The 51,928-nt window shown below is 51.9% G+C and carries 53 protein-coding genes (1 of these 53 only partly in view); 15 read left to right on the plus strand and 38 right to left on the minus strand.

Going from position 1 to position 51,928, the window contains the following annotated elements; translation table 11 throughout:
* Both IPG22_05150 and IPG22_05155 read right to left on the minus strand, forming a co-directional pair.
* Nucleotides 1-279, minus strand: the beginning of a protein-coding gene (locus IPG22_05150) for a hypothetical protein (protein MBK6587688.1). The gene continues 3,705 nt to the left of window position 1, outside the view; 279 of the gene's 3,984 nt are visible here — the first part of the coding sequence; the start codon lies at nt 277-279; the stop codon falls past the left edge of the window.
* Nucleotides 280-299: 20 nt separating this feature from the next.
* Nucleotides 300-2,357: a carboxypeptidase regulatory-like domain-containing protein gene (locus IPG22_05155; GenBank protein ID MBK6587689.1), complete on the minus strand. Its 2,058-nt coding sequence runs from the start codon at nt 2,355-2,357 to the stop codon at nt 300-302.
* Between the two features lie 197 nt (nt 2,358-2,554).
* Between IPG22_05155 and IPG22_05160 the strand changes: the two genes are divergently transcribed.
* The 10 genes from IPG22_05160 to IPG22_05205 all read left to right on the plus strand — a co-directional run bounded on the left by IPG22_05160 (nt 2,555) and on the right by IPG22_05205 (nt 14,599).
* On the plus strand, nt 2,555-4,213 hold the full coding sequence (locus tag IPG22_05160; protein ID MBK6587690.1) for a heme-binding protein: 1,659 nt from the start codon (nt 2,555-2,557) through the stop codon (nt 4,211-4,213).
* Between the two features lie 4 nt (nt 4,214-4,217).
* On the plus strand, nt 4,218-4,997 hold the full coding sequence (locus IPG22_05165) for a hypothetical protein (GenBank protein MBK6587691.1): 780 nt from the start codon (nt 4,218-4,220) through the stop codon (nt 4,995-4,997).
* A 359-nt stretch (nt 4,998-5,356) separates the two neighbouring features.
* On the plus strand, nt 5,357-6,004 hold the full coding sequence (locus IPG22_05170) for a cytochrome c3 family protein (GenBank protein ID MBK6587692.1): 648 nt from the start codon (nt 5,357-5,359) through the stop codon (nt 6,002-6,004).
* An 11-nt stretch (nt 6,005-6,015) separates the two neighbouring features.
* Nucleotides 6,016-6,912, plus strand: a complete 897-nt coding sequence (locus tag IPG22_05175) for a hypothetical protein (protein ID MBK6587693.1) — start codon at nt 6,016-6,018, stop codon at nt 6,910-6,912.
* 92 nt (nt 6,913-7,004) lie between these two features.
* A complete protein-coding gene (locus IPG22_05180) occupies nt 7,005-7,646 on the plus strand; it encodes a cytochrome c3 family protein (protein ID MBK6587694.1) in 642 nt (213 codons plus the stop codon).
* A 4-nt stretch (nt 7,647-7,650) separates the two neighbouring features.
* On the plus strand, nt 7,651-8,055 hold the full coding sequence (locus IPG22_05185; GenBank protein ID MBK6587695.1) for a hypothetical protein: 405 nt from the start codon (nt 7,651-7,653) through the stop codon (nt 8,053-8,055).
* Between the two features lie 32 nt (nt 8,056-8,087).
* The gene (locus IPG22_05190; GenBank protein ID MBK6587696.1) at nt 8,088-10,562 is read left to right on the plus strand and encodes a cyclic nucleotide-binding domain-containing protein; all 2,475 of its coding nucleotides are present in this window, start codon (nt 8,088-8,090) and stop codon (nt 10,560-10,562) included.
* 7 nt (nt 10,563-10,569) lie between these two features.
* Nucleotides 10,570-11,997, plus strand: a complete 1,428-nt coding sequence (locus IPG22_05195; GenBank protein ID MBK6587697.1) for an FHA domain-containing protein — start codon at nt 10,570-10,572, stop codon at nt 11,995-11,997.
* Nucleotides 11,994-13,889: an NAD(P)-binding domain-containing protein gene (locus IPG22_05200; GenBank protein MBK6587698.1), complete on the plus strand. Its 1,896-nt coding sequence runs from the start codon at nt 11,994-11,996 to the stop codon at nt 13,887-13,889. Before IPG22_05195 ends, IPG22_05200 begins: the two co-directional genes overlap by 4 nt.
* Nucleotides 13,890-13,891: 2 nt before the next feature.
* Nucleotides 13,892-14,599, plus strand: a complete 708-nt coding sequence (locus IPG22_05205) for a tetratricopeptide repeat protein (GenBank protein ID MBK6587699.1) — start codon at nt 13,892-13,894, stop codon at nt 14,597-14,599.
* A 5-nt stretch (nt 14,600-14,604) separates the two neighbouring features.
* Here the strand turns inward: IPG22_05205 and IPG22_05210 are convergent, their stop codons facing one another.
* Nucleotides 14,605-15,918, minus strand: a complete 1,314-nt coding sequence (locus IPG22_05210) for a cellulase family glycosylhydrolase (GenBank protein ID MBK6587700.1) — start codon at nt 15,916-15,918, stop codon at nt 14,605-14,607.
* A 150-nt stretch (nt 15,919-16,068) separates the two neighbouring features.
* Between IPG22_05210 and IPG22_05215 the strand changes: the two genes are divergently transcribed.
* Both IPG22_05215 and IPG22_05220 read left to right on the plus strand, forming a co-directional pair.
* Complete coding sequence (locus IPG22_05215; protein MBK6587701.1) at nt 16,069-17,274, plus strand: HDOD domain-containing protein; 1,206 nt, start codon at nt 16,069-16,071, stop codon at nt 17,272-17,274.
* Between the two features lie 6 nt (nt 17,275-17,280).
* Entirely contained in the window at nt 17,281-18,456 is a 1,176-nt protein-coding gene (locus tag IPG22_05220; GenBank protein MBK6587702.1) for a response regulator, read from the plus strand.
* Here the strand turns inward: IPG22_05220 and IPG22_05225 are convergent.
* The 22 genes from IPG22_05225 to flgB form a co-directional block, all read right to left on the minus strand.
* Entirely contained in the window at nt 18,437-19,993 is a 1,557-nt protein-coding gene (locus IPG22_05225; protein ID MBK6587703.1) for a response regulator, read from the minus strand. The genes IPG22_05220 and IPG22_05225 overlap by 20 nt on opposite strands.
* A gap of 41 nt (nt 19,994-20,034) precedes the next feature.
* On the minus strand, nt 20,035-21,081 hold the full coding sequence (flhB, locus tag IPG22_05230) for a flagellar biosynthesis protein FlhB (protein MBK6587704.1): 1,047 nt from the start codon (nt 21,079-21,081) through the stop codon (nt 20,035-20,037).
* 7 nt (nt 21,082-21,088) lie between these two features.
* Nucleotides 21,089-21,865: a flagellar biosynthetic protein FliR gene (gene fliR / locus IPG22_05235; protein ID MBK6587705.1), complete on the minus strand. Its 777-nt coding sequence runs from the start codon at nt 21,863-21,865 to the stop codon at nt 21,089-21,091.
* A gap of 7 nt (nt 21,866-21,872) precedes the next feature.
* Nucleotides 21,873-22,142 (minus strand): flagellar biosynthetic protein FliQ, encoded by a 270-nt coding sequence (locus IPG22_05240; GenBank protein MBK6587706.1) that lies wholly within the window; start codon nt 22,140-22,142, stop codon nt 21,873-21,875.
* A 2-nt stretch (nt 22,143-22,144) separates the two neighbouring features.
* Entirely contained in the window at nt 22,145-22,906 is a 762-nt protein-coding gene (fliP, locus tag IPG22_05245; GenBank protein MBK6587707.1) for a flagellar type III secretion system pore protein FliP, read from the minus strand.
* The gene (locus tag IPG22_05250) at nt 22,903-23,481 is read right to left on the minus strand and encodes a flagellar biosynthetic protein FliO (protein ID MBK6587708.1); all 579 of its coding nucleotides are present in this window, start codon (nt 23,479-23,481) and stop codon (nt 22,903-22,905) included. Before IPG22_05250 ends, fliP begins: the two co-directional genes overlap by 4 nt.
* Nucleotides 23,481-23,747 carry a FliM/FliN family flagellar motor switch protein gene (locus IPG22_05255; GenBank protein MBK6587709.1) on the minus strand — a complete coding sequence of 89 codons (267 nt, stop codon included), beginning with the start codon at nt 23,745-23,747 and terminating at the stop codon, nt 23,481-23,483. Before IPG22_05255 ends, IPG22_05250 begins: the two co-directional genes overlap by 1 nt.
* Before the next feature lie 7 nt (nt 23,748-23,754).
* A complete protein-coding gene (locus IPG22_05260) occupies nt 23,755-24,360 on the minus strand; it encodes a flagellar basal body-associated FliL family protein (protein ID MBK6587710.1) in 606 nt (201 codons plus the stop codon).
* Between the two features lie 216 nt (nt 24,361-24,576).
* On the minus strand, nt 24,577-25,497 hold the full coding sequence (locus IPG22_05265; GenBank protein ID MBK6587711.1) for a carbonic anhydrase: 921 nt from the start codon (nt 25,495-25,497) through the stop codon (nt 24,577-24,579).
* A gap of 53 nt (nt 25,498-25,550) precedes the next feature.
* Nucleotides 25,551-26,492: an OmpA family protein gene (locus tag IPG22_05270; GenBank protein ID MBK6587712.1), complete on the minus strand. Its 942-nt coding sequence runs from the start codon at nt 26,490-26,492 to the stop codon at nt 25,551-25,553.
* A gap of 12 nt (nt 26,493-26,504) precedes the next feature.
* Nucleotides 26,505-27,365 carry a flagellar motor stator protein MotA gene (gene motA / locus IPG22_05275; GenBank protein ID MBK6587713.1) on the minus strand — a complete coding sequence of 287 codons (861 nt, stop codon included), beginning with the start codon at nt 27,363-27,365 and terminating at the stop codon, nt 26,505-26,507.
* Nucleotides 27,366-27,536: 171 nt separating this feature from the next.
* On the minus strand, nt 27,537-28,805 hold the full coding sequence (locus tag IPG22_05280; protein MBK6587714.1) for a flagellar hook protein FlgE: 1,269 nt from the start codon (nt 28,803-28,805) through the stop codon (nt 27,537-27,539).
* 43 nt (nt 28,806-28,848) lie between these two features.
* The gene (locus IPG22_05285) at nt 28,849-29,112 is read right to left on the minus strand and encodes a hypothetical protein (GenBank protein MBK6587715.1); all 264 of its coding nucleotides are present in this window, start codon (nt 29,110-29,112) and stop codon (nt 28,849-28,851) included.
* Nucleotides 29,113-29,130: 18 nt separating this feature from the next.
* Nucleotides 29,131-30,624 (minus strand): flagellar hook-length control protein FliK, encoded by a 1,494-nt coding sequence (locus IPG22_05290; GenBank protein ID MBK6587716.1) that lies wholly within the window; start codon nt 30,622-30,624, stop codon nt 29,131-29,133.
* Entirely contained in the window at nt 30,621-31,082 is a 462-nt protein-coding gene (gene fliJ / locus IPG22_05295) for a flagellar export protein FliJ (GenBank protein MBK6587717.1), read from the minus strand. Before fliJ ends, IPG22_05290 begins: the two co-directional genes overlap by 4 nt.
* Nucleotides 31,079-32,383, minus strand: coding sequence for a FliI/YscN family ATPase (locus IPG22_05300; protein MBK6587718.1), 1,305 nt, complete (start codon nt 32,381-32,383; stop codon nt 31,079-31,081). Before IPG22_05300 ends, fliJ begins: the two co-directional genes overlap by 4 nt.
* 3 nt (nt 32,384-32,386) lie before the next feature.
* Nucleotides 32,387-33,124 carry a hypothetical protein gene (locus IPG22_05305; GenBank protein ID MBK6587719.1) on the minus strand — a complete coding sequence of 246 codons (738 nt, stop codon included), beginning with the start codon at nt 33,122-33,124 and terminating at the stop codon, nt 32,387-32,389.
* Nucleotides 33,114-34,142, minus strand: a complete 1,029-nt coding sequence (gene fliG / locus IPG22_05310; protein ID MBK6587720.1) for a flagellar motor switch protein FliG — start codon at nt 34,140-34,142, stop codon at nt 33,114-33,116. The genes IPG22_05305 and fliG overlap by 11 nt, the downstream gene beginning before the upstream one ends.
* A gap of 78 nt (nt 34,143-34,220) precedes the next feature.
* Nucleotides 34,221-35,909: a flagellar M-ring protein FliF gene (fliF, locus tag IPG22_05315; protein MBK6587721.1), complete on the minus strand. Its 1,689-nt coding sequence runs from the start codon at nt 35,907-35,909 to the stop codon at nt 34,221-34,223.
* A 17-nt stretch (nt 35,910-35,926) separates the two neighbouring features.
* Nucleotides 35,927-36,223, minus strand: a complete 297-nt coding sequence (gene fliE / locus IPG22_05320; protein ID MBK6587722.1) for a flagellar hook-basal body complex protein FliE — start codon at nt 36,221-36,223, stop codon at nt 35,927-35,929.
* Between the two features lie 6 nt (nt 36,224-36,229).
* Nucleotides 36,230-36,685, minus strand: a complete 456-nt coding sequence (gene flgC, locus IPG22_05325) for a flagellar basal body rod protein FlgC (GenBank protein MBK6587723.1) — start codon at nt 36,683-36,685, stop codon at nt 36,230-36,232.
* Between the two features lie 2 nt (nt 36,686-36,687).
* On the minus strand, nt 36,688-37,074 hold the full coding sequence (gene flgB / locus IPG22_05330; GenBank protein ID MBK6587724.1) for a flagellar basal body rod protein FlgB: 387 nt from the start codon (nt 37,072-37,074) through the stop codon (nt 36,688-36,690).
* 216 nt (nt 37,075-37,290) lie between these two features.
* On the opposite strand from flgB, the gene IPG22_05335 reads away from it, so the two are divergent.
* The 3 genes from IPG22_05335 (at nt 37,291) to IPG22_05345 (ending at nt 40,984) form a co-directional block, all read left to right on the plus strand.
* Nucleotides 37,291-38,697, plus strand: a complete 1,407-nt coding sequence (locus tag IPG22_05335; GenBank protein MBK6587725.1) for a sigma-54-dependent Fis family transcriptional regulator — start codon at nt 37,291-37,293, stop codon at nt 38,695-38,697.
* A 642-nt stretch (nt 38,698-39,339) separates the two neighbouring features.
* Nucleotides 39,340-39,837 (plus strand): hypothetical protein, encoded by a 498-nt coding sequence (locus IPG22_05340; GenBank protein ID MBK6587726.1) that lies wholly within the window; start codon nt 39,340-39,342, stop codon nt 39,835-39,837.
* 79 nt (nt 39,838-39,916) lie between these two features.
* Nucleotides 39,917-40,984 (plus strand): hypothetical protein, encoded by a 1,068-nt coding sequence (locus IPG22_05345; protein ID MBK6587727.1) that lies wholly within the window; start codon nt 39,917-39,919, stop codon nt 40,982-40,984.
* A 988-nt stretch (nt 40,985-41,972) separates the two neighbouring features.
* Here the strand turns inward: IPG22_05345 and IPG22_05350 are convergent.
* The 13 genes from IPG22_05350 to flgM all read right to left on the minus strand — a co-directional run.
* Nucleotides 41,973-42,416 carry a hypothetical protein gene (locus IPG22_05350; GenBank protein ID MBK6587728.1) on the minus strand — a complete coding sequence of 148 codons (444 nt, stop codon included), beginning with the start codon at nt 42,414-42,416 and terminating at the stop codon, nt 41,973-41,975.
* Nucleotides 42,417-42,575: 159 nt separating this feature from the next.
* Entirely contained in the window at nt 42,576-43,007 is a 432-nt protein-coding gene (fliS, locus tag IPG22_05355; GenBank protein ID MBK6587729.1) for a flagellar export chaperone FliS, read from the minus strand.
* Between the two features lie 70 nt (nt 43,008-43,077).
* Entirely contained in the window at nt 43,078-44,478 is a 1,401-nt protein-coding gene (fliD, locus tag IPG22_05360) for a flagellar filament capping protein FliD (GenBank protein ID MBK6587730.1), read from the minus strand.
* 36 nt (nt 44,479-44,514) lie between these two features.
* Complete coding sequence (locus tag IPG22_05365) at nt 44,515-44,853, minus strand: flagellar protein FlaG (protein MBK6587731.1); 339 nt, start codon at nt 44,851-44,853, stop codon at nt 44,515-44,517.
* Nucleotides 44,854-44,990: 137 nt separating this feature from the next.
* The gene (locus IPG22_05370; protein ID MBK6587732.1) at nt 44,991-46,529 is read right to left on the minus strand and encodes a hypothetical protein; all 1,539 of its coding nucleotides are present in this window, start codon (nt 46,527-46,529) and stop codon (nt 44,991-44,993) included.
* 176 nt (nt 46,530-46,705) lie between these two features.
* On the minus strand, nt 46,706-47,359 hold the full coding sequence (locus IPG22_05375) for an OmpA family protein (protein ID MBK6587733.1): 654 nt from the start codon (nt 47,357-47,359) through the stop codon (nt 46,706-46,708).
* Nucleotides 47,356-48,108, minus strand: coding sequence for a MotA/TolQ/ExbB proton channel family protein (locus IPG22_05380; GenBank protein MBK6587734.1), 753 nt, complete (start codon nt 48,106-48,108; stop codon nt 47,356-47,358). Before IPG22_05380 ends, IPG22_05375 begins: the two co-directional genes overlap by 4 nt.
* Entirely contained in the window at nt 48,095-48,355 is a 261-nt protein-coding gene (gene csrA, locus IPG22_05385) for a carbon storage regulator CsrA (GenBank protein MBK6587735.1), read from the minus strand. Before csrA ends, IPG22_05380 begins: the two co-directional genes overlap by 14 nt.
* Before the next feature lie 6 nt (nt 48,356-48,361).
* Nucleotides 48,362-48,766: a flagellar assembly protein FliW gene (gene fliW, locus IPG22_05390; protein MBK6587736.1), complete on the minus strand. Its 405-nt coding sequence runs from the start codon at nt 48,764-48,766 to the stop codon at nt 48,362-48,364.
* 32 nt (nt 48,767-48,798) lie between these two features.
* Nucleotides 48,799-49,704 (minus strand): flagellar hook-associated protein FlgL, encoded by a 906-nt coding sequence (gene flgL / locus IPG22_05395; GenBank protein ID MBK6587737.1) that lies wholly within the window; start codon nt 49,702-49,704, stop codon nt 48,799-48,801.
* A 19-nt stretch (nt 49,705-49,723) separates the two neighbouring features.
* Nucleotides 49,724-51,106, minus strand: coding sequence for a flagellar hook-associated protein FlgK (gene flgK / locus IPG22_05400; protein ID MBK6587738.1), 1,383 nt, complete (start codon nt 51,104-51,106; stop codon nt 49,724-49,726).
* A complete protein-coding gene (locus tag IPG22_05405; GenBank protein ID MBK6587739.1) occupies nt 51,103-51,555 on the minus strand; it encodes a hypothetical protein in 453 nt (150 codons plus the stop codon). The genes flgK and IPG22_05405 overlap by 4 nt, the downstream gene beginning before the upstream one ends.
* Nucleotides 51,556-51,630: 75 nt before the next feature.
* The coding region (gene flgM, locus IPG22_05410; protein MBK6587740.1) for a flagellar biosynthesis anti-sigma factor FlgM at nt 51,631-51,928 on the minus strand (298 nt) is incomplete at its 5' end.

The following is a 51,928-nucleotide window of genomic DNA, read 5'->3' on the forward strand; positions in this document are numbered from 1 at the left end:
GTCAAAAACGTCGCCGGTCGCATTGTAGCGGTGCATCGGCTCGATATTGTTATGGCATTTAATGCAGCCTTCTAGTTTAGGTACGGCTTCAACCGCAGGCGCAGCCGTTGCGGCAGGTACTGGGGCTGGAGAAGCTGCGTTAGCGGGCGGTTTCTCCTGCGCACTAACTTTTAGTTCTGCAAGCGAATTGACTTTCCAACCGGCTGCGATAAGTAGGCACGCGAATGCAAACAAAACGATCAACTTGATTCGTACAACCCTGTCGGATTTTGCTCTCATGTCGAAAAATGCCTCTCGCTCTAGAAGATCAGTTTCATCTGACTAAACAGTGAATATTGGGGTTTTGACGGATTAACTACATCGCCCGTGCAAAAATTCGGTATCGGGCAATTTCGCGCCCGATCGGTGTAAACATCCCTGAAGCCCTTTCCGGCAAAGAAAATGCTTCCGCCGAAAGTAAAGGTAAGATTGTTTATTAAAAAAGGACGATAAACTGCTCCGAGGCTCAGGTCGTAGCCGATCTCATGCCTCACATTCGGCTGAAACAAAACGTATTCGAGCGGTTCAGTCCTGTGGAAACGCAAGTAGTTCGCGTTAAAGATCGCCTTGAACGTTTGCGTCAATTCAGCATCGACACCGGCGTTGTAAATGAATATACCAGGATTAACAAAATTCGCCTGGCCCTCGGTCTTGCTTGATCTGAGCGTCGGCAATAGACTATTGCCCTGCACCAAACCGACCTCCGTCGACACCAGCCTTATTCCCTGGCGATTCCAGTATGAAAACTGTCCGCCAACGAAATTGGGATCGTCCAAAATTGCATCAAATCCGGTTGCCTTGTTATCCGTTGGGTTGCTGTCACCGGACGAGAAAAAAGCAGAGGCGCGAAATCGCAGCCAGTTCTTATCGATCGAAGCCTCGACCGCCGCCATATGGGCCCTAATGTCGGTTTTCTTACCCGCGATTGGATTATGGCTGTCTTTTCCAAAGGCGAAGTAGTAAGAGTTGGTCAGATTTAACACGCCGATATGGCCATCACCATTAAATCCGATGTATCCAGCCTGCACGTTATGCTGTCTCGCATCACCAACAAGAGCGGGCCTAACGAGAAAACCATTCGTGTCGTAATGAATGTCACCGCGGTCGTCGTTGTAAGCCCCGACCGCCTGAATGGTATAGCCCTTCGTCAGAAAATCCTGACGGAAAATGTTGGCTATATAAACATTCTGTTTGCGAAACTCAAAAGCGTTGAGACCGCTGTTCGTGTCCTTTTCAAGCTGGTGGAACCACGCGAGATTGAATTGGGTCTTGTTATTTGAAAAGCCGCCGAAGACCCTGGCTCCCAAGTTATTGTCGGAATAAAGAAATCCTCGGAAATCTGCGTTAAACGACTGTATTCCAACGCGGGCTGAGACAGCGTCAAAGTTATCGTTAGTATCGAACAGTTTGACCTCGCCGAAGGCCTCTTCGAGAGAAACATGATAATCAGTTCTGGTCGTCCCTCGCCTCACGTCGACGTTTACAATGCCGTTCTCTCTGGCGTTCAGATAATTAGGGATGCTGATCGTCGGCGAGATCTTGAATGCCCACGTACGTGGCCTGAATACTGTCTGTCCTTTGAAAAACTCAAACGATACCTGAAGCGTCTCGCTAAAAGAAAAGCTCTCGGGTCGGCCAAAAAAATTGTTACTGTCGGGATTGGCCGAACTTACATTATTCCCCGACGGCGTCCGGCGGAGCTCAACTCCGGTCGTGCTGGCACCGGACAAGATCATAAAATAATCGTTGCCGATGATGGGGCGATCACCTTTTAATATGTTCTGATCGTAGGGGTTGTACCAGCGTCCGCGTTTGAATGGAATATCGCGGCCGCGAGCTCCTTTGTCCCCATAGCGGTCGTACTCGGGAAATCCGATACGCCAGCGATCACGCACCTCACGCCGGTCTGGAACCGCATTCTTATCGGCTACCGGCGGGCCCTCGGCAGGAACCTCTTTGGATGGATCAGCAACCGTGAAGTCGATCTTTCGCTCGCCACCATCGACGATCACATTCTCAAGCGTGGGGCATTTTTTCTTCGACTCATCGCAGATGATATTTGAGAATGTCCCGTATTCAGGTGCTTTTCCTCGATCGAAGCGTGCCTCGAACGGAGCGGCGACCGTAATACGATAGGCACCTGATCGAACCTTTATGGAGTAGCTTCCGTCTGGTTTAGTTCTTGTTGAAGAGTTGTCAGTGTTTGTTTGATTGGTAGCTACGACCAAGACGCCTGCTGCGGGCTTGCCGTCCACAAAGGCAACTTTTCCCGTGATCCTACCGCTTGACGACTGGGCATTACTCGTATCAGCCGCCACCAAGATTAGCAACGAAGCCGCAATCAATAGAGCAAGTTTGAAACAACTCGACACCATATAGACTGACCCTTATACGACTGAAATAGAAAATGCTGTCAGTGCTTGTAACATAAATCTGCCCCAATAACAATATTTTTCCGGATTATTTCGGAAAAAACTTGACTATCACGGCGGTTTGTATAATATTCGTACGCATCATGAAAACAACCTCCACGCTCAAAAGGATCAAGTTCTTTGCGGGAATCATGATCAGCCTGTTCCTTGTTGCTTCAGTCCATTCGCAGAGCCTTACCGTTTCAGACGTTCAGACGATCATTGCTCAGGCCGTTTCAAAAGCCGTGGTGATGAACCAAAAGGTAACCGTTTCGGTCACTGATAAAGAAGGAAATCTGCTCGGCACGTTTGCGATGACGGGCACGGCTGCTAACACACTCATCAGGAGCGTTGGCCGAGCAGGCCAGGGACTCGAAAATGTGTCGATACCTTCATCCGCCGCGTCGCATTCTAAGGCAGGTACTGCAGGTATATTTTCTACCGGAGGCAACGCCTTTACGACTCGGACCGCCAGTTTTATCATTCAGGAACATTTCCCGTCTCTTATCGATAATCGACCTGGCGGACCACTTTACGGAGTCCAATTTTCTACGCTGCCGTGTTCGGATATAGCAATTGCGGCTCTTCCAGTTGGTTTGTCCGGCGATCCCGGTGGAATTCCGCTGTATAAAAATGGCGTTGCGGTCGGCGGAGTCGGAGTTGAGGGGGATGGATTGTATACCGTCGATCGCAACCCGGCGGACAATGACCAGTCCTATGAAGAAACGATTGCGGTTTACGCAACGAAAGGCTTCGAATCCCCTGAGCCTATTCGTGCTGATAACATACTGGTTGAGGGCATACGGTTTCCATTCGCGAACGTTTCGAATCCTGATAATGTTAATTTGATCTCGTTTGCCTTGTTGCCGGGACTTGTAACTGCCGCAGTGAGAGCCGCTCCGCCTTCAGATTTGGTTCCTGGAGTCCTGAACGGGGTTAATGGACAGTATAGTTCAAGATTCCCAACTATAGCAGGCTCTGCCTTAACAGTTGCAGAGGTTCAGCAGATTTTGGGGAATGCGGCGGCTACGGCTAGTCGAACGCGTGCGGGGATAAGACAACCTATCGGAAGCGTTGCCAGGGTAACAATGTCAGTTGTCGATACGGATGGTAAGGTCTTGGGGATTTTCCAGCAGAAAGATGCTCCTGTTTTCGGACTGGATGTTGCGGTGCAAAAGGCTCGTACCGCCAACTTCTTTGCACGCTCCGACGCCGGCACAAAATTAACCGCGGCCGGATTCGGTTCGTTTGTCACACGTGCGGCAGCAGATGGCATCAGCCTAAACGGGTCGATCGCATTCAGCGACCGTGCCGTTGGGTTCCTTCATAGGCCATTGTTTCCAGATGGGATAAACAGCACGCAAGCGGGGCCGTTCAGCTCCTTGCTCGCCGATTGGAGTCCTTTCAATGTTGGATTGCAATCCGAGATCATAAAAGCGTTTTTCACTTCGCCTCCAGCCATGTGTCGGGGAGTCGAATTCAAGAAAAAGGAATTCCTGATGGCACCATGCCCTTGTACATCCATTAATGAGGTCCGAAACGGGATCCAGATCTTTGCGGGCGGTATACCGATCTATCGTGGATCGACCCTTGTGGGTGCGATCGGCGTCAGCGGCGATGGCATTGACCAGGACGACCTTATCGCGGCCGGCGGTGCAAATACCTTTGCCCCTCCTGAAACAATCCGGTCAGACAGAACCTTCGTTCGCGGCGTACGCCTCCCGTTTCTGAAGTTCCCGGCCCGACCTTTCCTCGATCAGTAATAACATGTCTCTTCTGCGACTGATAGCGGTTCTCGTTCTACTCATACCGTCTGGAACGGTCGCAGTAGCGGCGCAGTCGGCCGGCTCGCTAGAAGTGTCCGGGAGAGTAAAGATCGGCGGGAAAGTCGAGAAACTGACGAGAAAGCGCTTCTACCTTTTCCGCGGCGGTCTTGAGGCAAATAAAACTCTGGTTGAAAAGTTGAAGGCCGCCAGCGTAACCTCGCGTGATTGCTTCTACTGCGCCCAGAAAGCAAGTCCCGAATTCATAGCATGGCTTAAGGCAGAAGAATGTGAGTCGCCATATTGCCGAGCCATAACGGTGGACGACACAAAGAAGGTACCCGAATTTCTGGCGGCCTACGATAAAGGATTAAAGCAATTTCGAAACAAGCCGGCCATCGCCCAACAATGGCTCACTACCAATCTTTCACCCAACTTGCGGGACGGTTTCTATAAACAGCAAAAGGCGTCAATAAGTACGATATTGGGTACGGTAAAGCCTCTTCAGTCCTCGATGACCGACAGCGTCTCGGTAAAGGCTATCTTTATCGACATCCCTGTGAGCAGCGGTAGTAAGCCGACTGAGACTTTCCTGGTCTCAAATATCATTCCGCTCGAATTCGGCGGCAAAAGCTATCTCTGGGCGTGCGAGGTTGAGATCGGTTCAGCGAAAAAGGTTACCCTCGCTCTTCAAGTACCCGAAGCCGGGAAGACGATCAAGAAATGTGAGGTTATCGTGAAGGATCTTCCGGCATGCGCGGCCGGTGTGTGTGCAGCGAAATGAGGAGACTTTTCATTCAGTTTTTAGCCGCCTTAGTCGTGATATTTTTCGCGGGCGGCTTTTCGTATGAAATATCGGCACAAAAGCGGGACTCATTTTTGCACAGCACGTCTTCACACAAAAAACTTGATTGCAGTTCGTGTCACAAGAACCCAACTTCCAATTGGGCAGCGCTTCGCGGTTATCCGGATGTTGCAGATTTTCCAGGACATACCGCCTGCAATAGCTGTCACAGCGGGAGGCAATTCCTAAACCTTTGTAGTGCTTGTCATACGCCAGGGGCAACTCCTAAGAGTGCACCGCGTTATCCATTCCCGGCGAAAGGAAACTCTCAGGAATTTAATACCGTCTTTCCGCACAATGTGCATCAAGACATTATTGCTTCGAACACTAGAAGATCGGATGTTGCCGTCGCTCATTTTGTAAACGCTAGCTTTCGTGAACAGCTAAACGCGGATGACAAACCGCAATTCAACAATTGCGCGATCTGCCATCAGACATCCGATGCCTTGCCAAAACTCGCCCCTCGAATGCCGGCAACAGAAAAGCCCCTAGCAGACGCAGCGCCGGATTCGTTCGTGCCAAAACCTGCTTTCTTCAAAGACATGCCAAGCGGGCACGCAACTTGTTTCGCCTGTCATTTTCAGGGAGCACAGCCGACCGGAATGAATTGTGCCGGCTGTCACAGCCTTACCACACGCCATTTCGAATCGAACGTCGTAAAGCGATATTCCTTCAAATTTGATCACCAGCAAAAGGAACATTCGGTCCGTGATTGTATGACCTGTCATCTGCGGATCTCGCAGAACGGCGACGTGAGGACTATGAAAGATGCAGATGTACCATTCGTTGCCTGCGTCTCGTGTCACAATCACGCAGAAGATATCTCGAAAGAGGTTGCGAAGCGAAAGGAAAGTGCTGATAAGGGGCTTGCTCCATTCCAGTGCATATACTGTCACACGCCGGCGGTTGGAAGATTTCCAATGCCACCCAGCCACGAGGCTCGATAGAATTCTTGAGAATGACCGAAGGATCGCATAACAAAACTCTGTTAAAAATGCTGCTCGTGGTTGGTGCCTCGGCGATCTTCGCTGCAAGTTGTATCCAGCAATCGGCCAAAACGGTAGTGCCTTTGACAGCGTCGGAAACGCCCGAGCCGGTTGCCGTAAAAGCATCGAACAAAACATTTGAGGCGTTCTCTCATAAGATACCGGAACACAAGCAATTCGCTTGTGCTTCGTGCCATCAGCGCGAGGGACGCTCACTCGATATGGAATACGCGGGTCATGATTCCTGCATCGGCTGCCATCTCAACCAATTCACGGATCGTAGTCTGATGGATCGTGATAAGGTAATGTGCACAATTTGTCACAAGGAACTTCAGTCAAATCCGCCGCCGATGAAAGACTTTCCGATACGTTTCCGCGAGGGCTTCAATATGAAGTTCGATCACGGCGCCCATGACAACGGTGCTGGCAGGCCGCCAGCCGGTTGTGCCTCATGCCACCAGTCCGCCGGAGCGGGTAAAACTATTCCAGCCGGTTTTCAGGCTCATAACAACTGCTATACATGCCACACTGCCGAGAGTAAGATCGGATCGTGCAGCACTTGCCATGAGCTGGCACCATACAGCCGTACATCTCCTGGACGAACTGCTTTCAGGGGAAGCTTTAGTCACGGGGAACACGGCAGGGTAAGCTGTGGCGATTGCCACGACATTCGGCCCGGTGCTCCTCAAGGGCGTCAGGTCACAAATATCGCGGTCTCACAGCATTGCGGCGGATCCAATAACTGTGCCACTTGCCATAACGGAGCAAGGGCGTTCGGTGATGGGAATTTTGCCGACGTAACAAGCTGTTCACGATGCCACGGAGGTTTAAGCTTTGATATGCTGGCTGGTGATCCCTGCAGGAAGTAGGTGCCGCCATCGAGGTCGAACCGCGATCCCAGCGCATTCCCAAAAATATTGACATTGTCGGCGAAATGAGGTTTTAATAGGTGCAAACTAATATGAAAAATTTGGCAAAACTGTTCGCTCTTTCTGTCTTCGGACTCGGCGCCTTGTTTGTTTTCGCGTGCACAGTCACTAACAAGTCGGCAGCTGACGCTCAGCTCGCCTCGAAGGCTGTTCCGACTCCAGTTCCTCCGGCAAATGCTTCAGCGAACACCGCTCCGAACCCTCCGGCGGGCTCTAGCGACAAGAAGATCACCAAGAAATTCGCCCTTAGCAAGGATAGTTTGTCAGAGTATGGAGAAGCTCCGTTTGATCACGAAACACACGCCGAAGGAAAATACAGCCCAGATGGCAAGTCGGTGATCGCCTGCGTCGAATGTCACCACACGGACCAGCCGAAGTCAGCTCTCAAACCGCCCCTAGTCACTTCTGAACGAGAAGTCGCACTCACGATGGAAACGTGGAAGGCATCCACGCAGAAGGTTAACGAGTGCCGGGCATGCCATTTTCAGGAAGGAAACGTTCCAGACGGCAAAACGATGCCGGAGTTGAATGGTAAGGTTCTCAATAATGAGTATTCCTATCACGTAAACTGCAACGTTTGCCACGACGCAGCTTTCAAGGCGAGACCGGAATTAAAAGGAAAGAAAGGCTTTGCGACCAGTAAAGACTGCTTGGTCTGTCACACAAAAAATTGATCAAATGGGACTCAGGCAGTGTGAGAAGTGCAGCGAGATGGTCGACGAAGCCAAGGCATTTTGCCCGGGCTGTGGCCAGGCATTGGTCGACGAGAAAGTGCGTGAAACGCGGTCGAATTTCGATACGGCAGATCATACAATGCAGCTCGGCCAGACGATGTACAACCAAATGCTATCAGACATGGGCCTGAATATTTCAAAGGTCCCTGATCCGATTGAAAAGCGGATCGAGGTCATATCACCGGTTCAGACAGTACCAAAACCGCAACCGGTAAAACCGCTGGCCGATCCGAAACCTTCGGGGAGCAAAAAGTGGATAATTATTGCCATACTTTTAGTTTTACTACTTTTCACGTTAGCAGTTATTTTCGCCGCGGCGGCATTTATTTACTGGTCAAAGTTTAGATAACTCATTTTCATTCCGACGGTCACAAGCTGCCCATGGCACGTGAAATTGAAAAGCACGAGCAGATAATCGAGGCATTTCGTGATGTTGATATCGTCTCCGAACTGGTCGAAAAGCTGCCAAATGGCGAGTTTCGTAATGAACTCGACATGGATATCATTTTGTTCGGCCGCAGCTATCGTGGCAAACAGGTCGGGCCATACACACGCCTTTTAGAGTTCGCTCCGGGCGACATAATAGTTCAGGAAAACAGCTGGGAAAGCAGCATCTTTTACATCCTCGTCAGCGGCCAGCTCGACGCATCGGTTTCGGAACCAAATGGCAATCGAAAAAAAGTAGGTGAGATCCTTCCGGGCAGCTCCTTCGGCGAAATGGCCCTTCTCTCCGGCACGCCGCGAACCGCGTCTGTTTCCGTTTCGGGTAATATTCCGGCCCGCGTTCTTGAATTTACGCGGCCTGCGATCCGACTCCTAAGGAAACTCCCGAAATTTGGCCGTGCTCTCGATAGAAATTACCGCAATTATGGCTTGACTCTCACACTGAATGAGATCAAGGATTTCACTCATCTTGACCTCGACCGAGATCTATTGGGCCGCCTAAATGATGCAGCTCGTTTCGCGGTTTACGAAAAAGATCATGTACTCTTCCGCGAGGGCGACCCGGTAAATCGTGTCGTGTTTGTCCGGAACGGGTGGATACAGCGAGTCTCGGGCCTGGAATTTAACCCAAAGGCCGCTGATATGCTGATCGAGACCGATGAATCCGTCGGGCTGGATTTTCTGGGCGCAGGAACGTGTTTGGGGATCGACGCCGTCGATAAACCCGGCGACTGGAAATATACAGCAACGGTTCGCGGGCGAACTGAAGTGATCGAGGTCGCTATATCGAGACTTCGCGAAGACCAGGCACTGAGCGGCGCGATCATGCCGTTTCTTAAAACTTCTGCCGGCAAGTCGGACATACCGTCTCATCCGCAAGATACGCGAGTTATAACGGCAGCCAGCCGCGAGATCGAAACCGGTGTCGTGGACGGCGTAAACCTGCTCGTCATGGACATGGCAAAATGCATCCGCTGCGGCAATTGCTCGCTCGCGTGTCACAAGGTCCACGGCAATTCGCGTCTCGTTCGTCGCGGTATCCATATTGAGCGCCCGGTAAAAGCTAACGCATGGAACCTGCAGAGCGTGCTCGCGCCGTCAGTGTGTATGCACTGCCAGGACCCGGAATGCCTAACGGGCTGCCCAACCGGGGCGATCGCTCGTTTCCCGGACGGCGAGATCGATATCAATCCAAAGACCTGTATCGGCTGCGGCGACTGTGCTACCCAATGTCCCTACAACGCGATTTCGATGATCGCGAAACCCGACCCTAAAATAAAGAGCGGGAAAGGCATTGTTTCTAAGACATTATCTGCCTTCTCGTTGAGTCGTGCGACACTTCCTGAACCGGTAACACAAACCGAAAGCCTACTGGCCGTAAAATGTAATCTTTGCAAAGACACCGGCCTCAACAAGCCAGGAACGAAAACCTCGAAATACTCTTGTGAAGAAAATTGTCCAACCGGAGCGCTCGTCCGGGTTAATCCGCGAGAATATTTCGGTGAGGTAAACGAAACTCTCGGCCTTATCCAGCGAAGCAAGACGCATGCGATCGGGGTTAACATTCATAAATTTGACCTCAGATCGGTGCTTTGGCATATTTTTGGCGTCCTTATGGTGCTGATCGGCGGCGGAGCGGCCATTTGGGCGACCCAAAAGTTCACTCAGGATCTCGCTCTTAGCCCGGACACGTGGTTGACGATGCGGTGGATAACGGGATTAGTCGGACTAGCCGGGATCGTTTGGGTAATGGCATACCCAGCCCGCAAACAGGTTTATAGGCGACGAGCGGGAGCATTGCGGTACTGGATGCTTTCGCATGTTTACCTCGGGGTATTTGCGGGAGTTTTGCTACTAGTGCATGGTGGCTCAAACTCGGGCGGCTTGCTTACGACGTTCCTAATGATCACCTTCGACCTGGTTATCGCAACGGGGATCTTCGGAGCGGCGTGTTACTTCATTGTTCCTCGCTTCATGACCCGAATAGAGCGCGAGCCGCTGCTGATCGAAGATCTGCAGGCTCGTCGTGAGGAACTTCGTGCCGAATTGGTGCGATCGACCGATGCGACAACAAATCCCGATCTGAAAAGCCTCATACAGCGAAAGGTGCGTCGTCGTTTTCTCGGCCTTAGGTATTTGTTGAGGCAATATCTAAAACAGGAAGACCTACAATCTATGCTGGCCGAGGCTCGGGAGGAATTTCGTGATGCCACGTCGGGCATGTCGCGAGCCGATGATTCCAGACTGATCGATGCGGTTGAGAATGCAGCGACTCTACGGCGAGTAGATGCCCTCCTGCTTCTCCATAAGCTATTAAAGATCTGGGTAGCTCCGCATGTGCTTTTTACATCGATAATGTTGGCTCTGATGTTGATCCATATCGCTCAGGTAGTTTATTTTAACGTTCGCTAGACTTTTGATGGGCCAGGAAACGGGAAAATTTACGGTATCTTACTCCGATCTTGATAAACCTTCGTTTACGGTCGGTAAGGATGGCATTTACATTGGCCGCCTCGATACGTGCGAGATCGTGCTCGATCACAATACCGTCTCTCGAATCCACGCCGGGATCAATTTCCGCGACGGGAAGTATTTCCTCATAAATCTATCAACGTCAAATGTTCTGACGCTGAACGGACGGCTGCTCGGGGCTCAAAAAGACGATATTTTGGCTGACGGCGATACGATCCAGATCGGGCCATTCACTCTGACGGTCGGCCGATTTGAAGATGATCTATTACTGATCGTCGAATCACAGTTTTCGGAGCAGATACCTAAAAATACAGGCGGACTCGCACCGAAGCCCGCCACACCAAAAACACCGGCGCCGACATCCGACGGCGTCCTGAAGGTTTTCTGGGAAAAGCGCAACCGAGAGAAAGAAGACTGGGGTACACGGCTACGGCCTACCGAAAAACCAAAGCCGGGAAAAGCGATGTTCAACTGGCGGCCGACCGGCGATCTACGGCGGCCTTGGCGATTCGGTCTTTTTGTGTGGGCATTTTTACTGATAGGAGCTGTCGGAGCATTCGCTTTTTTCCGCTATCCTCAAACTTATGCGCCCAAGCCTCTCTCAAACCCACACGCTCAAAAGATTGAGGGCAGCACTATAGCCGCCGCGTCAAACGGCAATTCTTGTACAACCTGCCATACGCCGAATGAGCCCTTGGAAAATTCCTGCATCAAGTGCCATCAGGGAACTGAATTTCACGCGTCGAATACGAAAGCCCACGAGCAGGCAGGCATAACCTGTACGGTTTGTCACAAGGAACATCAGGGTGCCGATTTCCAAATTACGACAACGGCTATCCAGAGTTGTGCCGAGTGTCACAATGACAGTAATTCCAAAACCTATAACGGCAAATCGGTTCGCACAGCTCACGCGGGTTCCTACGGATACCCGATCGTTGACGGCGTTTGGAAATGGAAAGGTGTTTATAAAGAGGTTGCTGATGCGATCCCTGAGATAAACAACTCAGCAACCGGCGACAAAGATGAGCAGGCACGGCTGAGCAGGCAGTTTCACACGATCCATGTAGCACGATTAAAGGCTCCTGCGGGTGTGAAAGGTGATTCCAAGGGTCTGGTCTCATGCTCGACGTGCCATAACAGCTTCGACCCGATCGATCGCACCACGCCCCGGCAAACCTGTGCTGCGTGCCACACAACAGCGATTGACGCAGTCGACAGAGACAAGCGGTTCGGGGCGTTGCCGGCGAACTGCATCTCATGCCACGTACAACATCCTTACAGCGCAGGGCGTTGGAATGAGTTTTTGACCCCGGATGCACTAACCCGCCGGAGGACTGCGGTGATCGATCAAATTACGAAAATGAGCGGCCAATGAAATTCTTTCATATACTTTCATGCTTAACCGTTCTCGGCCTGCTCATCTGGCTGAACCAGATGATCGTACCCGAATCCATGCCCCGATATGGCGGGCTCACCTGGATCGGTTGGGCAAGCCTCGCCCTGGTCGGTGTTGCGTCGGGTTTATTTATTATTTTTACAGATTCGGCCAGGGCATTTGGCTTTTTTCGGGCTCGGGATGAAAGAGCGGCTCCGCCGACTCACATCCGCACACTGGATCGCAGCGAACTTAAGGAACTTGGCCTGGAAAAGTATCGCGGTCCCAGCTATCCACATCCAGTAATTTTTCCGGAAAGGTGCATTGGCTGTCAGGCTTGTGTGGATGCCTGTCCACACGACGTCTTGGCGATCGTAGACGGTAGAGCATCAGCCGTAGCTCCCGACCTTTGTATGGAGGACACGGCCTGCCAGGCCGAATGTCCCGTCAATCCAAAAGCCTGCATCGTCATCAACACGGCGAAAGAAGTTCGTTCTATGCCCACCCCGACGAGGGATGGAGCATCGTTTCAGACGAATGTTCCGGGTTGTTTCATTATCGGCGATGTCTCAGGCGTTCCACTTATTAAGAATGCCGTTAAAGAAGGTGCGGACGTTATCGCACATATTGCATCCGACCTTGCCTCCGCTCCGCCCGAGCCTAAGGCTGAATACGACGTAGCGATAATCGGTATCGGCCAGGGCGGAGCTTCAGCCGCCGCCGCCGCGTGTGAGGCAAAACTGCGTTACGTCGGTATCGAGCAGGACAAGATCCTTTCGACGATCGATCTGTACCCGAAAGGGAAATATATTTTCTTCAAACCTGACACTAAGGATTGGTTCGGCGGCATTCCTGTGACCGGCCTCGGGCTCGCAAAAGCCAAATATGGTGGTGACGCCGCAGATGACAGCCAAACAGTTATCGACGCCGTAGGTGCAGAACTCGTTAACTTCGCACACGAACAGACACCGTTGATCCATGCTCAGATCATTGCGAAAATTCCACGGGCCTTGCAAGCCGAATTATCCCCATTGCTTTCCGAAAAGATCGAAAAAGAACTAAAAAAACGCATTGTCCTTTTCCTCCGATCTAAAGGCCAAGGCGACTGGGCAAATCTCTATCGATCACATTTCCTCGCTCATAGCGATACCCTTTTGCAAACTTTAATGGCTGAGATCATCGACCAGCTCGAGACAAAAATTCCGGGGGATCAACGCGAAAACATTCTCAATGTTTGGCTTAACAGCCTCGCCGACAAAGGCGTGGTTATAAACGAAAACGAAAGCTGTAAAACGGTGAACCGCGCCGAGGACGGCGATTATTTTATAACCAACACCGAACGCGGAGCAGAAAAAAAACCTCAAACCTATCGATCTCGGCGCGTCATTATAGCCATCGGCCTACGCGGTGCCCCGAACAAACTCCGGCTGCCAAATGAAGATCTTAAGGCGATCATCGACGGGCGCGAGCAGCAAAAGGTCATCTACGGGCTCTCAAACCCAATGGATTTTCGAGGTAAGCATCTGGTCGTTGTCGGCGGCGGTAATGTTGCGGTCGAGGCGGCCGTTGACCTAGTCGCGGTTCGTGATGGGGCATCGATCACACCGCGAAAGCCAGAGGACATGAACAAGGTTACGGTGCTTGTTCGCGATTATCTGGCCCCGACCGTCAAATTTGGCAATAAGCTGCAGTTGTATACTTGCGCGGAGGACGGCATCCTCGATCTAAAATTTGGCGTCGGGATCAAGGAAATGCGTGAGCATGAGCTTGTCTTGGAAAATGTCGTTACCAAAGAAGAGGTTGGAACGATCAAAAATGATTTTGTTTTCGCCCTGATCGGCGGCGAGCGGCCTAATAGATTTTTAGAGTCGATCGGTATTACTATTAAATAGTAATGAAGAAAGAAAACATAATGTTCGGTGTCTTTGGGCTGATAGTCGGCCTGGTTGTCGGGTTTGTTTTTGCGAATAGCGTCAATAAAACGGGCATCGAAAAGGCTTCAACCCAGTCATTAAGCGTTACCGGGGCTCCGGCTAATCCCGCTATCCCGCCCGACCATCCGCCCGTCGGTGGATCGACCGGAGATGCGACTCAAACCGCCCCCACAGCTCAGGTAATGGAGTCGATCGAAAAAGCTAAACAGCAGCCGCAAAACTTCGAAGCTCAAATGACGGCCGCGGATCTGTACTATCAGATACAACGGTTTGAGGATGCGGCCAAATACTATGAGGTGGCCAGCAAACTAAAACCAGCGGAAGCCGAACCAATTATAAAAGCTGGAAACGCTTTTTTTGATGCAGAAAAGTATGAGATCGCAGAATCCTGGTACGTCAGGGCACTGGAGAAGGAGCCAAAGAACATCAGCGTCCGGACTGATCTTGGGCTGACTTTTTTCTTACGCGAACCCCGCGACATAGATCGTGCGATCAAAGAATACAAGGTTTCCCTTGGAATTGATCCCGAGCATGAAATAACGCTCCAAAACCTCGCGCTCGCATACAGCGAAAAAGGCGACAAAGAGAGCCTGAAAACAACTATCGAAAAGCTGAAAAAGATAAATCCCAAAAATCCCGCAGTAATTAAGGCCGAAGGATCGTTATAGGCACCTTACCTCAAGCCTTTCACAGCCTTCTTTCCGACTGAGCAGATGACCTCCCAAGTGGTTCGATCAGAATCAAAAACTGAATTCAGCCCCTGTTCCTCCATTGGAGGATCTCCCATTAGCTCGTCTCCGGATTTCCAAAAGAGCTGGCCATCAATCGGCCGTGATGTGCCGCCGAACGCCCAGAAGTTTGCCCCCGCGATCTGCGGCTTCCCCCCGGGTTGATGACCGACATAGGAAAATATCTTTTTATAATATTCGTCTCGAATGACTGTGGTGCTTCTGATCGAAAACGATTGCTCGTCCCGCGGCATTCCAAACTCCTCTATGACCAGGGGTTTATCTAGTTTTATGGCCACCGCCAGATTCTCAGCGATGTACTTTTCTGTTTCAGAAACAACCTTCGGAAAATCTTCAACCATTCGCTTATCACCAAACCAACCCCAGTTTTTTGGCCAGATGTGAATCGTTAAATAGTCAATATTTTTGTCAGCGTGAATTGATTCGAACAAACTAACGTCTTGAGTTCCGATCCAGCCCTCGTGGCCGGCTGTGATCAGATGGTTCTTATCGATCGATCTGATCATCGCGGCAGTATCGGAAGCCCATCGTTGATAGTCCTCATTTGCTGTCGGACGCATCGGCCTCGGCTCGTTTGCGAGTTCCCATGCCATTATTGTTGGGTCGCTGATATAAGGTTTCCCGGTGTGGCGATTCTTGCGGTTAAGAACCAGCTTTACTTGCTGCTTATACCCATCCTTACAAGGGTCGCAGGCATAAAATTTACTGACGATGTCGCGCAATTCATCCCATGATGGCTTGGCGGCAAGCCATTTTTTCGAAACAATACCGTTCCATATCAGATATTGCTGAAAACCACCGCTCCATTCCCAGTTATTGCTGAAGAAAATAACCGCGGTCATTCCACGCTTTCCCATCTCATAAAGAACAAGATCAAGTCCGTCCAGAATGGATTCATCAAACTTCCCCTTTTCCGGCTGCAGCGGCGGGCCAACACGGGTTACACCGTTCAGCAAACCTGAGCCTTCGGCGCCGGCAAGCAAGCGAAGGTTGGTTACGCCATTTGCCTTGAGAAAATCGAGCTCACGATTGAGCCGCTCGGCTCCACGTTTCTTGTCTTTTTCGAGCCCGAGAAGGCTGCCGTACCAATAGTTCGTCCCGACAAAATAGTACGGGGCGTTCTGACGGTAAAGTTTATGCCCTTTTACGGTGACAAACGAACTCGCGTAACCAAATGAGACGGTCATTACCACGACAGTGCTTGAGCAAAGAAGCGTTAGAAAAAGCCTGAGAATCATAGCAACAATATACCCGATTCTCCTGATTCCCAATACCTTAGCTGATTAGGCGAACTGGGAAATTATGCTAAAGAGCTTGGGTAGAATGCCGATATGAAGCTAGTATCCCGGTTGCCTTTCTTTATTTGATGATCCGCCGGAGCTTCCAATATGATCAGTATTCTTTTTGTAGATGATGAACCTAACATTCTCAGCGCCCTTCAACGGATGTTGCGCGGGCAGCGTTCGGACTGGAAAATGTCGTTCGCCTGTAGTGGCGAGGAAGCTCTGCACATCCTCGCTGAGATCGATGTGGATGTCATCGTTTCGGACATGAAAATGCCGGGGATGGGTGGCGCCGAACTCCTTGAAAAAGTTAGCGAGCTTCATCCGCACATTGTCAGGGTCATACTCTCTGGTTATTCGGAAAAAGAAGGCAGCATGAGCTCCGTAGGTTCAGCTCATCAATATCTCTCGAAGCCATGCGATCCGGAAGTCTTAAAAACAACCATCACAAATGTCTGTGCCCAGCGTGAATTGCTGACCGACCGGGGCCTTCGGCAGCTTGTCTCGCGGCTACCGTCGATTCCTAGCCTGCCGGGTATCTATGTTGAGCTCGTTGACGAACTAGGCAAAGCCGATTGCTCTACTAGACGAATTGCCGAGCTCATTCGCAGGGATATCGGCATGACGGTCAAGATCTTACAGATCGTCAACTCAGCCTTCTTTGGGATTTCCCGGCCGATCTCGGATGCCCGGACTGCCGTCGACTTCCTGGGATTGGAAACGATAGCCAGTCTGACGCTTGGTGTTGGTGTAATATCCCAGTTTGAGCAACGCGGTCAGGGGGCAATGTTTGCAGACCTTTGGGCCCATAGTATGTCTGTCGGTGTCGCCGCAAGCAACATTGCCGCGATCGAGAAGACTGATACGCGAAGCGACGCATTCACGGCGGGTCTCCTGCATGATATTGGCCGCATCATCCTGGCGGTCAACGTGCCGGAGGAATATCGTACCGCGTGCGAGTTGTTCGCCGCCGAACATATATCGATGGTTGATGCCGAGACACAGGTTTTTGGAGCCACCCACGCAGAGGTCGGCGCTTATCTGCTTGGCCTCTGGGGACTGCCCAACGAGGTCGTTCGGGCCGTAGCTTTTCACCATGATCCTTTAGCTGTACCGGGCGAAAGATTCACTGCCCTGACCGCAGTCCATGCGGCTAACGGGATCTTACGGAAGGCGCATTTGGAACAAGATACCTGCGACACAAAGCTACACCTCGATTACCTGTCCCAGATCGGTTTGATCGAGAGGCTTCCGGTTTGGCAGGAGGTTTTCGGCGCTCAATCTGCAGATCCGGTACTGGCTGTATGGTAAGAAAGAATGAACTACACGAATACAAGAATTCTATGCGTCGATGACGAGGCGAATGTACTCGATGCTTTCAAACGAACACTCCGAAAGGATTTCGAGGTCTCAGTAGCCGAGGGCGGTGAACAGGCGCTCGCGATGATCCAGAGTGAAAAACCCTTCGCCGTTATCCTCTCAGACATGAGAATGCCAAGGATGAATGGCATCGAACTGCTCACCCGGGTAAAACTGATCGCGCCAAAAACCGTTCGTATGATGCTGACTGGCAATTCTGATCAGCAAACGGCGATCGATGCGGTCAATGAAGGGAACATTTTTCGCTTTTTGACCAAACCGTGTCCGCCCGAGCGACTGACCAAAACTCTTCTTGCGGGTCTCGAGCAATACCGGCTGATCACTGCAGAAAAACAGCTATTGGAACAAACCCTGAGCAGAAGTTTACAAGTTTTACTGGATATATTATCGATCGTAAACCCGACCGCTTTCAACCGTTCCGGCCGGGTAAGAAAGCTCGCTAAAGATCTGGCCGAACGTCTAAAAGTGGAGAAAGTTTGGGAGGTTGAGTTCGCTGCAATGCTTTCGCAGATCGGTTGTGTCAGTGTTCCCGAGGATATTTTGCAGAAAATAGCCTCTAATATTCCGCTGTCGAACAAAGAAACCGGGCTCTTTAACCAACATCCACAGATCGGCCACGATCTCGTGATCAGGATCCCTAGGATGGAGAATGTCGCAACAATAATTCTGGGGCAAAATCGCCGTTATTCGGAGAACGGTTTCGGCTCACCCCAAAACGATGCTCCGACTATTGGATCACGCATCCTCAAGACCGTTATCGATTATGATCGGTTGATCCAGAACGGTATCAGCCCACATAGCGCCGTGCGTGAATTATCAGAAAGGACTGGTTGGTACGACGCCGAAGTGCTTGTTGCACTACAGAGATCAGTCGATACCACAACAGATGATTTTGAGAGTCTGGAATTAAGGGTAGCGGATCTTGAGCCGGGGATGTATCTCGGCGGTCCCTTGGTGACACTTCGCGGCTCTACGCTACTGCCGGCCGGACAGGAGATCACGACATCCCTAATTCTTAGGCTCGCAAACCTGGTTGAGACTGGGATGGTAGCAGACCGGATTCAGGTCAACGCACCTATTCAGCGAGCAGTTTCTATGCCGCAGGGAGCCTAGCTCTAAGTACGTCTTTCACTATTTTCGCAAGACTTGCCAGCGAAAAAGGCTTGGCAAGGAAAACCGCATACGCGTTTTCCTTCGATCCTTCTCTGTAGGTTCCGGGATCACCCGACATAAGAATTACGGAGGCGCTAGAATGGTATTTTTTTATCCGCTCGGCAGCCTCGGCCCCATTCATTACTGGCATACAATAATCCGCGATTATCAGATCGATCGGGTCCGGAAACGTTCGGGCAATATCGATCGCATCCATACCATTTGCAGCCTCGAGGACACGAAAGCCTTCTCGTCTTAGACCTTCGGCTGCCACCTTCCGAACAGATATCTCATCGTCCAAAAGGAGAATGGTATCGATATGACTGCCATTCTTCCCATGGTTTGCCGGTTTTGCCCTAACTTTTGGCTGATCGATACGTGGAAACTGAATCTTAAATGTCGTTCCACCATCTTGAATACTCGTTACCCAAATAAAACCGCCCGATTGTTTAACTATTCCGTAGACGGTCGCAAGACTTAGGCCAGCCGATCTATTCGAGCCTTTGGTTGAAAAAAACGGCTCAAAAATGTTATCTATCAGGCGCGGGTCAATACCCTTTCCCGTGTCAATTACTTCGATCTGTACATACTCAGCGTTGGCCTGGGTTTTATGTATTAGTCGCCCGCCCTTGTCTATATTTGTTGTTTTTATCGTTACCCGTCCCCCTTCGGGCATTGCATCTCTGGCATTGATCACAAGATACATCAAAGCCTGAGCGATCTGTCCGGCGTCCACAAAACTAACTCCCAATTCCCGATCGAGATCAAGAATTAGCTCGATCTCCTCGCCTAATAGGGCACAAAAGTCACGAGATGAAGCCTCGAGCAAGTCATTGAGCACTATTGGAGACGGGTTCATCGCCTGACGCCGACCAAATGCGAGAAGTTGAAGAACGATCGCTGCGGCATCGTTTGCGACTGCCCTGATCTCATTTACTCGATTCACGAGCGGATCGTCCTCACTGAGCTGAAGGTTGATCATGTCAGTCTGCAGCAAGATAACCGCAAGAAAATTGTTAAAATCGTGGGCTATGCCGCCCGCAAGCCTTTCGAGGGCTTCGGTCCGCTGCATTTTCCAACGCTGCTTCTCGGAAGCCAGAAGTGATTTTTCGGCCCTTTTCCGGGCGGAAATGTCATTTATTAGGAGCAGCCATCGACCATCGGATAGATGCCTTCCGTGGATCTCGCCCCACGCATATGAGCCATCGCCACATGCAAATTCACATAGTTCACGTCTATCTTTCTTTTCACCCGAATGATTATTTTCGGTTAGCCACACGATTCGTTCGGCAGATCGGATCCAGTCGCCAAATCGTGCTCCTACAAGCCGAACCTCACCGGTTATCAGGAAATCCCGGGCTGAATCATTCGCGGCAGTTATCCTCTGATCCCTATCGATCACGAGGGCAGGAAGAGGCGAAACATCGAGGAATGTCAGTAAATCGCTCCGCCCAGATAGATCTAGCAGTGTCGAGTTGTGGTCAAACGGCTGTTGCATTCGTCAGGATAAACTTTTGAGTCTGTAACAAAGGCATTAGTTTAACTCTCTTTCTGACGAAACACATAGGCGAGGATCTCTGCAACCGCTGCAAAAAACTCAACAGGTATCATTTGCTTGGGTTCTACGACTTTGTAGAGCGCGCGGGCAAGCGGCGGATTTTCTATCAATGGGATGTCGTTATCGCGAGCGATCTCACGGATCTTAGCAGCGATCGTATCGGCTCCTTTTGCAACGACGATCGGAGCTGCGTCCTTGTCACGATCGTACCGCAAGGCAACAGCGAAGTGAGTGGGATTTGTTATCACGACAGAGGCTGTCGGAACGTCAGCGATCGATCGACGTTGGGCCAGTGCTCGGGCAGCCCTTCTTCGCTGCCCTTTCAGCATTGGATCGCCTTCCTGCTGCTTAAATTCGTCGCGAATATCCTGCTTGCTCATTCGTAGAGACTTCTCATGTTTGTACCATGCATAGCCATAATCAGCAGCGGCCAAGACAATTAAAACTATCCCGCATCTGAGTGCCAGGCTATATAACGTTTCGCTCAGCCGCACTGCCACCGTTCCCAGCGGTGCGTTGACAAACGTGGGGGCAGCCTCGATTACCGGAGCCAGTACGCCGTAGGCGACAACCGCAATAAAAATCAATTTAACGAGCGATTTGCAAAGATTTACCAGGGAATCGAGGCCGAAAATGCGTTTTATGTTCTTGGCAGGACTAAATTTTTCGGCTTTCGGCATTAATGCTTCGCTGGCAAACGAAAGGCCGCCCTGCGCAAAGTTACCTGCAACGACACCAACAAATCCGATCATTATCACCGGAAGGGCAAATAAGATCAGCATCTTGCCTGCCTCAAGAAGCAAAATGTGCAGTTCGGCGTCAGTCAACGGCTTTAGGTGCGAGATGCTAAAAGCCGCACTTTTTAGGCTATACCCGACGCGGTTAAACATATCCTCGGCGAGGAATTTGAGCATGATCAATGCCCCAAGGAATGACAGTGCGGCAGGCAGTTCCGCTCCACGCGCGATCTGGCCCTTTTTTCGGGCATCCTCGCGCCGTTTGGGCGTGGCCTTCTCTGTGCGCTCCATTGCCATGTCACATCGCTCCCATGGCGTTTACGAGGCCGTGATATATGCTCCCCAGAACATCCCTCACCGCAGCGGGAATGAAATATAGGGACGCCCCGATCAAAGATAATCCGACTGCGATCTTGATAGGAAAACCCAGGATGAAAACCTGAAATTGCGGAGCTGTCCGGCCAAATAGTTCCAGAGCAAACTCGACGGCAAGCAGAACTATGATCGCCGGTGCCGCAAGCGTAACGCCCACGACAAGAGCATTTGCTGATAGCTTCAGGATCAAATCAAGCAATGCCGGCGTAAAATTAAATGTCCCCGGAGCGGTTATCGAAAAGCTTTTTACCGTCGCCGCAAGGAACCAATGATGTCCGTCAGCAGCTAATAAGATCATCAGGCCAAGCATTTGCCCGATAATGCCAAATGCTGTCGTTTGTGCCTGCGTTGATGGGTCAATCGTTCCCGCGAGCGAAAAACCCATCTGTGAACTGATCAGGAATGTAGCCATTTCCAAGCCGCTGAACACGATCCGTCCGACAAACCCAAAAACCATGCCGATAACGATCTCGCCGATGATGACGATGGTCAGTGGGCCCAGATCCGAGGGTGGTGTCTCGATCCTCGTCATGATCACCGGAGTTAGCGCAAACGCCAAAACAAACGCAAGAACGATACGGATCTTCGGGCTTACTACACGATTAGCCCAAAAAGGAGCAAACGTTACCAGGCCGCCGACCCTTGCCAGCACGACGATAAATACAAGAATGGGCCTGAGCGGTACTTCGAATGTTTCCACGTTGCGGCTACTTAATAAAAGGAGTGAAATCGGAGAGTATCGACGAAGTAAACGTGATCAAAACGCGCAGTATCCAGGGAAATGTGACCAGGAAAACGGTAAAAATTGCGATCACCCGCGGAGCAAAAGAAAATGTCTGATCCTGGATCGAAGTCAAAGTCTGGATCAGACTCACTACGACGCCAACCAATATTGCAACGGCAAGCATCGGGCCCACGATCCACATCAGTGTCGTGAGCGCATTCTGCATCATCGATGTGACTAGAGCATCATTCATGGTTACATAACACTTTTCACGAGAGACGTTACGATCAGATACCAACCGTCAACCATGACGAAAAGCAATATCTTCAATGGCATTGAAACGATCACTGGCGGCAGCTGCATCATTCCCATCGACAGCAAAACGCTGGAAACAGCGAGGTCAATGATCAAGAACGGCAGAAACAAGACGAAACCGATCTGAAATGCCGTTTTGAGTTCCGAGATCATGTATGCCGGGATCAGAGCCGTTGTGGGTACTTCGTCAACTGAATTTGGCCTGGCGCTTTTCGATAGCCGGATAAATAGAGCAAGATCTTTTTCCCGCGCGTGCTTTATCATGTAGGCACGCAGCGGAACTAGGCCTTTTTCAAGTGCGTCGCCTTGCGACATCGTTCCCTCGGACATTGGCTTGTATGCCCCTTCGTAGATCTGTTTGATCGTCGGGCTCATTACGAAAAGGGTAATGAATAAAGCAAGACCGATGAGTATTTGATTATTCGGAGCCTCCTGCGTGCCCAGCGCCTGACGCAAAAAGTGAAACACCACTATCAAGCGCGTAAAACACGTCATCGATATCAAGATCGCAGGGATGAAGCTGAGCAGGGTCAGCATTACAACGATCTGCAGAGGTGTCGAGCTGTTTGCGGTCTTGGCGAGGTCGATAGTTTGTTCAGGCGCTCCCGAGGTTTGCGGTGCAGGACCTTGAGCTTCGACCGTGAGCGAAGCAAGGCCGATGAACGCTAATAGGAATAACGGCAAGATCAAAACTCTGATCACGCAGCACCTCCGCGGGTTTGCCACATCCCCAACTTGCTTTTCGCAAGCTCGAACTCGTCATCAAACGCCGGGCCTTCATCCGCAAGCATGTCTGCCACCGATCGTAGATTCCTGGCAAAAACATCTTCAGGCAAAGGCAGTTCCTCGGCAAGCAGCGTGAAACTCTGCGGCGTTGCTCCTACGAGCAATACGCGCTCGCCAAACCGGATCGTCGAGATCGTCCGCCCGTTCCCCATCGAGAGCGTCGAGAGAACGGTTAGGCTTAGTGCCTCTCCATCTTTTCCTTTTTTGCCGCCAACACCCAGCTTTTTGAGCGTCCAGGTGCCGAAAAATAGAAGACTGATGACTAGCAAAAGAGCTCCGACCGATTTAATGATCAGGCCGCTCGAACTGGGTTCCTGCGGAGCCGGGTCGTCGTCACTCTGCATGAACAGAAGACGGTCTTCCTCGGTCATAACCTGCGGAACCGTTTCGTTGGCGGGTGTTTGCTTAGGAGCTTGTGGAAATACCGACGGGGCAAGGGAAACTATAGCCAGCAGGATGGCCAATGAATGTAAAAACCGCTTCCTATTCATTAGTTTATATCCGTTAAGATCTCGCTGATGCGAACGCCCGCTCTATCTTCGATAACGACGATCTCACCCCGCATTAGTGGTTTGTTATCCGCACGAATATCTACACCCTCGCCCGTCGAACGACCCAGTTTTACAATGCTCGAGGGTTGAAGATCTAATATCTCGCGAACTGACATCCTTACCCGCCCCAATTCCAGAGATAGTTCCAGCGGCAGATCAAGAAAATCGGCCCATGACGCAAGGATCTTTTCGTTTTCTGGTTGCATCAGTCTCTTAGAGTTGGACGATAAAGTCTGTTATGTATATAGCCTTAACCTCGGGTTCCGTCGAGGCTGCCTTTGCTGCTTGCAGAAGCTCTTTTCGAAGTTTGGTCTTTCCTTCGGCAGTAAGGATCTGCTCTGAGCTCTTTTCTGACAAGACAGCCAGCATGGCGTTGCGAACGCGAGTAATAAATAGCTGGTCCGGCTTTTCGCTTTCTTCACCGGCAACCCCAAGGCTAACTGTCATCCGCAAGTATCTCGCCTGTTCCGTGTCAGCCAAATTTACTATGAACGGCGGAAGTTCAACGATCTGTTTGACTTCTTCGTCCTCAGGTATTGCACTCTCGAGAGCACCTGATTTCTTTGAGCCTTTCGGCCCGATCTCAGGATCTGATTCCGCCTCGGTCTTTTTGTTTGAAGTCTTCTTTTCCCCCGCCTTTTTGTCGGGCACCTCAGCCGCCTGAGTTCCCGCGATCCGCCAGAAATAAAATCCTGCGCCTCCGCCCCCAAGCAATAGAACCAGCACAACGGCGATAAGAATAATTTTTTTGCCGCCTTTCTTTTTCTCAACGGGAGCGTCGGGGCTAGCAACAACGGTTTCTTTTTCTATCTCGGACATGGATATCCCTCCAACCTACCCGTTTGCGAAATGCGTGCCACAACATAATACATTGATATTATTAGAGTTACGTCTGTCTTCTATCGATTCGAACTTGATCTGTCGACTCTTTTTTGACTGGCTGTGTCAATGAACTGACGCAAACGACAAAGCCGGTCACCATCAAACGAGAGCTCGTTTGATGGTGACCGGGCTTAAAAGATCTGGGGTTTAAGGTTAGTTGATGCGAACGACCTCGCCGGATTCCAGTTTATAAACCGCACGAATTATAGCGAGGTGTCCCTCTTTCACTGCCTTCCTTAAGATCGAACTTCTTGAGATCACATCTTCGGAACTCTGTTTTACGTTCAGTTCTACACACGATAGATTGCTAGGTTCGCCAATAATACATGTCTTCGAACCTTCAAAGGCCGGGGAAATGGTGTCGACGATCGCTGAAAGATTGGAACTTGGCATCTTTTCGCCGGACACGGCCGCCGCCACCGCTCCACAACTCTCATGCCCCAGTATAAGCAGGGCTTTTGCATGAAGGTGTTCAACAGCATATTCAATGCTGCCGAGCGTAACCTTGTCGGGAATATTTCCAGCATCCCGTACGACAAATATTTCACCCAGATTCTTGTCGAAAACAAACTCGGGTGGCACCCGGCTATCCGCGCATCCCAGGACGATGACCTCGGGCTGCTGGCCCTTGACCAACGCTTTTCGGGCCGCTGCATAATTCACGACTGTGTGCTTCCCAGCCATGTAGCGCTTGTTTCCGGCCGAGAGTTTTGCCCAGATCTCGTCAGCTGCAGCTTTTGAATCTTTTACGGGTGATTTGCCAGTGGTCGTCTCAACTCGTGGGGTCTTATTCTTTTCGGCGGTTTTTGCAGACTCTTTTAACGAATCTATTTTTTTCCTATCCGCCTTCACTTCTTCGGTAGTAGGCTCATCGGATTCGTGATCAGCTTCTTTTTTTGTTTCGGCATCATCGGTTTCGGCCGTTTCGGTTTCCGGGTCCTCCTTAACCTTTTTCGTTTTTTCTTTTTTTGTAGTAGCGTCCGCCTTGCTGCACGAGGCGACGAAAGATACGCCTAGAAGCAGGGCGAAGACGGTAAGGAACGTGCTGAGATAGCGCGGTGTTTGTTTTTTCATGGTGATAGGGTCGTAGCGGAGTGTGGAAAGGGTAGTTTCTACTGGTTCTGAGATCATTTGATCTTTGGCTTGTCAGGTATCTTATCGGCCTCGCCGACAACTACGGAACCTTCTGTTTCAAGCTTCTTCTTGGCAAGCTTTACCTCGTCTGGAACCGGAGACGTTTTATTTTCGGATCTTGCTTTCGGATCTGGGACAGATATCTCTTTATCTTTTTTCGCATCACTTGGGTTTTCCGTCAGGCGCAGGACGGTAATGCTGATGCGACGGTTCGCTGGCGAGTAAGGGTCATCGGGCACCAACAGCTCGGTGTCGGCAAATCCTATCACTCGGCGGATCTGTTCGGGCTTAACGCAATTTGCTTCGAGCGTGCGGCGAGCAACATTCGCACGATCGGTCGAGAGTTCCCAATTCGTGTAGCCGTTATTAGAAGGAAATACTCGACTGTCCGTATGTCCGCCGATATTGATCTTGTTTGGAAGTGCGCAGATGCCTTGGGCGATCTCGGCCAGAACTGCCTGAGCTTCCGGCCCGAGCTCGGCACTTCCAGAAGCAAAAGAGACCCGGTCGGCCTTGTCCAAAAGCTGGATGCGAAGGCCCTCGTCCGTAACCTCGATCTTTACCTGGTCCTTGAAACGAGAGAATTCCGGCCTAGTTTCGAATTGCTTTTGGAGAGCCTCCGCGACTCCGATCAGTGCCTGCTCATTCTCGACCGAATCGAGCCTTTCAGGCTCTTTGCTGATCTTTTTGTTCCCCGAAAGGATACCACCCTGCATCGTATCAAAGACGCCGGGTGAACGAAAATATGCTGCGATCGCCTGCTTCAACTTAGTATCAGCCTGCGAAACAAGCCACAGGACCAGGAAGAGAGCCATCATCGCCGTTACAAAATCAGCGTACGCGACTTTCCAGGCTCCGCCATGATGGCCGCCGTGGCCACGCGCTTTTTTTACGCGGCGCCGGGGTTTTGGAGGTTCTTCTTTCTTGACGTCCATAAACAGCTGGCGCTAGCGAGGTTTAATTTCCCGGAGAAGCGGCTCGATCTCGGCAGTTGGCGGACGATCGAAACTAAAGATGGTCTTGCGTGCAAATTCGACTGCGGTCATCGGTGCCGCTCCATTTGCGAATGCGACGAGACCCGCTTTGATGCAGCCAAAATAACGACTCTCGTCATGTGCAAGATTCTCCAGATTTGAAGCGATCGGTGCAAGAAATCCGTACGAAAGCAGCAATCCCAGAAAGGTACCAACGAGAGCTGCCCCGACGTGATGTCCAAGTTCTTCAGGCGGCCCGTCGAGGTGCTGCATCGTGACAACGATGCCAAGCACAGCGGCTACTATACCAAGACCGGGAAGGGCGTCTGACGCACGCTGAAGCAGAACCGGAACGATCGCGCCTTCATCGTGATGCGTTTCCATTTCTGCATCAAGCATTATCTCGAGTTCCTCAGACGAACAAGCTCCGTTGACGAGCATCTTCATCGCATCACAAAAAAACTCCACTGCGTGATGGTTGCCGACGAAGCTCGGATATTTTGTAAAGATCGGCGACGATAGCGGATTGTTAACATCTTCTTCGATCGAAAGCAGGCCGCCCTTCTTCGAATTGATGAACATGTCATACTGCATCTGGAGTACTTCCGTATAAGTTTTTTTGTTGTACGGAGATCCCTTTAGCGCAACTGGCAAGAGAGCCATGATCCGCATAAGGTACTTTGCCGGGTTCGCAGCGAGCGTCGCCCCGATAACCGCGCCACCGATCACTACAAATTCGGAAGGCTGGATCAAGACGCCAAGCGGTCCGTTTATCATCAAGAATCCGCCGATGACGCAGATCATGACGAATACAATGCCGATAATAAGTAACATAAGATTTTGAAAGGGGATGCAGAGTTTTGCCGGTTTAAATCAACTACAGGTAAAAAGGTATTTTGGCTTCCAAAACCCCTATTTACCTGTAGTTAAGCTACTTAGGATAGCCTTTCCCGGTAAAGCCCTTTCGAGGCTCAGTGTCTCTTATCGGTCGATCTACTGAAAACTTTAGACCATTTGCAGTAAATCCTGGAACGTCTGATTTGCTGTCGTGATCACTCGTGAATTTGCCTGAAATCCACGCTGCGCTTCGATCAGTTCGACAAATTCATTTGTTATATTGACGTTGCTCTGTTCAAGGTAGCCCCCGGCGATAGCTCCGCGGGTTCCTGTGTTTGCAGCTCCGATCGTTGGCTGGCCCGAAGCGGTGGTTTCTGCAAACATGTTTCCGCCTACATGGCCTAACCCATCGTTCGAATCAAAAACTGCGAGAGCCAACTGCCCAATGATCTGCGATTGTCCATTTGAATAAACGCCGAAAATATTTCCATCCTCGTCGATCGCAGCCCCACTTAGATTTCCGGGCTTGTAACCGTCCTGGTATGTTGAATCACTACTTGAATTTGCTGCGTAGGCCGTCGCAAACGACCGAATTGGATCTCCAGCGGAATCGAGTTCATATAAATTGATGTCGATCGAGGGTAATTCGGCCAATCCAAGTTCAGTTTGGTCAGGGATTATCTGCAGCGTTTCCGCAGGCGTCAGAAGTTGGCCGTCCGAGTCGAAGGTAAAGCTGATCGGTGTGACCGAAGGCCCGGCTCCGTCAGCATCGACTTCAGCAGGATTCCCATCGACAGTTGCCTCCATTAGGAAAGACCCGTCGGCCTGTTTCGTAAACGTCATCTCCATTTTGTGTTCGCCGCCGAGCGAGTCGTAAATGTTGGAGGTTACCGAGTAGGTTTTGTCGGTAGCCAATCGAGAATCAAGGTTAAATTTGAATGTCGCTTCGGTCGTCATTTTGGGCGGAAAGATCTGACCAAGGGGGAATTTTAGATTAGAGAGCGATGACCCCGGAGCAACCACTCCACCAACAGCCTGATAGCCCTGCACTTGACCGCCGGTCGTTGAAACCATAACGCCCTGGTTGTTCAGGGAAAAATCGCCTGCCCGCGTGTATCCTCGGGTGCCATCGCTGTTCTGCACGACAAAAAAGCCGTTTCCTGAGATGGCTGCGTGCAGTGGCGAGGTCGATTCATTCAACGCACCTTGCGAAAAATCAGTATGGATCGCCCCCGTACGAACACCGTTTCCGATACCTAATGAATTCCCGGCCCCGTTTAACCGTGCTCCAGATCGGCTGGCAAAAACGTCCATAAATGTTATCTGTCCGCTCCGAAAACCGATGGTATTGGCGTTTGCAATATTGTTCCCGACAACGTTTAGAGCATTACTGTTTGCATTAAGCCCGGAGAGGGCAGTGTTGAATGAAAATGACATCTTTGTTTCTCCTTTTATTACTTCAAAATCTAAATATCCTTTCCTAAGCTCTCTTAACAAGCTTCGAACTAAGACTTTCGATCGATTGCCTTATGCCGACAAGCTGATCGAGGGAATTGAACTGGGCGAGTTGAGCCACGAACGCGGTTCCGTCTTGCGGTGCAAGCGGATCTTGATTCTTTAATTGCGCGACTAACAAGGTCATGAACAGGTTGCGTTCAGAGGTACCCGCCGTGCTCGTGCTTGTTGTTACGTTTGACGCTGCCGACGTATTGAGCGACGCCGATGTTGGATTTATAGTAGTCATTGTTTCTCCTTATTACGGTTACGCCCGCAAATTCACGAGACGGCTTTGTTTGTCGTCTTCAGATTTTTGAACGGTATCAAACGTGGGCCTTTTGCCCGTTTGATCATCAGAATTTGTAAACTCGTGTCGTCTCGAATCACTGCCATCGCGGCCGCCTGAAGAGAACGACGTGCATGAGGTGTTTAGACTCCCAACCTGCATGCCAGAGCGTTCCAGTGATTCACGGAGCTGGGCAAGACTCTCCTGCAGAACGTGCTGTGTTTTTGGATTGTCCGTCTGAAAATGTGCATCGATCATTCCATTGGCATTTTTTGCGAGCGTTATCTCCACGGTACCGAGTTCAGCGGGCGAGAGTCGGATCTTTAGTGTCCGCTTTTCACCCGTTTCCTTTTTGCCCAGAGCCAGATCGGTAAAGGCTGCTCCAACTTGATCGAGAATAATTCTCTTTAACTTGAATTCGGAAGTAATTGGTTTATCGAACTGCTCAAGGCCTTTATTTCCGTCGAGTGGAGTGCCAAACGAAAACTCCGTAGGTTGTTCGCCCGCCGTTGCTTCCTCGATCGGCTTCACGGGCTCGAGAAAGATGCTGTCCGTATCGAATTGCCCCTTAATCGCCGATCGCCCCGTTGGGGATGCCGGCATCTTATTGTCAACAAGCACATTTGTCGCAAATGTCTCCAGCAGGGATACTTTTTCGGGCTGCTTTGGTTGTGCCTCGGGAAAAACAGTTGGGAGCTTCTCGTTCAGCTCAAGTGGACTCGAGGTTGGAGTTCTAACCTCGTTCGAAGCAGTTCCGTCAACGGAAACAACTTCTAGCGTTGATAGATCGAGAGAAGTTATTTCCAATATCACCTCCTGCTCCATTTTTGAATCAATCGGCGGCGGAACAAGCGGTAATTCCAGCGGTTCGATCTCGGATAGCTGCTCATCTTTAACCATTCGAAGCTGTTCACCAATGATCGGTACGAGTGTAGGATCCGGCACTCCAACAGCAGAAACAGCGGCAGTATCAGAGCGGAATACCGGGAGCCCGCAAACATCTCCGAAATTAATTCGAAGATCTTCTTCGCGGCTAATTGCCGCTAGCTTTGGATCTCTTGGCGGAGACTGTTTGACTGGTGGCCCGAGGTACTCGATCGGCGGCTTTTTGTCTAAAGGAAGTTTGGTGTCAGCGGGTAACGCGATTCTTTCACTCTGAGCTAATGGTTCGGTGACTTTTGGAAAAAGGCCTAGTATATCCGCACTATTGTCTTTGGCGGGTTTCGCGGGTTCCGCTAGAAGCGGTACCGTTTGCAGATCACTGGCAGCCCCCGCCGCCCCGAGATCCGCCGTCTCGTCACTACCGACAATGGTAGGCTTATCCACTATCAAAGGCTCGGGCTGAACTGGAGCCGGGAATGTGAATAGGGCCGCAAATAGATCTGAATAGGGATCGAAACCCTTGCCTTCAGGCGACGCAAAACTGCCCGGTGGAACTGAACTAAGATTCGTTGTTGCTATCGTATTTATCATTTTGTTCCCAGTATGCGTCGTGCAAAGTTGGTGCTCACAAGTTCGTCGACGCCGTTCTGCTCGTATCTTTCGTATTCTTGTCTATGACGTGCCCTTTGCGTCTCTCGCAGATTTTCCGTGATCTTTACACTCCGCATGGCTTCTGTAAGAGCCTCGATCTGGATCTCGCAAGCCTTTCGCCGCTGAGCGAGCACCGCTTCAGCATCCTTCTGAAGGCGATCAAGAGATGCAAAGTGCTTTGAGCTCAGTTCCATCTCGAGGGCATCCAACCGTTCACCGGCCGCGATCCGGAGGGTATAGTTTTCGATCGCATCGTGCCGCATCGCCTCGATATGTGCGACCCGTTCTGCCGCTCGGTCAGCCTCGGCCCGCAGGTCACTAAGGATCGCACTTTCCCGGTCCTGTTTGATCTCTCGAACCTTATGGACCGAATCCAATGTAAATTTGAACTTCTTCATGTACGGATGTGCATCAGTTTCGCTATCGAATCGTCAAACCTTGCGGCCTCGTCTCGTCCCTGCTTTAAATAACCGTTGATCTCCTCGTGCCGCTCTATCGCCAGATCGATGGCCGCATTGCTGCCCTTTTGATAGGCTCCGATGTTTATTAGGTCCTCGGCCTTTTCGTAAGCTGCGATCAATTCTCTGATTCTGCCGGCCTGCTGGCGGTGATCTGGCTGTGCGACTATAGAAAATAGCCGTGATGCTGAATTAAGCACATCGATGCACGGATAATGATTCCGTGCTGCAAGATCGCGAGACAACACGATGTGACCGTCAAGGATGGAGCGAACGGCATCCGCGATCGGCTCATTCATGTCATCGCCCTCGACCAGGATCGTGTAGAACGCCGTTATCGAACCGCCGTTACCAAATTTCCCTGCCCTCTCTAAAATACGCGGCAGCAATGCAAAGACTGAGGGCGTGTATCCTTTCGACGATGGCGGTTCACCAGCGGCAAGGCCGATCTCGCGCTGGGCCATACAGAAACGAGTGACGGAGTCCATGATCAGCAGCACATTGGATCCCTGATCCTTAAAATACTCCGCGATCGACGTCGCGGCGAGAGCGGCCCGAATTCTAACGAGCGCCGAATCATCCGACGTTGAAACCACCAGCACGCTCCTCTTCATCCCTTCCTCGCCGATCTCATTCTCAATAAATTCACGAACCTCGCGTCCGCGTTCCCCGATCAGAGCGATAACGTTTACATCCGCGGATGAACGATTCGCCATCATTCCGAGAAGTGTTGATTTTCCGACCCCGGATCCGCCAAAAATACCTATCCTTTGACCTGCCCCAACGGTCAGAAGCCCATCGATTACTCTAACGCCCGTCTCCAGAGGCTCATCGATGTTCGCTCTTGAAAGCGGATTGGTAGTCTCACGGTTCAACGGATACGATTCCTTGGTCTTTATTTCGCCAAGCTCATCCAAAGGCCGCCCTAAGGCGTCGATCGTCCGTCCCAGTAATTCGCGGCCGACAAATACCTGACTGCTGACACCCGCTGCGATTATCGAATCTCCTACGCGAACCGGCGGCATCTGGCCAAGCGGCATCAGAAGTATATTGTTGTCGCGAAAGCCTACGACCTCGAGCATTGTTGATCGCTCTCCTTTCGGCGAGGGCAGATAGCATAGGTCGCCCACTGAGACTGTCGGCCCTTGCGATTCGATGATCAACCCGACCGAACGTGTGACGCGGCCGATGGATTTCAGCGTGTCGATCTTCTCAAGTTTTTGTGCGTAGGCAGCGAGCATTTTCTAGTTTAATAATCCATGCGATATCTCATCGAATTGCGACTCGATGCGGGCATCTATATCCCCGGTTTCGGTGTGGATCAGGCATCCGCCGACCGATATCGACTTGTCCTCAACCAGGTCGATCTTTCCACGAAAATCGAGTTTATCGAGATGGTTTTTCACAAAGGAATAATCCTCAGGATTCAGGTGAACCTCCGCAATCGAACGATTGTGAAGTTTTGCTAACGAAACTTTCACAAGAGTCAGTGCTATCTCGCGGTCTATCGTAACCTCGCGGGCCACGATCTTTTTTGCTATCTGGATCGCAAGTTCAACAAGCTCGTGCTCGACACTTGCCGCCATTTCGCTACCAAGCGAACCAACCTCAGCGATCGTATTGGCCAGATGCAAACGTAGTTCGGCGAACTTGCCCGCATTCGCAGCCTCAATATCCGCTCTTGCCTTTTGGACCGCCTTGTCGCTCGCAACCTGCTCGATGATCGCGGCGTGTTCTTCAGCCTGTGCAATGATCCGCGCCGCTTCTTCCTGCACCTTTGTGAGTAATTCGTCGGCGGTCAGATCATCGCCCAGATCATATTGCACCGGCGTACTTACGTATTCGAGCGGTTCAAGTTCCGGGACAATTAACTGCTGCACACCGCTCGAATTTGACTGCGTTCCATTCCCGCCGATCAACGGAATATTAAATGGCTGAGTACCTGCTGCTGCCGCCGTCGCTTTGAGAACCTTAGCTAACATATTCGTCACCTCCGGCTCCACCTGACAGACTTACGATTCCCTGTTCGTCGAGCAATCTCAGAATTTCGACAACCTCTCGCTGAGCACCTGTCACATCTTTTAGTTTGACCTGGCCCATGAAATCCATCTCTTCCTTCATCATCTCGACCGCGCGGCTGGACATATTCGAATAGAAGCGATCTTGCAGTTCCGGCATGGTTCCTTTGAGAGCGAGGGCAAGAACTTTCTTATCCACTCGCTGCATGATCTCGCGAATTCCCGCGTCATCGACGAGTAGAATGTCTTCAAAGGTGACCATCAGACTGCGAATCTCAAGCGACAGTTCGGGATTCTCGCCCTCGATCTGTTCAAGCATCAACCGCATTGTCTCGCGATCGAGGCTGTTGCAAATATCTGCAACCGCGCGTACTCCGCCTACGCGCGTTCGGCTCAGGCCGCTGACCGATGAAAGTTTTTGATTGAGGATATTTGCGATCCTTTTGACGACGTCCTGCGAAACCGTCTGAAGACTTGCAAGCCGTAAGACCACTTCGCTACGGCTAGCCTCGGGAAGGGCTTTGAGCACCGTTGAAGCTGTAGTTGGATTCAGATGAGCCAGAACGACGGCAATGGTCTGGACGTTTTCTGCCTGAAATAGCTTCGCGAGCTGCTGCGGATCGGTCTTTTGTAACGCCTCAAAATTTGCTGGAGCCTCTATGGCGTGCATTACCTTATCTGTCAGCTTCTTGGCATTCTCAGCACCAAAGCTATTCACTAAGAGTCGCTTCGCGTAATCAACTCCGCCCGTGGAAACATAACTTCGGGCCGTCAGCAATTGATGAAATTCCTCGACGACACCGTCAGACACCTGTGATTTCACATTTGGCAGCATCGCGAGTTCTTTCGATAGTAGCTGCACTTCTTCCTCGTCCAAGTGCTTGAAGAGCGCCGTGGCAGCTTCCTCGCCGAGCGAGAGACACAATATCGCCGCCTTGCGCGCCCCTGAGATCTCCTCAGGCGGACGAATAGAAATAGCCATCGATACATCGTCGGTCGGTGGTGCTTCTAAAGCTTCGGTTGGTTGCTCCACTGTCGGGGTCATACAATTTTGATCAATTTATGCGTTCTCACGGAGCCAGCCCCGCATCGTACTTACAACCAGATCGGTATCGTCAATGCTCTGCGCGGCGATCTGCCTGCGGATAGCCTCGATCCTTTCGGCGTCGGCATTTATATGTCCGTTTTCACCATTGATTTCGGCCTGTAATTCCGACACGGTCATCATCTGCTGATGATCCGGTGTTCCCCTGTCAATTTGTCGGGGTGTCTCTGCCTGTGCGGCACGGCGTTCCTCAAAGCTTGATCCTTCGGCTAGTAATTTAGTTTCTTCAGCGGCTACCGATGCCGCTTTCAGCGCCTTGCGCGCCGGTCGGATGACGAATATCAGAAGCAGGATCGCGATCAGAACAAGGGTTCCATATTTGATCACTGTGGGGATCAGAGCCTTATTTTTGTCGAGAAATGAGGTCGAAGTTGCCGGTTCTATCTGGGGCTTACTGAAGGGCATTGTTTGAACTACAACCGTATCGCCGCGAGCCGCGTCGATACCGACTGCTGCCGCAACGAGATCCTGGATCTGCTTGATCTCATCGGCCGTTCTTGCAACCTCGACCCCCTCAACCGATTTGTGATCAACCACAACTGAAACGTTGAGTTTATTAACCCGTCCGCCGCCGCCAATGGTTTTCTTAATGGTCTTGTCGATCTCGTAATTTACCGTGGACGTGTTTCGTTGGTCTGCAGTTGCAGCGGCAGTCGCCGTAACCGGAATCACCGGGGTCGGCATCGTTTGCGGATTATTAGATCTCGCGCCGACCGGTGCGTTGACCTGTTGAGCCGGATTATTACGGATCTCCTGCCCGACCTGCTGCGAACGGACCACCTGCGATTTCGGATCAAATTTCTCTTCGCTCTGCTCGGTCTGGCTGAAATCAATATCCGCTGAAACATCGGCACGAACCCGGTTATAACCAACAACTGGTTCTATCAAAGCGATCAGCCGGGTAGCACTCTCGGCCTCGAATTTACGCTTCGATTCAAGCTGGGCGGTAAAAGCTCCTGTATCACTCATTCCACCCGGCCGATGCTTGCCAGCAGCAACAAGAAGCCGCCCGGACGTGTCCATAACGGAAACACCTGTTGGCTCGAGGCCCTCGATCGAGCTAGCCACGAGGCTGACGATCGCATTCGATCGTTCGCTAGAAAGTTCTTTATTTTGCCTGATGCGAACAACAACCGAAGCTTTTGCTCCGTCCTCTTTTTCAGTAAAAACCGATTCTTTTTTGGGTGTGACATGAACGCGAGCAGATTCTACCTCGTCCATGGCCTCGAGTGTTTTTGCGAGTTCGCCTTCGATCGCACGGCGATAATTGATCTGCTGGGCGAAATCGGTAGCACCAAAACTCGTCTTGTCGAAAAGGTCAAAGCCAACATGCCCGCCGGTAATTGCACCTTCGCTAGCCATCTTAATACGAAGTTCCTGGATCTTTTCCTCGGGGACTGAGATAACGGTTCCGCTGTCTGTCAAGGTGTACGGAACATTAGCGACCTTTAGCTTTTCACTGATCTTTTGGGCGTCCTCAGGGGTAAGTTTAGTAAACAATACACCGTAATTGGGCTGTGAGCCGTAGTAAAATAGGGCTCCGATCAGACCAAGGGTTCCGACGACCGCCGCAACGGTCGCGACCCGGCCCGATGCGGACATCCGGCTCCATATTTCCTTGAACTGTATTAAAGGTGATGCCATTTACTGTTCAGAAATCCTTAAACCGGCATTCTCATGATCTCGTCAAAAGCTCCGATCAGCTTGTTGCGAACCTGGAGCCCGAGCTGAAATTTAAGATCGGCGGTTTGCAGGGCGATGATCGTTTTGTGTAAGTCGGGCGATTCGCCGGTCACTGCTTTTGAGATCTCGTTTTCCGCGCTTTTCTGCGTCTCGTCGATCGATTCGACCGCATCTTTGATCGCCGAACCGAATCCATCGCCACCGCCGGAGATCCTCGCGGCTCCTGTAGTTCCACCCGATAACGGTGTCGTCTGGTTGATATTTCCTATCTGCATTGGTTGTTACACGTCGCCGAGATTTAAACTGACGCGTGCCATTTCTTTTGCTGTGCCGAAAACAGTAGCATTCGCCTCAAATGCACGAGCTGCCGACATCATGTTTACCGTTTCTTCGAGCGGGTCTACATCGGGCAAGTTTACGTAGCCGTCGTTGTCCGCATCCGGGTTCCAAGGCTGATGCTGCCTGTTCGGAAGCTGGTTTTCGTCAGCAGTAACAACTTCAGAACTAACACCCTGCGGCTTTAGCCCGTTTCCGCCGAGTCCGTTTTCTGCTGAAATTTCTCCCCACTTATCTTTAACGTCGATCGCCGTGAAAACTACGTCGCGCCGCTTATATACCTTGCCGTCAGTCGACCGCGTAGAATTGGCATTCGCGAGGTTGGTCGACGCCGCCTCAAGCCTTTCGCGCTGAGCGGTCATTCCCTGCGACGAGATCTTGAATATCGTGTAAAGTGACATCTCTATTTGCCCTCACGTATCGCCGTACGAAGAAGTTTTAATCGGGACTGCAGCATCTTCGCTCCGAAATTGAAGCTGCTGCCGGCCTGGGCGAGTTCTGCCATCTCCCGGCCTGTATCAACGGTGTTGCCGTCCATTCCGACGGTTGTCACTGGCTGCTCAATAACGTTGGGCCGGCTGGCCATCTTCAATTGATTCTGCTGGTACGGAGGCAAGGAGCTTTCGCGGGCAGCATCTTTCAGGAAGTCCTCGAAATCGACCTCCTTTGCGATATAGCCCGGCGTGTCGGCATTTGCGATATTGCCCGCGATAGTCTGCGACCTCAGGCTCTGTACATCCAGAAATGTTTGCAGCAGATTTGTTACGTTATCAGTACCCAATAATCCCATTGACACGCCTCCGCATATTACGCTTAGCAAAGGCCGTGCCTTAGTAAAACCGCTGAAAAACCGATATCTTTTCAAGGAAAACGGTTGTTTAGGCCCGATAGGTGTCGGAGAGGATAGAATGAGATGTCATTTTGTTGACACCCGAATCCGTAGTACATTACAAGGAATAAAGCGTTCGGTACGACATTCCGGTGCTTTTATTTCGTCGGTTCCATCATGAAAGCTAGAATTCTGGTAGTCGAAGACGATACACGGCTTCGCAATTTGTTGGTTGAGGCTCTCACGCAAGAGGGCCATGACCTGACGAGCGCTGAATCCGCTGAGGCCGCGATCGATATCCTGAAAGACGAGGGTTTTCACGTTCTATTAACGGACGTGAATCTGCCCGGAAAGAGCGGTCTTGAGCTTCTACCGATCTGCCTACAGCTTCATCCGTTTACTTACATGATAGTAATGACGGGCTATGCATCGATCGATATGGCGGTCGAGGCGATGAAGCTCGGTGCTGCGGATTTCCTGCGGAAACCTATCTCTTTAAAAGATCTCAGCGGTGCGGTCCAGGTTGCGCTCAAGCGGATCGAAACTCCTGAGCCGCTGGTTCCGGCGCGGAACGCCTCAAATCCCGAGATCATCGCGACTTCCGTCGTAATGCTCAACGTCCTGGAGCAGGTCAACGTCATTGCTCCGTACAAGATCAACGTGCTGGTGACGGGAGAGACCGGAACCGGTAAGGAACTGATCGCAAAAGCCATACACAATGCCAGCGACCGGGCTAAGAGTAACTTTATCGCGATGAACTGTGCCGCGATCCCGGAACAGCTTCTCGAAGACGAACTTTTCGGCCACATTAAAGGAGCATTTACTGGAGCCCACACCGACCGAAAGGGCCGGTTCGAACAGGCGGACGGCGGGACGCTTTTCATGGATGAGATCGGCGATATGAACCTCGCCCTGCAGGCGAAGCTCTTGAGAATACTGCAGGAAAGCGAATTTGAAAGGCTCGGCTCGTCGAAGACTATTAAGGTCGATGTTCGAGTAGTTGCAGCGACAAGCGCCGACCTTGAGAAAAAGATGGCGGACGGTTCGTTCCGGGCTGACCTGTATCATCGGCTGAACGTGGTTCATCTCAGCGTGCCGGCACTTCGTGAGCGGCCGGACGATATTTTGCCGATCGCACAAGGGCTACTCGACCGGTTTTGCAAAATGACGGGCCTGCCGCCGAAACGCATTGCCGACGAAACGTATCATTCGCTGATCTCATACAGTTTCCCCGGCAATGTCCGCCAGCTGCAAAATGCTATGGAGCGCGCGGCCGTCTTCTCTGGCATGGGGACTGAAGTAAAGCTTGAGCACCTGCCCGAGGAGATCCGGAACCAGACGAGCCTGTTCCAAATGAGCCTCGGCGCGAGCTATGTTCCGCGGTCGATACCGGACGAGGGAATCGATTTCTCAGAGGTCGTCTCGCAGATCGAGCGCGAGCTGCTGCTCCAGACCCTCGACAAGACCGGCGGCAACAAAATGCAGGCCGCCAAGCTCCTCAACATGAAGCGCACGACCCTCGTCGAAAAGATCAAACGCCTCAACATCGAAACCGGCCCCGATGACGAAATTTCTGCACCTTAAAACGTCAGCCCAAAGTGAATTTTTGTGTTTTTTCACTTTTTGCCAAACTTTACCAAAAAATACCGCATAAAAAGTGTGAATCGATTCACACTTTTGCATAGTTGAAGGTTGAAAGGTAGATAAATACTGGCTTCCAGCGATCCCCGGACGTCCACGAGGGCCAAAAACCGGATGTGCGTTGGTAGAGGAAAAAGCAGGGTTTTGGGGTGGTTTTGCGAAAATTGGTAGAGGTATTTGGCAGATAGGTCAAAGGTGTCCGAAACTCCCCTCCTTACGCGGTTGCGGGCCCACCGCAACACTGGCACGTTTTCTGTGCCAGAACGAGCGGTGGCACCCGCTTCGGGTGACGGGGTGGTTCTCTGCGGCCGGGGATTAGAATCGTGCGGTTTCTCGGAGAAAAGGGAAAAGGGGTAACTTCATAGATGACCCCATTTTCTTTCTGACCCCATTCTTTCAAGTCAGCCGCCTTTAGAATGAGCCTAAAAGGATGTCGCAAGAATTCTTGATGGCTTTTCGTGTTTTGGGGACGCCAGAAAAGTCTGCAAAAGGGTAAGATGTGTCTGCGGAAAATTCTCACCAAGGTGAACAGAGCTTTTTTAGAGAAAAAGACCGTCGGAAATAAACAAACAAGGAAGGAAACGAATGAACAAAAGGTTTTTGGCTTTGGGCGGTGTGCTTGCCGTCTTGATAGGACTTATGAGTTGCTCGCGTGTTTCGGAAAAAGTGAGCGACAAAAACGCCGCTCCGCAAACCACCATTGAGGAATTCGCAATCGAAGATTTTGCTAAAAAATATACGGAATTGCCCGGTCGGTTGGATAAGTATCAAGGCAAAAAGGTAAAGATCCATGGATATTCAACGATCAAACCCGACACCGTGAAGCCCGGTTCGGTAGACGAAGTATATCTCGAGATATTTCGCGACACCACCAAATCGATTAATGGCGAAATGACCTGTAAGTCCGAGTTTTCGTATTTCGTCGGGTTACTCGATCAGAAGAAGTTCGAGATCGGCAGTTCCTACAAATTGACTATCGATGCGACATACCGAGATGGGGGCTTACGCCAATGTACGTTCACCGAGATCGTTAAGGTCCCGTCGGGAATGACCAAGGCTGAGCTGGACTCGTCCGCAAAATAATTCGGCGACCAATCACTAACATCCAATTCTTTCATAAACAAACCGGAAGAACGTCCGGAGTCTACAGGAAACATCAATAATGAAGAAACTACTCACGACCTTCGGAGCAATTTTCGTACTATCGCTCGCAATCTCTGACGCATTCGCCAATCGTCAGGGCTCATTTGGCACTTTTTATTTCTCCGATCAGCCATTTGTCAGCGGCGGCGGCACCGCTGGGAGCAAAGCATCATTTTCGTCAAGTGAATTTGTCTACGCAAGACTGGTTCTAAAAAGCGGAACGGTGAGGTCGATATTGAATCCCGCCCCGCCGAGAAAGGTGGAAAAAGGTTCGCCAGTCGATAGTGTCGATGGCTATTCTGTCCCGCTAAACGTTTTTTATATGGCCAACGGGGAACAAACAAAACTCAGCTATCGTCCCAATTACGTTGTTCTCAGCGAGAGTGATCTTGACAAGTCGTACCTAGATTTTGACCTGCTGCCCGCTCCCGACAAGGCGTCAACCGTGATCTATGACGGTGAGAATAAGCCGGCCCGTATGATCTATGATTTTCTTCTCAAAGCCGACGAAGGAAGTTACAAAATGGGTGTTCAGATCAGTGCCCGCGGTACGGATTTTCGAGGAGATGAGACGCCATCGTCTTCTTGGGCAAAGATCGGCGGCGAATTTTCATTCACATTTCGCGGTAGTGATTTCAGGGCAATAAGTGCGAATGGCGAAAGATTGGCCAACGAGTTTGCCGGCCGTGCCGAGCGAGCTAAAAAAGCAAACGAGCCGCTTCCGAAAGAGTGGGCAATGAAATCTAATCCGGTAGCGGGTGGATTTACCGAGGCCAGCGTAAAGAGCATGTATCTCAATGGATTTTCGGATGGTGGCGGATCAGATCTGAATGTCGTAAGATTCTACGCCGCATCGGCGTTATCCGCTTCGTGGTTGATCACCAAAAATGACCTAGGAATCCCGAAATATCGAAAATTTAGTCAGACTTACATCATCTTCTTTCGTAATCTCAAAAGCGGTAACTGTTTCTACGAACCCATCGGGCTTTATCAGAACTACGCGGGCGGCGGAACTTACGGCGAAACACTGATCGATCGTGGTTGGGGTTACAAGTCGATGACCTGCGACAAGTTGGGATTAAAATAGGACAAAATTACGAAAAACTACATCCGCCGGGCTGATAAATCGAGGATCCGGGGTCAGAAAAATGGGTCATCTATGAAGTTAAGCCATGAGTCAAGCGCACTTCGTCGGTCGCACCGAGTTTTGGTGTGATTCGAAGTCATGTTCGTTTCGACAATAACCAACCCGCCTCCTTTTATTGTTAGATTTACTTTCAGTTCGCACCGCCGTTTGTGGCGAGTGCCATCATCTATTTGCACAGATTTAACTGGCTACATGAAACTAGATCGGCTCATCCCGACGCTTTATCGAGATGGCTGGCCGTGCCATCAGACCTTCAGAGACTGAAGATTTCTCTTCACCTCTCCTGACCCCTCACAGGCCAACTGCCCCGCCGGTTGCAAACTGTTCGTAGCTGATGTTGTCCGAAGCATGACGTAACAGTTGATGAGCAGTTGCGGCGCGCGACTTTTGCTTTCGGGGGCCGCGTCGACGGCGAGTGCCTGTCGCAGTCGGGGGAGCAGATGCCTCGGAGTCCGGCCAGCTGGGAGCCTATTCTCTTCTCGCCGGAGCTTTTTCCAGCGGGTCCAGTCCGCGGCCTGGGGGGGGGTGGGGGCCCGAGCGTCGAGGGCGTCTTTGCATCTTTGCAGTTGCGCAAAGGCCGCTACTCAGTGCCTTCCAGGGCCCGAGTCGTTCTTGTGTCGGACAAGCAGCTCCTGACCCTCGGATCACCTACTTCCTTCGTTTTCAAAGAGCGGTGCCACCTCGTCTCCAAACTTGCGATAAAACGCCCAAAGACTGCTTGTCGGAGGGGGGGCCCCCCCCCCCCGCCGTCTGCTCGTATGGGTGAAAATCAACCCCGAGGAGCTGTGATTCCACGGGTCAGTTTCTTGTCAAAACTCTGAGTGTTTTCTAACACTCGACTCCGATGGAATCAACTTCATAACATCAGACCTGCATTATTGCGATTCCATGATTTCAGCGACGCTTACATTCCAGTTATGAGCTCCAGTCAAAAATTCCGACTGTATGAGAGGCCTTTTGTGTTTTCTTTTAGGTAGGCGTTACTGCTGGCGTGGCCTTTGCCTAGGGTTTTTAGGGCTTCGGCGGATTGGTCGCGGCTGGCGGTTAGGAGCGAGCGGGTTTTTTGGTCCTGGACTAGGGTTGAATTGGCTAGTTCGATGACGCGGTTGGTGATGTCGAATTGGTTGACGTTCTCGCCGGCGGCTTCGAGGTTGCCGCGGAGTTCACTGATCTGGCGGTGATAGGTTTCGAGGCGTTTGCCGATGGCGGCCCGTTCCGAGACGATGTCCCAGATCTTGAGAAATTTGCCTTCCTGTGCCGCTGCCGTTTCCTGGCGGGCGAGGGCGAGGAGCTGTTCGAGGTCGCTGCACTGGGCACCGAGCAGTTCGATCAGCGATTCGGAATTGTCCTTGACCTTATCGGATGTCGTCATAACAGATCTCTCAGATCAGCGGATAACTGCGTTGTCTCTAACCTCTTTCTTTGAGTTCCTGGCGTTCGTGCTTTGCGCCTTTGCGAGAGACGCGGTGCTAAACGATAATTTCCCGCAAACTCGCTAAGCTGCAAACCTAAGGCCGCAGAGAAGAATTTTTTAACCAACCATTGCAAAACCGCGGCTTTCCCCGGCCGTTCCGGACGGAGGTGTTACTGAACTTGCTGCATTCACCTGCCAGGCGTCGCGGACCGGAACGAGCAGATCGCCTGCCTTTCGCATCATTTGGGCGTCCGTTTTGGCACTTGCCTTGAGCACCATCGCTGTAATTGCGCGATACAGGTTATCCAGGTTCACTGCAACATCCTGGCCTTTTTCAAAATCGAGGATCGACTGCAAATACGTCAGGATGTCGAGAGCCCGTCGCGAATGTTCACCTTTTGCGACCAGATCGCCGGCCTCAATATCGAGAGCCGTTAGATTCAGAAACTTGATAGCACCGTCATAAAGCATCACGACCTGACGTATCGGATCGGTTTCGGTGTTTGCCTGCCGGCCGTAACTGGAGATTCCTTTTGGTTGAGCGTACATGTTTTTTATCGTTCGGGTGAACGTAAGCAACATATCGGCTGATCGCTCGAAACCTTTAGCTCATAGTCAGTTACGAATTCTTGTTCGCATTATTTAGCGAGGTAATAATGTTTCCCAGGGCCGTCCCCTGCCCGTTGAGCTGGCCGATCGCCGCATCGGCTACCGAGAATCGCTTCGTCAGGGTCGCCTTTAGCTGCTGGAGGGCGGCGAGACGGTCTGAGATGCGGGCATTCAGCCCGGTGACCGACGATTGATAGCCGGTTATTGCGTTCTGCACGCTGCCGGTAATGCTGTCGCTCAGGCTTTTTGAGACCGTATTGAATTTTTCGAATAGCCCTTCCTGGGCGTCTGCCGCACCGAAGAGAAGCGCTTTCACATCGTCAGGATTCGTTTTAAGCTTTTCGTTGAACGTCGCGGAATTGAGCACGAGGTTACCGTTCTCATCCTTTGTGATCCCAAGATCGGTAAGCGCGGTAAAGGCTCCTCCGTTGTTCAGCGAGAGGCTGCTCGTTGCATCACGAAGCTGGCGCTGGACGTTTCGCATCGTTGAATCACCCGCCAGAACTCCGGTCGGCCGATCTTTTGAGTCCTTCTTGTATTGGTTGGCGATAGCTTCCTGGATGGTATTGTAGGCGGTGATAAAACCGCGGAGCTTATTCTCGATATCCGTCGATTGCGTCACTCCGACGCTTGTCGAACCGGCCTTTTTCAAATTGAGCGTGACGCCGGCAACGGCATCAGAAACTGTGTTTGTCGAACGCGTTATCGAAAGGCCGTTGATGGTCAGCTGTGCGTCAAGCTTCGCAACGTCCGCATCCGGCGGATTGAGCGAACGAATATTAAGATCGGTCAGCGTTCCGGTGGCCGTGGTTTCGACCAGCTCGACGCGGCCGACGGCTCCTGTATCTTTTGAGTTGAGAACGAGCTGATTGCCTGTGCCGTCGCCGTTCACATCAACGATGCTTGCCGTGACGCCGGCGTTCGCGGCGTTGATCGCATCACGAAGCCCTTCGAGCGTATTGTTTTGCGAATCGATGGTTATCGCGGTTCCCGTCGCGGCTCCGCCCTTACGCAGCTCAAAAGTTGCGGTCGTCGCACCGCCAGCCAAAACGGCCGTCGTGGTGGACGAAAATGACCTCGATGCCTGGGCAAGATTTGAGGCGAGGCGGCCGACGGTAACATCAAAACTGCCAATATTTGCCGACGAGTTAGCCGATGCCGTGATGATCGAGCTATCTGTGCTCGACGCACTGCGGCCATTGCCGAGATCGCGGTTGATCAGAGCTTCGGATGCGGTCGTCAAAGCCGCAAGTGCCGTATTGAGCTGTTTTAGAGACTCGATACGGCTGTTGTATTCGCTGACCTTGGTCTGCATCTGCGTCACCGGACGTGTCCGCTGATCGAGGATCGCATCTCTGATCACGCTGAAATCGATACCGCTGCCGACTCCGCTAAAACTCGTGGTTGCCATAATCTCGTGCCTAACGCCGCTCGCGGCGGCCTTATCTTACTTTTCGACGTCCAGGAAAACGCCCTGGAGCTTCATGAAATTCGCTGCGAGAGAGAGCGAGACCTCGGTTGGGAACTGACGTATCGCCTCACCCGTCCGCCCGTCGATCATCTGGACGACGATGTTATTTGTCGTCTCGTCTTTGCTGAACTTCAGCGAAATATCGTGCTGTGCCAATGCTGTCTGCAGCCTGGCCAACTCCTGAGAATCGGCCTGCGTCTTCTCGGTTTGGGCTTCTTTGACCTCAACTAAAGCTGCGGCTCTCACGGCCGGATCTTTGACCGCCTCGAGCGGGATGCGTACATCCCCCGGACTGTTTACGACTAATGTCTGCATAGCATGCCTCCTTATGGGCTAAGCTAAAATGTCCGAAGGCGAAGATTCATCACCATATCTTCGCCTTCGGACTTCGCATATCTCACCTGCTCAATTAATTAATGGAGCGAAGTGGGAGCTTCGCATCCAAACTTTAATTATCTGAGCAACGAGAGAAGGGCCTGGCTCGACTGGTTAGCCTGAGCAAGGGCGGCAACGCCGGCCTGCTGAAGGGTGCTCAGTCTGGCCAAGCTGGAAGCCTCGGCAGCGATGTCAGCATCGCGGATCGAAGATTCAGCAGCCTGGAAGTTAACGATCTGCGTGGAAGCAAGATCGATCGCCTGTTCCAGGTTGTTCTGTCCAGCACCGACTTTACCCTGAACGTCACCAAGTGATGCGATAGCAGCCTTGATAGCGGCCAGAGCATCCTGAGCACCAGCTTCACCACCGGTGAGAACACCTGCGGTTGCCGGGGTCGGAGTCTGAAGCGCGTCGATGTTGTTGGTACCGTTCGCCAAACCTGCTGTGCTGCCGACCGTCAGGTTGAAAGCGTTCAATGAAACGAATTTGACCTCAGAGCCGTCAGCTTTCGTTCTGACAGCAAAAACGCCGCCGGCACGCAGACCCGTATCATTGTTAACCGAAGCAACAATGGTATCGGTGTTGACCGCAGAAACTGCAGCAAACGTACTAAACGACACATCCTGAGCGTCGTCCGCGAAGCCGATCTGCTCGCCGGTGAAGCTCAGCGACTGAGTAGAGGCAGCCGTACCGGCTGTGATCGCCTGCGTTACGCTGTTTGCAGCACCGGTGACCGCGACATCGCCAACCGCACTACCGGCACCAGCGATACCGGTCTGGTTAGCACCATCAGCGTCGGACGACGAAACTGCGAAGAAGGATGCCGACGAGAGTACCAGTTTGCCGTTTGTATCGAGCGAAGCCGTGATACCTGCGCTCTGAGCGTTACCATCGTTGTTAATGGTATCCAGAACGTTCGACGAGCTCGCACCAGCCGACAGGGCGACCGAGAAGGTCGTCAACTGGCCGCTCGATCCAACCGTCTGGAAGGTAAGCGTCTCAGCGGTCGCGATACCGCCGGTGATATCCTGGTTACCCGTTACGCTGCCCGTTCCGGTACCGATGTTCAGATTGTTAAGGTTGAGGCCCGTCTTGTCGACGCGGCTGTTCGAGAGGTCGATAGCAACGCTGTTGCCGCTTGCGGTTGCGTTAGCACCACCACCGATGAATACGTTGATCGCTTTGTTGAAGCGGCCTTCGTCCGTTCCGGTCGCACCGCCGAGGCCGATGTTCTGCGCCTGACGATCGATTTCGTTAAATACCTTGCCAAGCTCAGCCTGCAGGGTGTTGCGGTCACCGTTGAAGGTTCCCGATGCCGACTGCGAAGCCAAGGATGCGGCACGATCGAGAAGATTCGAGATCGTGTTCAAACCGCCGTCGATGATCTGCAGTGTTGAAAGACCGTCGTTAGCATTACGAACGCCCTGTGAGAGCACGGCGCTGTCGCTGCGGAAGGTGTTAGCGATAGCCAAACCGGCAGCGTCATCGCCCGATTTGTTGATGCGAAGACCTGACGAAAGACGCTGAAGCGTTTTATTCAGGTTGGTGTTGGTGGTCTGCAGGCGAAATTGTGAACCTGACGACGCGACGTTATTTACGAGTGAAAAATTACCCATTTTAGTTTTGTTCCTCCGTGAACATTGGCTGACCGCCGCATCCGTGCTTTGGCCATCTGTTTTTTAATTTAGACTAGGATTGAATCGCCATTTGCGATTCGCACATAGGCTTATCGGAAGAATTTTCTTTTACTTTAGGGCCTCCTCATAAAATTTTTATCTTTGTTGTTATTTGTTTAACGTCCAATTATCACGACGTCGACCCGTCGATTCTGCGCTCTGCCTTCAGGCGTCGCATTATCTGCCACCGGCTGAAAGCCGCCATATCCGGCGGCCGAGAGCCTTTCGGGCTCGATACCCTTTTCGGTCAGACGCATCAGGACGGACGCGGCTCTCGCTGTCGAAAGTTCCCAGTTGGATGGATAGCGGGCGTTTGAGATCGGTGTCGAATCGGTATGGCCCTCGATACGGATTTTTGCCGGTGCTCCCTTCACTGATTCTGCAATGGTCGCGATGACGCTGTCAGCCTGCGTGTCGATCACAGCTTCGCCCGGAGCGAAAAATCCGGCTTCGGAGAGCGAAATAACGAGTCCGTCCTTGGTCTGCCGCATTTTTGCCTTTTGCAGAAGCACGGGATTTGCCATCAAGGCTTCCTCAAACTTCTCACGGTCCGTTTTCTCGGTCGCATTGCCCGGCAGGATGCCATTGCCGCCTGTGCTCATCGTCGACATTCCCTCGACGATCTTGCTCGCACGCTCTTTATCACTCGCAGCGTACATAACGATAAATAGTGCCAGCAGAAGCGTCACGAGATCGGCGTAGGAAACCAGCCAGCGGTCGCGGTTCCGGTGATCCTGCTCGTCAAATGTTCTGGAAAATCGTCTTCTCATTTAGGCAGGTTGAACTGGTTCATGATCGCCTGCGGCGTTTCGTTCGAGACGAGCGAGAGGATGACGGACATCAGTTCCTCGCGGCGGGCCATACGCGATTCGTGGCGTTCGCGAAGCCTGGCAGCAAGCGGAAAGAAGATCAAGTTTGCGAGGCTGAGGCCGTATATCGTGGCAACGAACGCAGTGGCGATGCCGACGCCAAGCAGTTCAGGCTTATCCAGAACGCGCAGCACGCTGATCAGGCCGAGCACCGCACCGAGAATTCCGAACGTCGGAGCAAAGCCGCCGGCGGCATCCATCGTCGCCGAATCGTGGATGCCTTCGTCATATTCCAGAGCGAGGCGGCGTTTGAGCACTTCCTCGATCTGCTCGCGTTTTACGCGGTCCGCGACGAGGATCAAGCCCTGAGCGACGAGCACGTCACCGCTCGCTTCGGCGTAATCTTCGTAAGCTTTCACGCCGTTTTTATTTGCCGAACGCGAGAGCCAGGCAAGCTTGGCGATCTCGATATTGTGATTTTTGTCTTCCTCGTCCCGCAGGCGAAGGTGCCACACGGCCTTGACCGCACTGGTGATGCCGCGAACCCCGCGGCGAACGATCACCGCACCGAGAGTGCCGCCGCAAACGATAAGTGCCGCGGACGGATGCCACAGCACATCGATATTAAGGTTCTCGTTCCACGCACCGCCGATGATCGCCGCTGCTCCGACCGCGATGCCGAGCCAGATTGTCCAATCAAATCGCTTCATTGTCTTTATTTTTACGAACCAGCTCTGAGAGATTGCCGAGCGCAAGATTCTCAAGATCATCCGCCGCGACCTCGGCCGCTCGGTTCGCTTCCTGTATCTCTGCAAAAACTTCGTATCGGTGCACCGACGTCTCGCCCGGAGCCGATATGCCGAGCCGGACGCCGTCGCCGCTGATCCCGAGAACGTCAACGACGACCTCGTTTCCGATCACGATCTTTTGGCCGCTGCGGCGGGATAGGACGAGCATAAAAATTTAGTTCTGCACCAGAGACTCAGCAAACTGGTATTTGCTGTCGCTCAAAATTAGCTGAGCACCGATCTGAGTTTCCGTATTAATGACGAGCGGCGCACGCAGGTTAACCGTCGTTTTCTGCCAATCCGATGAGACCTTTACGATCGCGAACGTCTGAACGCTCGCATCCCCAACCTGCTCGGCCTGAAACGGCTCGTAACCCGCGAAAACCTCATGCGGATCGACGACGATGAATCTCGCCTTTTCGCTCTCGACCGACGCGAGCCAACAAAACGGCTTGAATTCATCGATCGGCACGAGCACGGCACGCCGCATCTCAGGCATTCCGATCAACCCTTCGGCAAAGGTTATGACCTCATTCTCGTCGTAGGGAACTTCTTTTCCCTTGATCGTGATAACGGACATATTTTTTTTTCTAGATGCCTGAGCTGGCACAGCTAACCCAAATAATCAAAAAGCGAACGCCGTCCGCGTGCCGCGAGCTGCAGCGTTGCCTCAAGCGAACGCTCGGCATCAGCCACGCCGAGCGCAGCCTCGGCAAAATCAACGGACTCAATATCCGACGCTCTGCCGTCCAATGAAAGGAAGTTGCTTGCCAGTGAATCAGCCGCGATATCGGTCGCGTTCATATTCGCCCCGATGATCGAACGGGCGTTGTTGACCTGATCGGTATAGATCACAAGCCGCGAGCTCGTAGCCTCGAGGGTTGCCCGATCTGCCACCGCATCCCCCGTGCCGCGAAGAGCGGCGACAGCATTCGTCAGATCGGTAAAGATGGTCGATGTAGCGTCGCTAAATATCGTGTCAGCGGTTACGCCCACGGCTATGGCTTTCGAACCCGGCTCTACCTGAATGTACTGGGCGGATGTCGGCGTTGCTGATGGAACGGCGGTCGTCGCGTCAAACGGAGCTTCATTCTGGCGGACGCCACCGAAGAGGTATTCGCCGTTGTTCGCGGTATTGGCTGTTGTCAGGATCCGTGAGCGTAAAGCCTCGATCTCGGTCGCGAGTGCATTCTTCGCCGCCTGTGTCGAGGTATCGCTGAGGCCCTGGGTCACGAGCACACGGACGCGTTCGAGGACGTTTTCGTAGGTATTGAGCGCGTCATCTGCAGCGACTAGTTTTTGATTCGCCGCTTGATTGTTCCGCTGAAACTGCTTGATCTCGGTCTGCGAGGTGCGAAGATTGAGGACTATCTCCATTCCAGACGGATCATCCGAAGCGCGATTGATACGCTTTCCGGTCGTAAGCTGTTCCTGGAGAGTGCTGAGACGGCTCCGCTGAGAATTAATGCGGCTGGTCGTGTTCGCCGTTGATCTGCTGTCCGAAACTCTAAAATTCATTTTAGTACACCATTAACCCTCATTGAGCGAGCGAAAGTATCATCTGCGTCATTTCGTCCGCTATCTTGATAAAACGAGAGGCGGCTTCGAACGCCTTCTGATATTGCAAAAGGTTGATCGCCTCCTCATCGAGTGAAACGCCCGAAACCGCATCTCGCTGAGCGGTTGCCTGGGAAAGGATCGCCGCCTGGGTTTGGAGATTGTTGTCGGCCGTAGCCACGCGCTCACCTGCGTCTGAGATCATCGAACCAAAGATCGAGCTGATGGAACCGGTCCGAGTACCCGCGGTCGTGTTCTGATCCGTAAGCAGGTTTGCGATCTGGCCGGCGATCGTTCCCGTCTGGCCCGGTTGGGTCACCGGCGAAGCGACGATCAGCCGTGGATTTCCCGTGATGGCCGCGTTAATTGAAATATTTGCAGCCGTTACCGCCGGTGTGTCGTTAAAGAAATTGACGCCGGGATTTCCGTCGAGATCGGTTCCCGAGGTGTGAAGCGTGTTCACACGTGAGACGACCGCGGCGGCGAGGCTGTCAAGATCGTCGAGCTGCTTGGTCACCTCGGTGATCGCATTCTGGAGACCCGCGATCGCACCGTCGTTAAAGACAGCAGGCTCGCCATCGAGCGTTATATCAGCTAAACCGTTCGGCGGCGTGTCATTTACTTCGAGTTTGCTGGCGGTTCCCGAGAGAACAAGCGGACGGCCATCAGAAAGCGTTAACGTCAGTGTGCCGTCATTATTGGTCGTGCTGCGCGCTCCGGTAAGCTCGGCGAGCTGATTAACGGCAACATCACGCTGATCGCGAAGGCTCGAAGCTTCGGCACCGGCCGCCTCAGCGGAACGGATGTTTTCATTAAGGCCCGCGATCCTCTCTGAAAGGCCATTTATTTCATCCACCGTGGCACGAAGCTGTGAGTCGGTCATCGAGCGAATATCATCCAGCCTCTGAGCGGTCGAATGAAAAGCATTTGCCAATGCCGCTCCACGTTGGCCAACGAGTGAGCGGAGCGGTACGGAATTTGGATTGGCTTCGAGATCGCGAAAAGCTCCGAAAAAGGCATTGATCGAGCTCTGCAGGCCGCCGCTTTCACTGCCCTGAAGAGCAGTTTCGACCGGGGCGAGGGCGTCACGTTCGGCTGTCAGGCGTCCGGCGATCCCGGTTTCGGTCTGAATTCTCGATTGAATAAAGATGTCTCGAAAGGAATGAACACCGGCGATAGAAACGCCGGTACCTAACGTAAATCCGTGAATACCCTGATACGCAGATTCGACGAGTTCAACGCGGCGGCGTGTGTAGCCCGGCGTGTTCACATTGGCGATATTCTGCCCGGTGACCTCGATGCCAAGCTGGTTGGCGTTGAGGGCACGTCGACCGATCTCGAACGCTGAAAAATTTATACTCATGCTGTTGCTCCCTTGCTGTACTTCAGGACAGGAGCCCGATAGGTTGACGGCGGAACGCCGCACATCTGGATCGACGCCGCGGCAAATGATGATCCACCGAGAGCGAGGCTGGCGGCTCGTCCGGCTATCTTCTCGTAGCTGCGGGCAGCCTCGAGCAGTTTGTTTGCCTGCGTCTCGAATGCTTCGCGGGCATTGGGGTCAAGGGGCTTCGGATCGGTTTGATCCGATCGGAACTTGCCGAATTCGGTGAGAGCAGATGTTATCTCGAGCAGCCTCGCCCGCATGCGAAACATTTCGGTTTCGCCGGAGCGTGAAAGCGACTCGATCGTCGTCGGTTCGCAGCGTGTCAGGGCCGCGATCAGATGTGAAGTTAACGATTGAAGGCTCGTGTAGGCGGCCGATTGCTCGGCCATAAGATCGGCTATCTTTCGTATTAGATCATCTTGCATGAGTTAATTACTCCAAGGACAAGAGACCTGTACGCCGACGCCGAAAGTAAGAGATGTTCTCCTTTTCTGTCGATGTTAGGATCTGTCGTCCTTTAAAATCGCGTCGGCGATGCTGTCGCCGGTCGGGCGGTAATTTCCCGCTGCGACCTGCTCCCTGAGAGCATCGATCCGTTCCTGCCGAGTATCCGGCATCGCTTTCAGCTGATCGACAAGTCGTCCAACCTCTGACGCCCGGCTGGAAATATCCAGTTTGTCCTCGCTGACAGGTGATCGTTTCTCAACGTGCAGGCCAGCCTCGGCGCCTGTGCCTTTCACATCGCGCTGAAGCTCAGCCCGTACCGGTTCGGGCCCGCTCAATCTGTCTATGTTTATC

This window comes from Acidobacteriota bacterium, from assembly GCA_016703965.1.
Lineage (GTDB): Bacteria > Acidobacteriota > Blastocatellia > Pyrinomonadales > Pyrinomonadaceae > OLB17.

Coding starts and splice junctions, on each gene's coding strand:
- IPG22_05160 (MBK6587690.1), top strand. CDS start 2,555: ATGAAAACAACCTCCACGCTCAAAAGGATCAAGTTCTTTGCGGGAATC.
- IPG22_05165 (MBK6587691.1), top strand. CDS start 4,218: ATGTCTCTTCTGCGACTGATAGCGGTTCTCGTTCTACTCATACCGTCT.
- IPG22_05175 (MBK6587693.1), top strand. CDS start 6,016: ATGACCGAAGGATCGCATAACAAAACTCTGTTAAAAATGCTGCTCGTG.
- IPG22_05180 (MBK6587694.1), top strand. CDS start 7,005: ATGAAAAATTTGGCAAAACTGTTCGCTCTTTCTGTCTTCGGACTCGGC.
- IPG22_05185 (MBK6587695.1), top strand. CDS start 7,651: ATGGGACTCAGGCAGTGTGAGAAGTGCAGCGAGATGGTCGACGAAGCC.
- IPG22_05190 (MBK6587696.1), top strand. CDS start 8,088: ATGGCACGTGAAATTGAAAAGCACGAGCAGATAATCGAGGCATTTCGT.
- IPG22_05195 (MBK6587697.1), top strand. CDS start 10,570: ATGGGCCAGGAAACGGGAAAATTTACGGTATCTTACTCCGATCTTGAT.
- IPG22_05200 (MBK6587698.1), top strand. CDS start 11,994: ATGAAATTCTTTCATATACTTTCATGCTTAACCGTTCTCGGCCTGCTC.
- IPG22_05205 (MBK6587699.1), top strand. CDS start 13,892: ATGAAGAAAGAAAACATAATGTTCGGTGTCTTTGGGCTGATAGTCGGC.
- IPG22_05210 (MBK6587700.1), bottom strand. CDS start 15,918: ATGATTCTCAGGCTTTTTCTAACGCTTCTTTGCTCAAGCACTGTCGTG.
- IPG22_05215 (MBK6587701.1), top strand. CDS start 16,069: ATGATCAGTATTCTTTTTGTAGATGATGAACCTAACATTCTCAGCGCC.
- IPG22_05220 (MBK6587702.1), top strand. CDS start 17,281: ATGAACTACACGAATACAAGAATTCTATGCGTCGATGACGAGGCGAAT.
- IPG22_05225 (MBK6587703.1), bottom strand. CDS start 19,993: ATGCAACAGCCGTTTGACCACAACTCGACACTGCTAGATCTATCTGGG.
- flhB (MBK6587704.1), bottom strand. CDS start 21,081: ATGGAGCGCACAGAGAAGGCCACGCCCAAACGGCGCGAGGATGCCCGA.
- IPG22_05240 (MBK6587706.1), bottom strand. CDS start 22,142: ATGAATGATGCTCTAGTCACATCGATGATGCAGAATGCGCTCACGACA.
- IPG22_05250 (MBK6587708.1), bottom strand. CDS start 23,481: ATGAATAGGAAGCGGTTTTTACATTCATTGGCCATCCTGCTGGCTATA.
- IPG22_05255 (MBK6587709.1), bottom strand. CDS start 23,747: ATGCAACCAGAAAACGAAAAGATCCTTGCGTCATGGGCCGATTTTCTT.
- IPG22_05260 (MBK6587710.1), bottom strand. CDS start 24,360: ATGTCCGAGATAGAAAAAGAAACCGTTGTTGCTAGCCCCGACGCTCCC.
- IPG22_05265 (MBK6587711.1), bottom strand. CDS start 25,497: ATGAAAAAACAAACACCGCGCTATCTCAGCACGTTCCTTACCGTCTTC.
- IPG22_05270 (MBK6587712.1), bottom strand. CDS start 26,492: ATGGACGTCAAGAAAGAAGAACCTCCAAAACCCCGGCGCCGCGTAAAA.
- motA (MBK6587713.1), bottom strand. CDS start 27,365: ATGTTACTTATTATCGGCATTGTATTCGTCATGATCTGCGTCATCGGC.
- IPG22_05280 (MBK6587714.1), bottom strand. CDS start 28,805: ATGTCATTTTCATTCAACACTGCCCTCTCCGGGCTTAATGCAAACAGT.
- IPG22_05285 (MBK6587715.1), bottom strand. CDS start 29,112: ATGACTACTATAAATCCAACATCGGCGTCGCTCAATACGTCGGCAGCG.
- IPG22_05290 (MBK6587716.1), bottom strand. CDS start 30,624: ATGATAAATACGATAGCAACAACGAATCTTAGTTCAGTTCCACCGGGC.
- fliJ (MBK6587717.1), bottom strand. CDS start 31,082: ATGAAGAAGTTCAAATTTACATTGGATTCGGTCCATAAGGTTCGAGAG.
- IPG22_05300 (MBK6587718.1), bottom strand. CDS start 32,383: ATGCTCGCTGCCTACGCACAAAAACTTGAGAAGATCGACACGCTGAAA.
- IPG22_05305 (MBK6587719.1), bottom strand. CDS start 33,124: ATGTTAGCTAAGGTTCTCAAAGCGACGGCGGCAGCAGCAGGTACTCAG.
- fliG (MBK6587720.1), bottom strand. CDS start 34,142: ATGGCTATTTCTATTCGTCCGCCTGAGGAGATCTCAGGGGCGCGCAAG.
- fliF (MBK6587721.1), bottom strand. CDS start 35,909: ATGGCATCACCTTTAATACAGTTCAAGGAAATATGGAGCCGGATGTCC.
- fliE (MBK6587722.1), bottom strand. CDS start 36,223: ATGCAGATAGGAAATATCAACCAGACGACACCGTTATCGGGTGGAACT.
- flgC (MBK6587723.1), bottom strand. CDS start 36,685: ATGTCACTTTACACGATATTCAAGATCTCGTCGCAGGGAATGACCGCT.
- flgB (MBK6587724.1), bottom strand. CDS start 37,074: ATGGGATTATTGGGTACTGATAACGTAACAAATCTGCTGCAAACATTT.
- IPG22_05335 (MBK6587725.1), top strand. CDS start 37,291: ATGAAAGCTAGAATTCTGGTAGTCGAAGACGATACACGGCTTCGCAAT.
- IPG22_05340 (MBK6587726.1), top strand. CDS start 39,340: ATGAACAAAAGGTTTTTGGCTTTGGGCGGTGTGCTTGCCGTCTTGATA.
- IPG22_05345 (MBK6587727.1), top strand. CDS start 39,917: ATGAAGAAACTACTCACGACCTTCGGAGCAATTTTCGTACTATCGCTC.
- IPG22_05350 (MBK6587728.1), bottom strand. CDS start 42,416: ATGACGACATCCGATAAGGTCAAGGACAATTCCGAATCGCTGATCGAA.
- fliS (MBK6587729.1), bottom strand. CDS start 43,007: ATGTACGCTCAACCAAAAGGAATCTCCAGTTACGGCCGGCAGGCAAAC.
- fliD (MBK6587730.1), bottom strand. CDS start 44,478: ATGGCAACCACGAGTTTTAGCGGAGTCGGCAGCGGTATCGATTTCAGC.
- IPG22_05365 (MBK6587731.1), bottom strand. CDS start 44,853: ATGCAGACATTAGTCGTAAACAGTCCGGGGGATGTACGCATCCCGCTC.
- IPG22_05370 (MBK6587732.1), bottom strand. CDS start 46,529: ATGGGTAATTTTTCACTCGTAAATAACGTCGCGTCGTCAGGTTCACAA.
- IPG22_05375 (MBK6587733.1), bottom strand. CDS start 47,359: ATGAGAAGACGATTTTCCAGAACATTTGACGAGCAGGATCACCGGAAC.
- IPG22_05380 (MBK6587734.1), bottom strand. CDS start 48,108: ATGAAGCGATTTGATTGGACAATCTGGCTCGGCATCGCGGTCGGAGCA.
- csrA (MBK6587735.1), bottom strand. CDS start 48,355: ATGCTCGTCCTATCCCGCCGCAGCGGCCAAAAGATCGTGATCGGAAAC.
- fliW (MBK6587736.1), bottom strand. CDS start 48,766: ATGTCCGTTATCACGATCAAGGGAAAAGAAGTTCCCTACGACGAGAAT.
- flgL (MBK6587737.1), bottom strand. CDS start 49,704: ATGAATTTTAGAGTTTCGGACAGCAGATCAACGGCGAACACGACCAGC.
- flgK (MBK6587738.1), bottom strand. CDS start 51,106: ATGAGTATAAATTTTTCAGCGTTCGAGATCGGTCGACGTGCCCTCAAC.
- IPG22_05405 (MBK6587739.1), bottom strand. CDS start 51,555: ATGCAAGATGATCTAATACGAAAGATAGCCGATCTTATGGCCGAGCAA.